Below are 54,236 nucleotides of genomic sequence, written 5' to 3' on the forward strand. Positions count from 1 at the left end.
CGTGCAAGTGCGCGTGCGGGTGGAAGCGCGGGAAAATACGGCCACGCGTGACGTCGCCATTGATCAGCCCACCGGGTAGCGCATGAAGACCATCAAGCCGTTTCGTCTGGGCATCCTCACACGGCCCTATCGTAGTCAGCGCCGCGACCTGCTGGGCGTTTCCGTCTTCGCCTTGGTCGACATCGCACAATCCCCCACCTTGTTGACCGATCAGGATCTATGGAAGCTTGCCGCTGAAGAAGGCATCGGCGCGCTGGATCTGGCCACGCCCAAGCAGTATCCGGAAGTGCTGGTCACGGGCCATGCCTACCCGCATGACGCCAAGCAACCTGGCGCGTGCGGCGTGCGATTGCAGGTGGGCGCCATCGACAAGTCCTTGCTGGTGTTTGGCGACCGCTACTGGATCGATGGCAAGGCGACGGCACCGCAACCTTTTGCGCGCATGCGCCTGGACTGGAGCCACGCGTTTGGCGGACCGGACATCACCGACAATCCACTGGGCATTGGCGCTCAAGACGAAGACATCAATGGCGTACGCGCGCGCCGGCTGCCGAACATCGAACACCCCTTGCAGCGCATCAGCGCCCCCGGCCAGCGTGTGGCGCCCACGGGCTTTGGCGCATTGCCCGTGGAATGGCCGCAACGGGCATCGCATATGGGCCGCGACTACGGGCAGGAATGGCTGGAGCACGACTTTCCCGGATTTGCGCGCGACATGGACTGGCGCTTTTTCAACGCGGCGCCGCCCGACCAATGGGGGCCGGCCAACGCCGAGCTTGCCGGCGGCACGGACTATGCGCTGTGGAACCTGCATCCGGAACAGCCGGTGCTGCGCGGCCAACTGCCCCATTGGCGCGCGCGCTGCTTTGTCAGCCGCCACGCTGACGGCAGCGCGCTTGAAGAGGTGTCGCTGCGCCTGACCACCGCCTGGTTTTTTCCCGACCACACGAAGATGGTGTTGATGTGGCATGGCGCGGAACCCGTGCAGGAAGATGACGCGGCGGATATCCGCCACATCATGCCCGCGCTGGAACACGCGGGTCAGTCGAAATCGCTTGCCCATTACGAAGACGTGGTGCGGCACCGCCTGAACCCAGAGCTGGGTGCGGTCTACGCCTTGCTGGACTCGCAGCTTGTGCCCGAAGCGCTTTGCGGCGGGCAACTGGAAGGCGATGCGCAAGCCGTGGCCGTGCGTCCTACCAACAGGAACGTGCACGCAGGGCTGGCACGCCGCCACGCGCGCGAACGCGAGTCGCTATTGGCGCAGGGCCTGGACCCGGATCTGTACATGGCACCGCTGGATCCGCCGCCCACGGCACCCAGGCTTGCCGATCTACCGCAAACCATTCTGCGCATGCAGGAAGAGCTGGAAGAGGCCAAGCGCCTGTCCAGTGGACCCGGGGCGCGCGCGCTGGCCGATCCCAACCTGCCGCGGATGGCCGAGGTGGCAGGCGTGGATATGGACGCTCTGCGCCGGCAGGATGCGGGCAGCCCGCTGCCAGCCGGTTTTGATCCCCGCAAAATCAAGCGCCATCTTGGCGAGTTCGATTCCAGCCCGCATGCACAAGCCAAACGCGGCACGACGGATGGTGAAGGAACGCAGCCGCCGTTGGCCGACACACTGGGACCGCAGGTACATCAGGCCTATCAGCAGTCCGCGCATCATTTCGCCCCGCCCCCGCCCATGCCACCGCTGCGCGCGCAGCGCACGCGCCGCAAGCTGGAAGCGCAGTTGAAAGCCAACCGAGACTGTCGCGACATGAATCTGACCGGTGCGGATCTATCAGGCATGGACCTGTCCGGCGTCAATTTCCAACGCGCGATTTTCGCGGGAGCGACACTCGTGGATGCGCGGCTGGATGGCTGCGACCTGACCGACGCCGTACTGACCGGCGCCGACCTGACCCGCGCAAGCCTGTCCGGCGCGACCCTGACGCGAGCCAACCTGGGCCGCACGCAATGCATTAACACGAGCTTTGCAAAGAGCCAGATCAATGAATGCACGTGGGACCACGCGCACTGCGAAGACTGCAGTTTTTCTGATAGCGCATGGCAGTTGGGACGCTTGCATCAGGCGCGGCTGATACGTTGCGACTTCGGCCGTGCAAGCTTTCACCAATGGGCGGCGATGAGCGCCACGTTCGACGGCTGCCGCTTTCTTAACACACAGCTGGATCAATGCGTGTTCATGCAAGGTGCGCTCGTCAACGCCGACTTTGCCCGCGCGGCGCTGGTGCGGGTGAGCTTCATGGACGTGGACTTTTCCGGTCGCTTCAGCATGGAAGCCGCCACGCTGGACGGTTGCGCCTTCGCGGGCCGCGTCGAGCTGGCGGGCGCGCGGCTGCGCGGCGTGCAGTTCAAACACGGCAGCGCACGCGGCGCCACCTTGACGGGCGCCGACCTGCGCGGCGCCACGCTGGACGCCTGCGACTTTTCCGAATGCCTGTTGCAAGACGCTGATCTTGACGGCCTGACCGCGCCCGACACGCACTTTGTGCGCGCGGATTTCACCGGTGCGCGCCTGCGCAACGCCAATTTGATCAACAGCTTGCTGGGTAAGGCCATCTTTTTGCGCGCGGACCTTACAGGCGCGAACTTCTTCCGCGCTGATGTCGCGCAGACCCGGATGGACGACAGCACCGGGCTGGACCATACCTACACGCAAGGCGCAAAGCGCTGGCCCGCCAGACAGCCGGAGCGCCCCGCATGAACCTGGACAAGCTGCTGGACAGCGTGCGCCACGGCGAGCCGATCCAACACCTCCGCCTGGCAGGCGCCGATCTGCGCGGGCAGGATCTGTCTGGTGCGTTCTTCGATCACGTGGATTTCACCGGTGCGCGGATGAGCGGCTGCCAATTGCAGGACAGCCAGTTCATCAGCTGTGACATGACGCGCTGGGACGCCGGCGGCGCCAACCTGGACACGGCGCGCCTGCTCCACTGCCGAGCGCCCGGCGCGACGTTCAGTGGCGGCCGCTTCCATGGCACGAGCTTCACGGAATGCGATCTGGCGGGCGCCAAGCTGGACCAAGCCACGCTTCATGAGGCGTCTTTCACCGCAACCTCGCTGGCGGGCGCGTCGTTGCGGGCGGCTCGCGTGGAACGCTCGGTATTTTCGCGCGGGGAGTTCGCCGACGCGGATCTGACGCAAGCGCAGTTCAGCTACACCTTGTTCCATCAACTGGACCTGCACGCGGTGACGCTGACCGGCGTTAGCGCGGCCAGCACCATGTTCACGGAATGTAATCTGTCGGCGCAGAACGTCGCGGGACAGGCCTTTGCGCTGTGCCATTTCACGGATTGCCAACTGGACGCGGCGGACTTTCGCCAATGCGATTTGCGCCAGTCTGGCTTCAAGGGCTCGTCGTTGCGGGGCGCGCACTTTGCCGGTGCTTGCGCGCCGCAGGCGCTGTTCCCCCAGGCTGATTTAAGCGGGGCCAACCTGCAGGGCGGCCGCTTTGACGGCGCCATCTGGGTCGAGGCCATGCTGGACGGCGCCACCTTCCAGGGCGCAAACCTGGACCTGTGTATTTTTCAGCGCGCGGGTTGTGCCAACACGGACTTTCGCGGCGCGCATCTTGTCGACGCCGATTTCTCGCTGGCGGACCTGAATGGCGCCGACCTGCGCGACGCCACGTTCCTGCGCACGCGCATGCATCGCGCGCTGACGCGCGGGGTGCGCTGGTCGCAGCGTCACGGCATCATCGAAAACGACGCCCCCTTGCTCGACGCCGAACTCTGGTCGGCGGGGCGCGCCGGCCTTTGACCCATCGCAACAGGAGTGGAAACCATGCAAGTGCTTTGCCAGTTACCCAGCGTGGGGTTGGGATTTCCCGATGTCTGCAAGACGCCGGTGCCGCCGGTGCCACACATCGATGTGTCGACATCGTCCATGGGCATCCCGGTGGTGTGGAACGTGTGGCTGAGTTGCATGCCGATGCACAACATGGCCACGACCATACCGGTGACGCTCGGCGATACGGCCGGGGTGGGCGGCGGCCTGATCTCGCAGACCTTCATGGGTCGGGCGCGCTACATGACCGGGGCGTTCACGGTGCTGGTGCGTGCCGCGCCGCTGGTGCGCGTGACCAGCCTGACCTTGCAGAACACGATCAATGCGCCGGGTTTCAAGGCGGCCACGCCGCAGAAGTCGATGTTTGCGTTGGCGGCGTGATCGTTGGCGGCGTGATGCATCCGGGCGGCTGGCCGCAGCCGCCCGAATCAAGGCTGACGGCTACAGTTGGCCGTACGAGTGCAGCCCCGACAGGAACATGTTCACGCCCAGGAACGCGAAGCCGGTGATCAGCAGCCCCATCAGCGCCCAGTAGGCCGCCATGGCGCCGCGCAAGCCCTTGATCAGGCGCATGTGCAGCCAGGCCGCGTAGTTCAGCCAGACGATCAGCGCCCAGGTTTCCTTGGGATCCCACTGCCAGTACGCGCCCCAGGCATCCGCCGCCCACAGCGCGCCCAGAATCGTCGCCACCGTGAAGAAGGCGAAACCGATCGCGATGGCGCGATACATGATGTCGTCCAGCACCTCCAGCGAGGGCAGCGCGGCGGCAATGCGGCGGCGGCCCAGCAGGATGGCGCCCACGATCACGGCACCCACGCCGAAGTACAGCATCCACGTGGCGGACAAGCCATCGGTACGGAACACCATCGGCTCGGCGCACAGCAGCACGCCCAGAATGAACAGCGGCGCCAGCTTAGCCCATGACGTGGTCTGCCCGTGCTGCTTGACCAGGTAGGCAAAGCCCACCATCGCCGCCAGCGAGAACGTGCCGTAGCCGATGAAGTTGGCGGGCACGTGCAGCTTCATCCACCAGCTTTTCAACGCCGGCACCAAGGGCTGGATCTGGCCGGCATCGCGCGTGAAGGAATACCAAAGCAGGAACACGACGGCGGACGTCACCACCAGCAGCACGAAGCCGCCCAGCGCGCGCGTGGCGTACTTGCGTTCGTAATACAGGTAGAACAGCGCCGTGATCAGCGAAAACAGCACAAAGACTTCGTACAGGTTGCTGACGGGGATATGCCCCAGGTCCGGCCCCATCAGATGGCCTTCGCGCCAGCGCACCAACAGGCCGGTGACGCCGGCAAACACCGCGCCCCACGTCAACGCCGTGCCCAGCCACGCGGCGGTGGGGCTGAATACGCCGATCCAGTAGCAGACCATGGCCAGCGCAAACAGGGCGCACATCCACAAAATGGCGGACTGCGACGAGAACAGGTACTTCAGGAAGAACACCTGCTCGGCGCGGGCCAGGTCATTGCCGTACAGCATCAAGGCCAGGCCCGCCGCGATCGCACAGGCGACCATCAAACGGCGCAGCGGCCGCCACAACCAGCCCAGCCACGTCAATGCGGGCACGGTGCCGCAAAGGATGATCTTTTCGTAATAATCCATCGCGTTGCCGTGCCGGGTCAGCGCGAAAGCGGCGCCCACCGACAGCAACAGGAAGAAGACTACGTCGGTCCAGTCCGGCCTGCCGCGCCGGGCGCGGTTGTCGCCCGTTTCCGACAGGCTGTCTTGCCAGAGAACATCGGGCGACGCGTTAAACGTGTCCGGCGAGGAGGGATGCGGGGTGGTCGTCGTCGACATAAGAAAACCTTAAGACCTTTTCTGGCGCAGCAGCGCCTGCTTGAAGCGTTCAAACTCCTGATTGAAGTCGAGTGTACGCTTCTGGGACGTCATGGCCGCCAGGACGCTGCTGCCACTGCCTTGCGGCTTGACCCAGATCCAGACACGGCGGTCGCGGATGTAGAACATCGAAAACACCCCCAGGACCAGCAACAGGCTGCCCAGGTAGACCGTGTTCTTGCCCGGCGTGCGGCTGACCTGGAACACGCTTGCCTGCACATGGTTGAAGTCGGCCAGCGACAGGAACACCGGCGCGGGATAGACCGTCAGGTCGGACAGTGCCGCCACGGCCAGGCGCGACCACACCGCCGCGCGCTCGCCGTCGGGGCCTTCGACCGCGACGGGGGGCAAGCCGGCGCGTTCGCGCTCAATGGCGCGCAGTTCGTTCATGCTGGCGCCGATCAGCCGGATCACCACATCAGCGGCTCGCTCCAGGTCGGCGGCGGGCGTGTTGGCTTGCAGAAAGGCGGCGACCGCTTGCAGGCCGCCCGACGCAAAGGTCTCCAACGCGCGCTCGGCGGCGGTTTGCAGGGGCTGGCGGTCCGTGCCGGACGGACTGTTGCGCTCGGCGAAACGGCGGGCGGCTTCGCGGCGCGCGGCCGGGTCGGCCAGCGTGGCGCGCAGCCGCATGAATTCGGCGATGGAGCTGTCGTCATCAGCCGGAATGCGCAGATAGCGGAAGGGCTCGGACGCGTTGTTGCGCACGCCGGCCAGGAACACGCTGGCGCCGTCCAGCTCCATGGGCAGCATGTAGTTCTGGAATTCGTGGGCCTGGCCCGCGTCGTCGATCAGCTTGTATTCGACGCTGGGACCCACATTGCGCAAGTTCTCGTTCTTTTTGCCCGCCGCGCTGCCCGACACCGAGGCTACGTGCTCGGCAAAACTCTGATTGGCGCCCTTGGGATCGCCGCGCGTCAGGTCTTCCACATTGATCGGCCGCATGGCCGTGATCTCGACGCCCATGCTGCGCGGACCGGCTGACGTGTGAGCGGTCACTTCGCTTGTCTTGCCCACTGTACCGTCAACGGCGAAGGTGGCGTCCTGAGAACCTACTAACGGATAACCCTTCAAGACCACCGTGCTGCCGCCATCATCAAAGCTGGACTGGTACACCGTCATGCCCTTGAACCGCAGCGGCTCGTTGACCTCGATGGTGGAATCGAAGGTCTTGCCCGTATCCGGGTCGGTGACTTCGACCTCGCTGGCGAAACGGCTGGGCATGCCGGTCGAGTAGTAATCAACCACGAATTTCTTCAGCTTCAGCGTGAAGGGCATCGGCTGCACCAGGGCGCCGTCGCCCACCATCACGACCGCCGTACTGGCCTGGCCGCCTTCAGGCACCAGCACGCTGGCGCGGAAACTCGGGTTATTGACCGACAGGCGGCCGCTTTCCGGTACTTCCGAAATCAGCATGTTGTCGACAATGGGCTGCTTGCCGCCGAACATGACTTGCAGCCGCACGGGCAACTCGCTGTCGAGCAGGCCGCCCACGCAGATGATGACCATGGCCGCGTGCGCGAACACATAGCCCAGGCGGTTGGCGCTGCCCTTCTTGGCGGCCAGCAGCACGCCGTCGTTGTCCTGCCGTACGCGCACGGCGTAACCCAGCCGTTCCAGCAGCGACTTCAGGCCGGCCGAGGTCTGCGCGACGTCGGTGGGTTCTTCCGTTTCCACGCGATGCGGGAAGGCGCGCAGGCTGCTGGCGCGCACATGCTCGCGGAACGAGCGCGCGTCGCGCAACATCTTGGGTGCGTTGCGGGTCAGGCACACCGAGGTCGACACGACCAGGAAACCCATGATCAGCAAAAACCACCAGCTGTTGTAGACGTGCCAGATGGAAAACTTGTCGAACACCTCGTACCAGAACGGGCCGAACTGGTCGATGTAGTTGCTGGAGGATCGGTTCTGCTGCAACACCGTGCCCACCAGGCTCGCCACGCAAATGAACATCAACAGGCTGACGGCGAACCGCATCGAACCGAGCAGTTCGAAGAAGTCACCGGGCAGGCTGCGCAAGGAGGGGCGAGTGTGGGTTCGTGTTGAATTCATGAAAAAAGGGGGGCCGCGCGATCGGCTACCCCCCTCATAGACAGCGCGTAACGGAATCGGGTTCCGTCACGCTCAGGTTGCGTGAACGCGGACCAGCCGCGCGTGTTGCGGGCTGGCGCCTACCGCAGGCCTGCCGCGTAGTCGGACACCGCCTTGATATCGGCATCCGACATGCGGTCCGCAATCGCGAACATGATGTCGTTCTTGCGGTCGCCGCTGCGGAACAGCTTGAGCTGCTCTTCAATGTACATGGGGAACTGCCCAGACAAGCGGGGATACTGGGCGGGCATGCCGGCGCCATTGGCCGAGTGGCATGCCGCGCAGGCGGGTACATTGCGCTCGGGCAAGCCGCCGCGCCAGATCTTCTGGCCCAGATCCACCAGCTTCTCCTGGCCAGCCGTGGCCGGTTCCTTAAGAGGCTGTTGCGCCAGGTACAGCGCGATGTTCTGCATATCGGCCGGCGTCAGGTTCTGCGCCATGGCGGTCATCGGGGTGGGATTGCCCCCCGGGCCATTGCGCATTGGCAGCTTGGCGCCCTGCTTGATCTGGAAGTCGGCCAACTGCTTGGCCAGGTATTCGTGGGGTTGCGCGGCCAGGTTGGGGTTCACCGGGATGGTGCTGTTGCCCGCCGCGCCATGACAGGACGCACAGGCGATGATGCCTCTGGAGGCGTCGCCCTGGTCAAACAGCTGACCGCCCTTGGCGGCATCTGGCTTGGCCGGGCCCGCAGCGCCGTCAGCGGCGAAACTGGGTGTAGAGAAGGCGGAGGCGCCGAGCAACAGCCCGCTCGCAACCAACATTCGGGACAGCACACGCTTCATGAAGACCTCGACGATCACATCGATCAAGGCGCAAAAAGGCGCCCACGCCTGCCCCGCACACCCTGGAAAACCGTATCGAACCTCTCTGCCCATTCTGCCTGCCAAGTTGCCGCAGGCACCTAAACAGTAAGCAAAAAAGACGGCTCCGCGCACGGGGACCACTGTTGCAAACGCCGGATTATACAATAGGGCTCGAAACCAACCGTATCCAAAGCCCATCCGTGTCCCTCCTACATCGCGCCTCCTTCCTTACCTCCGCAGCTCGCCTCGACCAGTTGCCGGCCGCCGGCGCTCCCGAGGTCTGCTTTGTCGGCCGCTCCAACGCCGGCAAATCCACGGCCATCAACGTGCTGTGCAACCAGCGCCGTCTTGCGTTTTCCAGCAAGACGCCGGGCCGCACGCGCTTGATCAACATGTTCGGCTTGCCCGACCCGCTGGATCCGGAAGGCCACATCGGTTTTCTCGTTGACTTGCCCGGCTACGGCTACGCGTCCGTCGCGCGCAACGAAAAAGAAAAATGGGCGGACATCCTCGGCGGCTATCTGCGCGACCGCGAGTCGCTTGCCGGCATCGTGCTGCTGATCGACATCCGCCGCGGCGTCACCGAGCTTGACCGCCGCCTGGCCAACTTCATCGCCCCCACCGGACGCCCCGTGCTGGCGCTGCTGACCAAGGCCGACAAGCTGCCTTACGGCCAGCGCATGCGTACCGTGTTCTCTGTCCGCAAGGACCTGGCCGACATCGGCGCGCTGCACACCATCCCGTTCTCGGCGCCCGAGCGCATCGGGCTGGAAGAAGCCGGCGCCCATATTGAGAATTGGATTTCCCCCAAGGTCGAATCATGAACCCGCAGATCATCACCCCTGAGTTTCCGGTTTCCCGCCCTCGCCGCCTGCGCCGCGACGATTTCACCCGCCGCCTGGTGCGCGAAAATGCGCTGACGGTCAATGACCTGATCTACCCCGTTTTCGTGGCCGACGGCACGGGCGTGCAGCAAGCCGTGGCGTCGTTGCCCGGCGTGGTCCGCTATTCGCTGGACACGCTGCTGCCGGTGGCCGAGCAATGCGTGAAGCTGGGCATTCCGGTGATGGCGCTGTTCCCCGTTATCGACCCCGCGCTGAAAACGCCCGACGGCATCGAAGCCACCAACCCACGCGGCCTGATCCCGCGTGTGGTCGGCGAACTGAAAAAGCGTTTCCCCGAGCTCGGCATTCTGTGCGACGTGGCGCTGGACCCCTACACCAGCCATGGCCAGGACGGCGTCATCGATGAGAACGGCTACGTCATCAATGAAATCACGGTCGAGATCCTGGTCAAGCAGGCGCTGACCCAAGCCGCGGCCGGCGTCGACATGGTTGCCCCCAGCGACATGATGGACGGCCGCATCGGCGCGGTCCGCAAGGCACTGGAAGCCAACGGCCACATCCACACGCAGATCATGGCCTATTCGGCCAAGTACGCCAGCGCGTTCTACGGCCCGTTCCGCGACGCCGTGGGCTCGGCCACCAACCTGGGCAAGTCAAACAAAATGGCTTACCAGATGGACCCGGGCAACCTCGACGAAGCCTTGCGCGAAGTGGCAGCCGATCTGCACGAAGGCGCGGACATGGTCATGGTCAAGCCCGGCATGCCGTATCTGGACGTGCTGCGCCGCGTGAAGGACACGTTCCGCGTGCCCACGTTTGCCTATCAGGTCAGCGGCGAATACGCGATGATCAAGGCCGCCGCCGCCAACGGCTGGCTGGACCACGACAAGGTCATGATGGAAGCGCTGCTGGCATTCAAGCGCGCCGGCGCCGATGGCATCCTGACCTACTTCGCCATCGAAGCGGCAACGTTGCTCAAGGCGCAGCGCTGATTGCGCCACGCGTTGCGGGGCCCAGCCTTTCCGGCCGGTCCGCAGGGTTTGCCGCTAGACGGCTTTACGGCCAGGCGCCGGCGTCGTCCGGCGCAGCCCCAGCCACGTTCCGCCCAACACGCAGGCCAGGCCCAGCACGTGGATCAAGGTGACCTGCTCATCCAGGAACAGGGACGCGAACAGCAGCCCGAATATCGGCAGCCAGTTCACGAACAAGGCCGCGCGGCTGATGCCCAGCCGCGCGATGCCCGCGTTCCAGATGATGTTGCTGACGCCTGACGCAATCACCGCTGAAAACAGCAGCACCAGCCACGGCCACCACGTCATCTGCCAGGTATCGGTCTGGTAGGAAGACGGCGTCACCAACGCGTGCGCCACCAGCATCAGCCCGCCGGCCAGGTACATGTACCAAAGCATGCCCAGCGGATCCATCGTGCGCGACATGCGCTGGATCACCAGCCCGCCACACACGAACACCAGCACCGCCACGAAAACGACCGCATCGCCCCAGCCGGTCAGCCCGAACTGCGCGCCGCTGCCCGCCACCACCATGCCCACGCCCAGCAGGCCCAGCAAGGCCCCGCAGATGCGTACCGTGGTCAATTTTTCGCGATAGAACAGCGCGGCCAGCAATGCCGACAACAGCGGACTGGTGGCCATGATCAGCGTGCCGTTGGCCGCCGATGAAAACCGCAGCCCGGACACCAGCGCCACCTGGTGCGCGTACACCACCAGGAAGCCCGCCAGCGCCACCCAGCCCAGCTCCACGCGGCCCAGTTTGGGCACGCGGCCTCGACGGGCCTTGATGATCAGGGTGACGGTGATGAACGCAATGACGATCCGCACGGCGGCCAGCGCCTGGATGTCCATGTGTTGCGTGAGGTACTTGATGGAGACGATGTTCAGGCCCCATGTGGCCATGACGAACATCAATTGAAGATAGATAAGACCTTGTCGGTCCTGGCTTGCATCAACTGTTGGGGACGTCACGGGCGCCGGCCTGGTGGGAGTGGGATGCGCCGCCCACGCGGCGCAGCCGCCATGGTATATCGCCCGTCGTCAGCGCACCAGCACCTTGTCCAACGATGCTGTGAAGCGCTTGGCGTCCTGGAAACCGACGACGCGCGCGTCCGGCAATTCCTTGCCGCCCGGTTCGAAGAACATGATGCCCGGCGGGCCGAACAGCCGGAAGCGCTTGAGCAGGGCTCGGTCATCAGCGTTGTTCGCCGTCACGTCGGCCTGCACCAGCAACATGCCCGACATGCGCTGTGCCACGCCCGGGTCGGTAAACGTGAACCGCTCCATTTCGCGGCACGACACGCACCAGTCGGCATAGAAATCCAGCATGACCGGCTGAGTGCTCTGCGCCAGCAGCGCATCCAATTCCGCGTTGGTGCGCACGCGAGTGAACTGAAGCTCGCCCTTGGTGACGGCCGTGCCCACGGATGCGTCGGCACGCGCGGCCAGGTGCGACAACGGTTGCAGCACATCGCGCCCGCCGCTGGCCGCGCCCACCAGCCATGCGGCAGCGGCCAGCGCCAACAGCAGCCCCAGCCCCTTGCCAAACATGCGCGCGGCACCCGCGCCCGCGGGCAAGGCATCAAAGGCACGCAGCATCACCGCCGAAACAACTGCCAGGAAGGCCCAGCCCGTCATCTGCACCCAGGTCGGCACCACCGGTATCAGCATCCACCACGCCGTCGCCAGCAGCAGCATCCCGAACAGACGCTTGACGCCGTCCATCCAGGGGCCGGCCTTGGGCAGCAAAGCGCCCGACGATGCGCCCACGATCAATAGCGGCACGCCCATGCCCCAGGCCATGGCGAACAAGGCCGAACCGCCCAGCACCACGTCGCCCGTCTGCGAGATATACAACAGCGCACCCGCCAGCGGCGCGGCAACGCAAGGTCCGACGATCAGCGCCGACAGAGCGCCCATCACGAGCGCGCCCGTGTAGCGTCCGCCCGGTACGCGCGACGAACGCTCGGACAGTTTGGCCTGCACGCCTGACGGCATCTGGAACGTGAAGACGTCAAACATCGCCAGCGCCAACACGGTCAGCAGGATGGCGAACAGCGTCAGGATCCACGGGGTCTGCAACCAGGCAGCCAGGCCCGCGCCGCTCAGTCCGGCCGCGACGCCCAGCGCGGTGTACACCACCGACATGCCCAGCACATACGTCGCGGCCAAGGCCAGACCGCGCCCACGCGAAGGCCGGGTCTGTGTTGCGCCGCCCAACACGATCGAAGACAGGATGGGAATCATCGGCAGCACGCAGGGTGTGAATGCCAGCAACAAGCCCAGAATCAGGAACACGCCAGCCGTCTTGGCCCAGCCCAGGCCGCCCAACGCATCGGCCAGGCCGGTGTCGCCGGCATTGACCAGTGCGCTCAAGCCGCCGGATGACGCGGCGGGCGCGGCTTGCGCGCCTGCCCCATCCGCCAGCGCGTAGCCGCCAGCAACCGGCGTGAGTTTGACGCTGCTGTCCATGGGCGGATAGCACAGGCCTGCGTCCGCGCAGCCCTGCCCGGTCAAGGTAAGGGTAAAGGGCTGCCCGCCCGCGCCGACCGGCACGCGGATCATCACATCCTGGTGAAAGACCTCCATGTCCTTCTCAAAGGTCGGGTCGTACTTGACCTCGCCTTTGGGGTAGACCGCCTCGCCCAATGTGGTGGCGCCGATCGGGCTGATCGTGATGCCGAAGCGCTCGCGGTACATGTAGTAGCCGGGCGCGACCTTGTAATGCAGTTCCAAGGTGTCGGGCGCGGCCATCCGCGCGCTGAACACGAACGCCTTTTCGGGTTCCAGGAATTCGGCTTCGGCCTGCGCGGCCGCCTGCCAGGTCAGCAGCAACAGCGCCGTGGCCAGCAGCACCAGGCTGCGCCAGATCAAGGCGCGCACCGCGCGGATGGCATGAATCGGGCGCCCCGGCGCACCGACGATACCGGCAAGTTGCAACATTATTCTCTCTTGGTTTGCTTGACGGCCGTCTGCTCGCGAACCCAATCCAGATAGGGTGCGGCGCCGCCGATAACCGGCAGCACGATAATTTCGGGCACATCGTAGGGATGCATCTGCGCCAGGGCCTGAACAACGGCCTGATGGCGCGCGTAGGTGGTCTTGATGTGGATGGGGATTTCTTCCGTTCCCTCGACCACGCCGTTCCACAGATAGATGGACAGGCCCGGCGCGCCAAGGTTCACACAGGCGGCCAATCCGTCTTCAACCAGCACATGCGCGATGCGCTTGGCCAGCAAGAGATCAGGCGCATTGCTGATGACCAGCACGACGTCGTCATCGCGCAACATGGAGCCTCCTTGGGATACCCGCGTGGGATGTAACTCGGGGTATTTTATCGGTATTGCGCCGACCGCTCCGGTTCCGTCAACGCGGACGTCCGCCCCACCATGCCACCCGCTTTCACGAGGCCCGCATGCCAGACCAATGCCTGTTCTGCCGGATCGCCCGGCACGAGATTCCCGCCCACATCATTCATGAAGACGAGCGTTTGCTGGCCTTCCTGGACATCCAACCCGTGCGGCCAGGGCACACGCTGATCATTCCGAAGCAGCATTACCCGTACTTCGAGGACATGCCGGCCGACCTGGCGGGGCACATTGTGAACCTGGGGCAGAAGCTGGGCCGCCACATGAAGCGCCTGTACGGCGTGGAGCGGGTGGGGTTCGCCTTCACCGGCATACACGTGGCGCACTCGCACGCACACGTCATCCCCATGCATCACACGCAGGACGTCACGTCCACGGCGTATATCGAACAGCAGGACCTGACGTTCAAGATGCCGCCACAACCGCCTCAAGAGGCCCTGGCGGCTACCGCCGCGCAATTGCGGGGGGAACTGCACGCGTCCTGATTCAAAGGGCGAGTCGCATGCGCCAATGCCGGGCCAGCAAATGCCCGGCGCAAATAAAACAAGGGCGGGTCCGAAGACCCGCCCTTGTCGCTTATCTAGCAACCGAATTTATTCGGCGCTGTCCTCAGCGGCTTCATCAACTTCCGGGCGGTCAACCAGTTCCATGAAAGCCATGGGAGCGTTGTCGCCTTGACGGAAGCCCATCTTCAGCACGCGGGTGTAGCCACCGTTACGGGCCGCGTAACGCGGGCCGATTTCGGCAAACAGCTTCACCACCGCATCGCGATCGCGCAGACGGGCAAATGCCAGACGCTTGTTCGCCAGCGTGGGCTCTTTGCCCAGCGTGATCAGGGGTTCGATGACGCGGCGCAATTCTTTCGCCTTCGGCAGCGTGGTCTTGATAGCTTCGTGAGTGATCAACGAAACGGCCATGTTGCGGAACATGGCAAGACGGTGACTGCTGGTGCGGTTGAGCTTACGCAAGCCATTACCGTGACGCATGATAAGTTTCCTTTGAATCTAAAGATGGCGTTCGCCATCGGGTTGCCGGCTCTTCTATCAACCTGCAATCAGGCTGCGGTCCGGTAGAAAACGGTGCATTTTACGACGAATTCGCAAACCGCCCGACGGGGTTGCCGGGCGTTGCAGGAGACGCCCCGTTGCCAGGGCGCCACCCGTTTAAAGCTTAGGGACGCTCCAGGCCCAGGGGCGGCCAGTTCTCGAGCTTCATGCCCAAGGTCAAGCCACGTGCAGCCAGAACTTCCTTGATTTCGTTGAGCGACTTGCGACCCAGGTTCGGGGTCTTGAGCAGCTCGTTTTCGGTACGCTGGATCAGGTCGCCGATGTAGTAGATGTTTTCGGCCTTCAGGCAGTTGGCCGAACGCACGGTCAGTTCCAGGTCGTCGACCGGACGCAGCAGGACCGGGTCGATCTGCGGCGTGCCACGGACCGGCGCTTCGTACGAATCGCCAGCACCTTCCAGCGCGGCGAAGACCGAGATCTGGTCCATCAGGATGCGGGCCGACTGGCGCACCGCTTCCTCGGGCGAGATAACGCCGTTGGTTTCGATGTCCAGAACCAGCTTGTCCAGGTCGGTGCGCTGTTCCACACGGGCGCTTTCCACCGCGTAGCTGACGCGGCGAACCGGGCTGAACGAAGCGTCCAGAACGATGCGACCGATGGTGTGGGTGCGGTCTTCCGACAGCGCGCGCACGTTGCCCGGCACGTAGCCACGGCCCTTCTCAACCTTGATCTGCATTTCCAGCTTGCCTGCGTCCGTCAGGTTGCAGATGGCATGGCCGGGGTTGATGATCTCGACGTCGTGCGGCAGTTCGATGTCGCTGGCCAGCACCGTGCCCGCGCCAGTCTTGCGCAGAACCAGGGTCACTTCGTCGCGATTGTGCAGCTTGAAAACCACGCCCTTCAGGTTCAGCAGGATGTCGACGACATCTTCGCGAACGCCCGGGATGGTCGAATATTCGTGCACCACGCCCGTCATTTGCACTTCGGTCGGCGCGTAGCCGGTCATCGAAGACAGCAGGATGCGGCGCAGGGCGTTGCCCAGAGTATGACCGTAGCCACGCTCGAACGGCTCCATCACGATCTTGGCATGGTGCGTGCCGACCGGTTCGACTTCAATGGAGCGCGGCTTCAGAAAACCTTGAGTGGACATTTACTGTGTTCCTTTTCAATACCCTCGGCTCGTTACACCGATAAGGCTGATGGACAGGGTGAAACATGAAACTCGGACGGCGCGAAAAAACGCCGGCCGATACTTACCGCAAAGCCCGCCCCACCAAAAGGCGGAAAGCGGGCTGCTGCGAGACGTGCAAACGGGTCGCGGGACCAGTAGCCGGCACACCTGCGAAGGAGGCGCCGGCCGACCTGATTAACGCGAGTACAGTTCGACGACCATCGATTCGTTGATGTCGCGAGCGACGTCAGCGCGATCGGGAGCCGACTTGAACGTACCGGTCAGCTTGGTCGTGTCGACTTCCACCCATTGGGGGATGCCGATGCTGGTGGCCAGGTCGAGCGATTCCTTGATGCGGCCTTGCTTCTTGGCCTTTTCGCGGATCGAGATGACGTCACCAGCCTTGACCAGCATCGAAGCGATGTCAGCCGTGTGGCCGTTCAGTTCGATGGCGCGGTGGCTCACCAGCTGGCGAGCTTCGGCGCGCGTCGAGCCGAAGCCCATGCGGTAGACGACGTTGTCCAGGCGCGATTCCAGCAGCTGGATCAGGGTTTCGCCGGTGTTGCCACGGCGACGCTCTGCTTCAGCGAAGTACTTGCGGAATTGCTTTTCCAGCACGCCGTACATGCGCTTCAGCTTTTGCTTTTCGCGCAGCTGCAGGCCGTAGTCGGAAGTGCGGGCACCCGAAGTGCGGCCGTGTTGGCCAGGCTTGGAATCCAGCTTGCACTTGGAATCCAGCGAGCGACGGGCGCTCTTCAGGAACAGGTCAGTACCCTCGCGGCGCGAGAGCTTGCATTTGGGTCCAATATAACGTGCCATGTGGATTCCCTTTAGATACGACGACGCTTCGGCGGACGGCAGCCGTTGTGCGGAACGGGCGTGATGTCGGCGATGGACGAAATCTTGATGCCCAGCGCGTTCAGAGCGCGGACAGACGATTCGCGGCCAGGACCGGGGCCCTTGATGCGCACTTCCAGCGTCTTGATGCCGTATTCCAGCGCGACGCGGCCAGCCGTTTCAGCGGCGACTTGCGCGGCAAACGGGGTCGACTTACGCGAACCCTTGAAACCAGCACCACCCGAAGTGGCCCACGACAAAGCGTTGCCCTGACGGTCGGTGATGGTGATGATGGTGTTGTTGAACGAAGCGTGAACGTGCGCGATGCCGTCCGAGACGTTCTTCTTAACCTTTTTGCGCACGCGCGAAGCGCCGCTGGTGGAAGCTTTCGCCATAATCCAGTTCCTCGATTATTTCTTCAGGGACGCAGCAGCACGACGCGGGCCCTTACGGGTCCGGGCGTTGGTGCGAGTGCGCTGGCCGCGCACGGGCAAACCGCGCTTGTGACGCATACCGCGGTAGGTTCCCAGGTCGATCAAACGCTTGATCGAGAGCTGTACTTCACGACGCAGGTCGCCTTCAACCGTGAACAAACCAACATGTTCGCGGACGCGTTCCAATTCAGCGTCGTTCAGATCCTTGACCTTTTTGTCAAAGGGTACGTTTGCCGCTTCGCAGATTTTGCGAGCGCGCGTACGACCAATGCCAAAAATGGCGGTCAGTCCGATCTCGGCGTGCTGTTGCGGCGGGATGTTAATGCCAGCAATACGGGCCATGACTATTCCTTGAATAAATCTGTTGCGTAGTCGCTAACCCGAGTTAGCCTTGACGCTGCTTGTGACGCGGGTCGGTGCAGATAACACGCACCACGCCGTGACGTTTGATAACTTTGCAGTTGCGGCAGATCCGCTTAACCGATGCCATTACTTTCATGGTTGACTCCTAATTTTCCGTAATCCGGTTCCGCTCATTTGGAGCGGAAAACTATCCTGGCTCGCGTCAGATCATAGGGCGTGAGCTCCACTGTGACCTTGTCACCCGGCAGGATCCGGATGTAATGCATACGCATCTTGCCGGAAATATGGCCCAACACCACGTGGCCGTTTTCGAGCTTGACGCGAAATGTCGCGTTCGGGAGGTTCTCAAGAACCTCGCCTTGCATCTGAATGACGTCGTCCTTGGACATTCTTTTGCTTACCGCATCGGCAAACCCGCGCCCTTGAAGTTGGCCTTCTTGAGCAACGAGTCGTACTGGTGAGACATCATGTAGGCCTGAACCTGTGCCATGAAATCCATCGTCACCACCACAATAATCAACAGAGACGTACCACCGAAGTAGAAGGGAACGTTCCAGCGCATCACCAAGAATTCAGGCAACAGGCACACCAATGTGATGTACAAGGCACCTGCGAGCGTCAGACGCATCAGGATCTTGTCGATGTAGCGCGCCGTTTGCTCGCCCGGACGAATACCCGGAACAAACGCACCACTCTTCTTCAGGTTGTCCGCCGTTTCGCGGCTGTTGAACACCAGAGCCGTGTAGAAAAAGCAGAAGAAAATAATCGCGACGGAGTACAGCGTGATGTAGAGCGGTTGACGAGGCGACAGGGCCGCGGCCAGGTCGCTAAGCCAGCGCATGTTCTCACTGCTGGAGAACCAGCTCGTGATCGTGGCCGGGAACAGAATGATCGACGATGCGAAAATCGGCGGAATCACCCCTGCCATGTTCAGCTTCAGCGGCAAATGCGAGCTTTGACCACCGTAGACCTTGTTGCCGACCTGACGCTTGGCGTAGTTCACCGTGATCTTGCGCTGTCCGCGTTCCACGAACACCACAAAAGCGGTAACCAGCACCACCAAAGCCACAATGAACAGTGCCGAAAGCACGGACATCGCGTTGGTGCGGACCAGGTCCAACAGTGCAGCCAGCGCCGCGGGCAGACCCGCAACGATACCTGCGAAGATCAGGATGGAAATCCCGTTGCCAAGACCACGCTCAGTGATCTGTTCACCCAGCCACATGACGAACATGGTGCCGGTGACCAGAGTCACAATGGTCGTGAAGCGAAACAGCATACCCGGATCGATCACCAGTCCCTGTTGGGACTCCAACGCTACCGAAATGCCCACTGCTTGCACCAGCGCCAGCACGACTGTGCCGTAGCGGGTGTATTGGGTAATCTTCCGACGACCGGATTCGCCCTCTTTCTTGAGCGCTTCCAGCGACGGCACCACCACCGACATCAACTGCATGATGATGGATGCCGAAATGTACGGCATGATCCCCAGGGCAAAAATCGAGAAACGCGAGAGCGCCCCACCCGAGAACATGTTGAACAGGCCCAGGATCCCGCCCTGGTTCTGACGGAACAAGTCCGCCAGCGCATCCGGATTAATACCCGGTACGGGGATGTGTGTACCCAAACGGTAAACCACCAGAGCGAGCACCAGGAACACAAGACGGCGCTTCAAATCACCGTACCGTGCTCCGGTTTTGCCCAATGCCTGCGCGTTAGCCACTCGTCACCTCATGATCAAGCAAGCGAGCCGCCCGCGCCTTCGATGGCGGCGCGAGCGCCGGCCGTCGCGGTAATGCCCTTGAGCACGACCTTGCGCGAGAGTTCACCCGACTTGATGACCTTGGCGTAACGAACCGCCTGACCAATCACGCCAGCCGCCTTGAGCACTTGCACGTCGACTTCGTCGATGGGCAGGGCTTGCAGGTCCGACAGACGAACTTCGGCGTACAGGTGCTGACCGAGCGGGGTGAAACCACGCTTGGGCAGACGACGCTGCAGCGGCATTTGACCGCCTTCGAAGCCAACCTTATGGAAACCGCCCGAGCGCGACTTCTGACCTTTGTGGCCACGGCCGGCGGTTTTACCCAGACCCGAACCGATACCACGGCCGACGCGGCGCTTGGCGTGCTTGCTGCCCTCAGCGGGCTTCAGCGAATTAAGTTGCATATCCGACATGGTGATTCCTTAGGCTTCCGAGACGGAAACGAGATAATCCACCTTACGGATCATCCCACGCACCTCGGGCGTATCGACCAACACGCGGCTGCTGTTGATGCGGCCCAAGCCCAAACCGCGAACCGTGTCACGGTGCGATTGCTTGGTACCGATCACGGAGCGCACGAGGGTCACTTTGATCTGCTTCTGAGCCATGATTTACCCCAGGATTTCTTCGACCGACTTGCCGCGCTTGGCAGCAACATCGGCCGGGGTCAGGGAAGCGCGCAGACCATTCAACGTGGCGCGAACCATGTTGTAGGGGTTGCTCGAGCCCAGGCTCTTGGCAACCACGTTACGCACACCCATCACTTCAAAAATAGCGCGCATCGGGCCGCCGGCGATAACGCCAGTACCTTCAGCAGCCGGCGAGATCAGCACGGTAGCGGCGCCATGCTTGCCAACCACGGTGTGGTGCAGCGTGCCGTTCTTCAGAGCAACCTTGAACATGCCGCGACGGGCCTGTTCCATTGCCTTCTGGACGGACACCGGCACTTCACGCGCCTTGCCCTTACCCATGCCGACGCGACCATCGCCATCGCCAACCACGGTCAGCGCGGCAAAGCTCATGGTGCGACCACCCTTGACCACTTTGCTCACGCGGTTGACCGCGATCATCTTTTCGCGGAGGCCGTCATCGTTCTCTTTTTCCGCGGCGTTCTTGCCTTGTACTTTAGCCATTTGACAGATCCTCGCTTAGAACTTCAGGCCGGCTTCACGCGCGGCATCGGCCAGCGCTTTCACGCGGCCATGGTAACGAAAGCCCGAGCGATCGAAAGCGACCAGTTCAATACCGGCAGCCTTGGCCTTTTCGGCCACGCGCTTGCCAACCAGCGTCGCAGCGGCAGTGTTGCCACCCTGACCGGTTTGGCCGGCCAGTTGCGCACGCACTTCGGCTTCCACCGTCGAGGCGCTGACCAGAACGCGATCGCCTTCCGGCGAAATGATGTTGGCGTAGATGTGCTGGTTCGAGCGGAAGACCGAGAGGCGGTGAACGCGCAGCTCGTTGATCTTCCGGCGGGTCGGAACCGCACGACGCAAACGGGAAACTTTTTTGTCCATGATTCGTCCTTGCGTGCGCCGTTATTTCTTCTTGGTTTCTTTGATGACGACGCGTTCGTCCGAGTAACGCACACCCTTGCCCTTGTAGGGTTCGGGTTCGCGGTACGCGCGGATTTCAGCGGCCATCTGACCGACGACTTGCTTGTTGGCGCCCTTGATGACGATTTCCGTCTGGGTGGGGCATTCGGCCTTGATACCGGCCGGCAACTGATGCAAAACGTCGTGCGAGAAACCGAGCTGCAGCTTAACGGCATCGCCTTGGATCGAGGCGCGGTAACCCACGCCAACCAGGGTCAGCTTGCGCTCGAAGCCCTTGCTCACGCCGGTAACCATATTGGCCACCAGAGCGCGCACGGTACCCGACATGGCATTGGCGTGACGAGTTTCGTTGGCGGCGGCAAACGTGAGCTTGCCGTCATCCATCGCAACCGTGACGTCGCCAGTCAGGGCTTGAGTCAGGGTACCCATCGGGCCCTTGACAGTGATCTGATCCTGCTTGATGTCAGCTTCGACACCCTTGGGCAGTTCGACCGGATACTTAGCGATACGTGACATTCGAATTTCTCCTTAGGCCACGTAGCACAGCACTTCGCCGCCGACGCCGTTGGCGCGAGCCTTACGGTCGGTCATGACGCCGCGCGAGGTCGAAACGATAGCCACGCCCAGGCCGTTCATGACCTGAGGAATGCTGGTACGGCCCTTGTAGATACGCAGACCGGGGCGCGAAACGCGTTCAATGCGCTCGATAACCGGACGGCCAGCGTAGTACTTCAGGGTGATCTCGAGCTCAGGCTTGGCCTGGGTGCCCTTGATTTCAAAGCTGTCGATGTAGCCTTCGTCTTTCAGCACAGCGGCAATAGCCGCCTTCAGCTTCGAGGAGGGCATGCTCACCGTAACTTTGTCCACTTGCTGCGCATTGCGAATGCGGGTCAGCATATCGGCGATGGGATCGCTCATGCTCATAATGTATCTCCTACCAGCTGGCCTTGGTGATGCCGGGGATTTCGCCCTTCATCGCCATTTCACGCAGTTTGTGACGCGTCAGGCCGAACTTGCGGAACACACCGCGCGGACGACCGGTGACCACGCAACGGTTACGTTGGCGCGTCGGATTGGCATTGCGCGGCAGCTGTTGCAGCTTGAGCCGAGCTTGGTAACGTTCTTCGTCGGTCTTCGACTGGTCGTCGATGATCGCCTTCAACTCAGCGCGCTTGGCAGCGAACTTGTCAGCCAGCTTGGCGCGCTTGATGTCGCGATTGATGAGGGAAAGTTTAGCCACGTCATCAGCCCCTTAGTTACGGAACGGGAAGCTGAAGGCCGTCAACAGCGCCTTGGCTTCTTCGTCGGTCTTCGCGGAGGTGGTGATGCTGATGTTCAGCCCACGCAGCGCGTCGATCTTGTCGTACTCGATTTCGGGGAAAATGATTTGCTCTTTCACCCCGATGTTGTAGTTGCCACGGCCGTCAAATGCACGACCCGAGATACCACGGAAGTCGCGCACGCGAGGCAGCGCGACCGCAACGAGGCGATCCAGGAATTCGTACATGCGTTGACCACGCAACGTGACCATGCAACCAATCGGGTAGTTTTCGCGGATCTTGAAACCGGCGATAGCCTTCTTGGTCTTCGTCACGACAGGCTTTTGGCCAGCGATCTTGGTCAGGTCCGACACCGCGTGTTCGATAACCTTCTTATCGGACACGGCTTCCGAGACACCCATGTTCAGGGTGATCTTGGTGATGCGCGGCACTTCCATGACGCTCTTGTAGCCAAACTTGGCCTGCAGGTCGCCAGCGACCTTGCTCTTGTAGAAATCTTGCAAACGAGACATGTCTATCGCCCCTTACGCCTTGGCGCCGACAACGGCACCATTGGAACGGAACACGCGGACCTTGCGACCTTCGACTTCTTGAACGCCCACGCGGTCGCCACGACCGGTTGCGGGGTTGAAGAGCGCCACATTCGAGATGTGGATCGGCATGGTCTTTTCGACAATCCCGCCCGGGTTGTTAGCCATCGGGTTGGCTTTCACGTGCTTCTTGGCAACGTTGACGCCTTCGACCAGAACGTGGTCGGCATCAACACGTGCCAGCACGGTACCGCGACGCTTCTTGTCGCGGCCGGTCAGGACGATGACTTCGTCGCCTTTACGAATGTTGTTCATCGTAGGGCTCCTTACAGCACTTCCGGGGCCAACGACACGATCTTCATGAACTTCTCGGTACGCAGTTCACGCGTAACGGGTCCGAAGATGCGGGTGCCGATGGGCTCCAGCTTGGCGTTGAGCAATACGGCGGCATTGCCACCGAACTTAATCAGCGAACCGTCTTTACGGCGCACGCCCTTGGCGGTACGAACCACCACGGCATTGTAAATTTCGCCTTTCTTGACGCGTCCGCGCGGAGCCGCATCTTTGACGCTCACCTTGATGATGTCGCCGATACCGGCATAACGGCGCTTGGAGCCACCGAGCACCTTAATGCACATGACATGACGCGCACCAGTGTTATCGGCCACGTCCAGCGTGGTCTGCATTTGGATCATGATTTTTCCTGTTCCAACTTAACTGGAAATACTGTTTTCCCGGGGTTTTCCCCCCGAGGAACTCTGCAATTCCTGCCAGTTTTGGTCCCGTCAGGTCTGCCGCCCTGCTTTTGTGTTGTAGATCTAGAGCTTTCGCTCTACCCCTGCAACGGGTTGGCAACGCAACGACCCTGGGTTGAAATCCTGCGGGTATTCCCCCAACACGACGAGTTCAGAAGCTAGCTTTTGGTGCTAAACGTCCCTTAACTCAATCGACAATCTGGGAAAGCTGATCATTCTAGCGTGGTTAATTTTTGAGCGCAAGCACTTTGTTGGAATCACGCACAAAAGACCACGCTCCCCTACAAGGGGAACGGTTTTCGGGCTATCCGCCCCTATTTCTGACGGTAGTAGCCCTTCTCCCAGGCGTCATGGTTGGCCTTGCCGCGACGGATTTCGTCCGTGAACGGCGCAGCCCTGAGCACCAGGCGATTCAGCCATTTTACCGGAACTCGGCAGGGGCGTTCAAAGTCGACGAACAACACCGCCCGCAGGCCGGTTGTGTCGTTATGGACTTGGTGGGGATACAGGTCGTCGAACACCACCGCCTGACCTTCCTGCCAGTGGTACCGCTCGCCCCCGACCTCGATCCAGCAACGCTCGGCTGGCTCCGGCACTACCAAGCCCAGGTGCAGGCGCAGTACGCCGTTGTAGGGGCCGGTATGCAGCGGGATCCGTTTGCCAGGCTCCAGGATCGAAAAGAACGCGCTTCGGATGCCGGGTATGCCCAGCAGGGCGCGCGCGGTCTCCGGGCAACGCGCCAGGTTGCGCTCGGAACGCAGCCCATATCCCATGAAAAGGAAGGTCTTCCACTGGTCGTCAGACGTAATCATGCCCACGTCCGGCGAAATCTCGTGAAACGATGGCAGGAGCTGGCGCTCGGCCAATAATTCCGTAAGTTCCGCGCGGATAGCCGGGGTGCGAGATTCAAGCTCGGGGATCCACGGGAACTGGCTGTTCTGGAAGATTGGCTTGTCGCCCACCAGCGATGCTCGTGCTATCCGGTGGCGCAGCCAATCGATAAAGCGAAAAAGCAGGCGGGAGTACAGACTGGGTTTGCTGCCGGAATGCGCGTCAACGGGTTGCACGGTAAATGTGGAAGCAGGCTGCGAAGAGGACCCCATTGTGTCCAAGCGCGCACGGCCTTGCAAGGCTCGACCTCTGGATTGGCCCCAATCTCGCAATGCGGATTGGACCTCCCCGCCGCACGCAAGCTGGTTTAGACTGGCGTGGGCGATACGCGATCGCACTCCACTCCCATTTCGCAAGGAACGACAGGCATGTATGAACAGTTGGCGCTGTATATCGACGGCGAATTCATCTCCGGCGAGGGTAGGCGCACCCAGGACGTCATCAACCCGGCCACGCTGGAAGTACTTGGCCAGTTGCCTCACGCCACGGAAGCGGATCTGGACCGTGCGCTAGCCGCCGCGCAGCGCGCGTTCGAATCGTGGAAGAAGTCTTCTCCGATGGATCGTTCCGCCATCTTGCGCAAGGTTGCAACGCTGTCGCGCGAGCGCGCCAAGGAAATCGGCCGCAACATGACCTTGGACCAGGGCAAGCCGCTGGCCGAAGCCGTGGGCGAAGTTACCTCCTGCGCCGAGCACGCTGACTGGCACGCCGAAGAATGCCGCCGCATTTACGGCCGCGTGGTCCCGCCCCGCAACCCGGACGTGCGCCAGTTCGTCGTGCGTGAACCCATCGGCGTGTGTGCCGCATTCACGCCCTGGAACTTCCCGTACAACCAGGCCATCCGCAAGATCGCCGCCGCAATTGGCGCCGGCTGCACGGTGGTGCTGAAGGGCCCGGAAGACTCGCCCAGCGCCGTCATGGCGATTGCTCGCATGTTCCACGACGCCGGCCTGCCCAAGGGCTGCCTGAACATCGTCTGGGGCGAACCCGCCAAAATTTCCGACTACCTGATCCGTTCGCCGATCGTGCGCAAGGTGTCGTTCACAGGCTCCGTGCCGGTGGGCAAGCAACTGGCAGCGCTGGCCGGCGCACACATGAAGCGCGTCACTATGGAACTGGGCGGCCATTCGCCCGTGCTGGTGTTCGACGACGCCGACATCGACCGCGCCGCTGAAATGCTGGCCAAGTTCAAAGTCCGCAACGCCGGTCAGGTCTGCGTGTCGCCCACCCGCTTCTACGTGCAGGAAGGCGCCTACGAACAGTTCCTGGCGCGCTTCTCCGACGTGCTGAAGAACATCAAGGTTGGCGACGGCCTGGAAGCCGGTACCGACATGGGTCCGCTGGCGCATGAACGCCGCGTGCCCGCCATGAGCGCCTTCATCGACGACGCCAAGAAGCATGGCGGCAAGGTCGTGGTCGGCGGCGGCCCCCTGGACCGCAAGGGCTTCTTCTTCGCCCCCACCGTCGTGACCGAGCTGCCCGACGACTCCATGCTGATGACCGAAGAACCCTTCGGCCCCGTGGCGCCCGTGGTTCGCTTCAAGGACACCGACGAAGTCCTGCGCCGCGCCAATAGCCTGCCGTTCGGCCTGTCGTCCTACGTGTTCACGAACTCGTTGAAGACGGCAACCAAGGTTTCCAACGGCCTGGAAGCCGGCATGGTCAACATCAACCACTTTGGCAGCGCGCTGGCCGAGACGCCGTTTGGCGGCATCAAGGACAGCGGCATCGGCAGCGAAGGCGGCCTGGAAACGTTCGACGGTTATCTCGTCACGAAATTCATCACACACATCTGATCGGTTCCGACCGTCAGCCAAAAGCCCCGCAAGGGGCTTTTTTTTCGTCCCGCCCCAAGCGCCAAGCGCCACGCGGCAAGCACTCCATGTGTTTCATGATGCTGTCATAGGTGTCCGGGAACATTGCGCTTCGCTGACAGACACCTGACCTTGAACCAGGAACTGTCTGCCCCCTTTTCATGGAAATGTACGCGCAATGAATGTCTACTCCCGCTTTGCCCGCACGGCTGGCGCTGCCACGCTCGTAGCCCTGCTCGTCGCTTGTGGCGGCGACGATGACGACAACGGTTCCCCGGTCCCCGAGACGCCCCCGCCTGTCACGGAGACGCCGGTCGCGCCGCCCGCCCCCGTGCAAGTCGCGTTCATGCCCGACATCCACTTCCACGACGTCTACGCCGACTTCAAGGATGGCTCGTTCCCGGGCATCCCGAATCCGAAGCATGGCGACAACGCCACCATCCGGACGATGTACGCGCAACTGACGTCGACCCGCCTGTTCAACGAAAACTACTTCGCCTTCCTGGCCGCGCTGGATGACGCCGTGTCGCGCGGTGTGAAGTACATCGCGCTGCCAGGCGACTTTTCGGATGATGGGCAGCCCGTGCACATGCGCGGCCTGGTCAAGATCATGGACGACTATTCGAAGAAGCACGGCATTCAGTTCTTCGCGGCCCCGGGCAACCATGACCCCAATCGCCCCTTCAACCAGGCCGCCGGCAAAAGCGACTACCTGGGCCTGGACCCGGTAACCGGCGCCATCGGCTTCTCGCAACCGATCTACAGCCGTGGTGGCAATGCCGCCTGCAGCACGCCCTACGGCGGCGACTGGGCGCTGATCGGCAGCACCTACTGCACGGAAGAAGTCCTGCACATGGGATACGCCGGCATCACCGACGCGTTGAAGCAGCACGGCTTCATGCCACAGCCGCAGAACGTCTATTACGAAACGCCGTACAGCACCTACAAGTACGAAGACTACGACTACACCACCGCACGCGATCAAGCCAACTGGATCAACCGCCAGTACGAGATCTGCGCGGAAGGCACGGGCGGCCCGAACAAGCCGCAGAACTACACGCTATGCAAGATGGTTCCGGATACGTCCTACGTGGTGGAACCGGTCAAGGGCGTCTGGCTGGTTGGCATCGACGCCAACGTCTATGTGCCCACCGGCATCGGTGCGAATGACTTCACCGGCTCAGGCGACCAGGGCTACAACAAGATGCTCACGCACAAGGCCCACGTCATCAAATGGCTGACGGACGTGGTCGCGCGCGGCAAGGCGCAGGGCAAACAGGTCATCGCATTCAGCCACTTTCCGATGTCGGAGTTCTTCAACGGCGCGTCGGACGACATCGAGGCGCTGCTGGGCGCCAACAAGATGCAGATGATCCGCCGCCCGGCCGAGAACACCACGCGGGCGCTGGCTGAAACCGGTTTGAAAGTGCACGTGGGCGGCCACATGCACTTCAACGACATGGCGGTGCGCAACTACGGGGCCGACACGGCGCTGTTCAACATCCAGGCGCCGTCCATGGCGGCCTACGTGCCGGCCTACAAACTGATGACGCTACATAGCGCGGACGAGATCGAAGTGCAGACCATCCGTCTGGACAAGGTGCCGCGCTTTGACGAGCTGTTCGACCTGTACCGCGCCGAGAACGCCTACACGACGCCGGCCCGCTGGGACGTGTCGATCCTGGACGCCAAGGACTACGGCGACTTCACCTATCGCTACATGAGCGAATTGGTGCGCCTGCGCCTGCTCAACGACGACTGGCGCTGCGAAATGCGTGAACTGGTCAAGAGCCCGCTCACCGGCGCTGACCTGCTGACGCTGTCGCAACTGCAAACCACCGTCACACTCAAGGAACTGGCGAATACCGGCGATCAGAACAATCTGACTTCCGCCTTCTTCGCTTGCCTTGCCGAGGGCGGCGGAAGCGGCGCCAGCAACGCCGCTTATGCCGGCAACGTGGCGGACGCCCAAGCCCGCGCTCAAGCCCTGGCGCAAGCCAACGGCATGCAGTTGTCGGACTTTGCGCAGTGGAAGGCGCTGGACATGGCGGGTGACTTCGTGCGCATCGCCAACGCGGGCGACCTGGCGTTTGCCGACATCCCGGCGCAGCGCGCCAAACAGTACAAGCTGTTGGCCCAAGCGCTTGCCAATAGCAACGCGTCGGTTCAGATGAGCGGCAACAGCGTCAGCAACGCCAACACGCTGGCAGACCTGTTCAAGGCGCGCTTCAAGCCGCTGATGGCGATCATGTTGAAGCTGGCCGCGGGCGCCCCGTCGGAACACATCCAGTTGGACCTGACCACCAACAGCATCGTCAATCTGTCGAACCAGCCTTCGCCGTTCTAAGCGTTCGAAGATCGCGCGGCGTCATGCCGAAGCGGTTCTTGAACAGCCGGCTGAAATGCGATGGGTGAGTGAAGCCCACCTGGTACGCCAGTTCGCCGATGCCACGATGACGGTGCCGCGAATCCAGCAGGAGCTCGCGGCACTTGTCCAGGCGCTGATCAAAGATGAAGGACTCCACCGACAGGCCGCCTGCCCGAAAGATGCGGTGCAGATAGGCCACCGACACACCACAGCCCTGCGCCACCTGCTGCGGCGACAGCGCGGGGTCTGCCAGGTGCTGCCGGATATACGCCAGCACGCGTTGCCGATGCGCCAAGGTGACGCTGCTATCGGATTCCGAAGCATGCCCCTGCCCCGGCTGCACCAGGAACAGCACGATCAAATCGATCAAGCGTTCGCCAAGCTCGGTCACCTCGGTGTCCGACCAGCCGCCCATGCCTTTGAATAGATGGTCCATGTAGCTGGCCAGCATCGCGCCACGCGGCGAGCCGTCGTCGATGCGCAGCTTGTGGAATGCGCCGATGCGTGAATCCCGCTGCGACAAGGCGCTGCGCGGAAACGACACGCTCAGGCTGCGGTAGCCCGATGAGCCCAGCGCCGTTGCCTGATAAGGCAGGCTCTGGTTCATCAGGTACACACAGCCCGGCTCGACCTGAAATTCACGGCCCTGCTGGCGCACGGCAAGCGGGCCAGACAACGGCAGGCCGAACGTGTAGAACTCCTGGTCCAGCCGCGACACGTTTCCCGCCGTCCGCTCCAGCTTCTGTCCCTGGTAGTGCAGGTCATTGAATTGCAGGCTGGCGCGGCGGGCGTAGCGCACATGCCCGGCAAAATGATCCGGCTTGCCGCGATGTACCTCGAACGGGCCGAATGCGTCCGCCAAAGCCGCTCGCCATTGCTCACGCCCGTCGGCGCCAGCAGTGGCCGAAATGGCGAATTCCGTATCGGGCATGTCTCGGTCTCCTGAACGCGGCGGCAAGCGCAATTTGATCTTGCGTCTACAAGCTCTTGACTCTCCCTGCTCTGGGGTGCGCGGCGCATTGTGGATGCGTCTGGCGCAAGTCTATAGTCAGCCCGATAAGCACACAACCTGGACAACCCGGGAGGAGACTCATGGCAAACGCGCCCGCAACGGCCGACCGCCACATGCCGGCTTCACGCTATTTGCGCTGCGAGGGCCGCGAACTGCACTACATGGAATGGGGCGCGCCGGATGCGCCCCCCGTCGTCATGTGGCACGGCCTGGCCCGCACCGGCCGTGATTTCGACGACCTGGCACAAGCGCTGGCGAACGACTACCGCATCATCTGCCCAGATACGATCGGCCGCGGCCTCTCGCAATGGAGCCCCGACCCGGTGTCCGAATACCGGCTGGATTTCTACGCGCGTCTGGCACTCGCACTGGCCGATGGCCTATCGCTTGCGCGCATGCGTTGGGTCGGCACGTCGATGGGCGGCGCAACCGGCATGCACGCCGCTGCCACCACCTTGCGCGACCGCATCTCGCACCTGGTCGTCAACGACATCGGTCCCGAACTGCCCCAACCTGCTGTCGACCGCATCCTCGCCTACGCAGGCAACCCGCCCGCGTTCGATACCGTCACCGAACTGGAAGCGTGGCTGCGTGTGGCCTACAAGCCTTACGGCTGGCAGAGCGACACGCAATGGCGGCGCATGGCCGAAACCTCGGTCAGGCGCCTGCCCGATGGGCGCGTCACGGCGCATTACGACCCCGCCATCGTCGGGCAATTCAAGCACCATCCCGATGACTACAACCGCTGGAGCGGCTACGACACGCTGCGCATGCCCTTGCTGCTCCTGCGCGGCGCCGACTCCGACCTGCTGCTGCCCGAAGTCGCTCATGCCATGACGCAACGCGGCCCACGCGCCACGCGCATCGACTTCCCCGACTGCGGCCACGCCCCCGCGTTGAACGTGGCGCCGCAAATCGACGCCATCCGTCAGTTCCTTGCCACGCCGGACCCGATGGCGGACGCCCACGCCCACAGATAACAGGAGATTTTCCATGAATCGCATTTTGCTGGCCGCGCTGGCTGCCCTTTGCATGAACTCGGCGGTGGCCGCCAAAGACTTTGTGGTGGCCCATGTCTACGACAAGACCGGGCCGCTGGAGGCCTACGCCAAACAGACACAGACCGGCCTGATGCTGGGCTTGGAATACGCCACGCAAGGCACGATGACCGTGGCGGGCCGCAAGATCCGGGTCATCGAAAAAGACAACCAGGGCAAGCCGGACGTCGCCCGGGCGGAGTTGGCCTCGGCCTATGCGGACGACAACGCCGACATTGCTGTCGGCCCAACCTCGTCTGGTGTCGCGCTGGCCATGCTGCCCATCGCCGAAGAATACGAGAAGATCCTGCTGGTAGAGCCCGCCGTGGCTGACTCCATCACCGGAGCCAAATGGAACAAGTACATCTTCCGCACCGGCCGCAATTCGTCGCAAGACGCCATCGCCAACGCCGTGGCGTTCGACCAGGCCGGCACCTCCATCGCCATGCTGGCGCAAGACTATGCCTTTGGCCGGGATGGCGTGAAAGCCTTCAAGGGCGCCCTGAAGAACGCCAAGATTGTCCACGAGGAGTACCTGCCCGCCAACGCCACCGACTTCACCGCGGGCGCACAACGCCTGTTTGATGCGCTGAAGGACAAGCCGGGCCGCAAGATCATCTTCATCCTGTGGGCGGGCGCCGGCAATCCGTTCAAGATCGCGGACCTGGACCCCAAGCGCTTCGGCATCGAAATCGCCACTGGCGGCAACACGCTGGCCGCAATGACGCCGCTTAAGTCGTTGGCCGGCATGGAAGGCGCCACGTACTACTACTACGGCATTCCGAAGAATCCCGTCAACGATTGGCTCGTGGCCGAACACCAGAAGCGCTACGGCCAACCTCCGGACTTCTTCACGGCGGGCGGCATGTCCGCAGGTATCGCGATCGCGGCGGCGCTGAACAAGACTGCCGGTGACTCGGACACGGACACGCTGATCAAGGCCATGGAGGGCATGAGCTTCGATACCCCCAAAGGCAAGATGACCTTCCGCCCTGAAGACCACCAGGCCATGCAGTCGATGTACCACTTCCGCATCAAGAACGATCCGTCTGTGCCGTGGGCCGTGCAGGACCTGGTCAAGGAAATCACACCGGACCAGATGAACGTACCCATCCAGAACAAACGCTGAAGGCCCTTTGCCGCAATGCTGGAAACCCAATCGCTCACCATCCGTTTCGGCGGGCACGTGGCCGTCAACGACGTCAGTTGCCGCTACACCCCGGGCACACTGACGGCCATCGTCGGCCCGAACGGCGCAGGCAAAACCACGTACTTCAATCTGATCTCTGGACAGTTGCGCGCAAGCGCGGGCTCGGTGCGCTTGAATGGGCGCGACCTGACCTCGCTATCCGCCCCCGCGCGCATGCATGCGGGGCTGGGTCGCGCGTTTCAGTTGACGCAGTTGTTTCCGCGTCTGTCCGTACACGAGAACGTACGGCTGGCGCTGCAATCCCGGCAGCAAGGCATGAGCTGGCGTCAGATCCGTTTCTGGCGAACGTGGGATGAAGACCGGAATCTGCTGGCGCGCGCGGATGGGCTGCTTGAACGCACCCGCCTGTCGGCTCGCCGTGACCAGGCCGCCGCGGACCTGCCGCATGGCGATCAGCGCAAGTTGGAAATCGCCATGCTGATCGCGCTGGAGCCGCGGGTTTTCATGTTCGATGAGCCCACGGCGGGCATGAGCGTGGACGACGTGCCGGTGGTGCTGGAACTGATCCGGGAGCTCAAGAGCGACCCGTCAAAAACGATACTGCTGGTTGAACACAAGATGGACGTCGTGCGCGAACTTGCCGACCGCATCGTCGTGCTGCATAACGGCCAGTTGATGGCCGATGGCGAACCCGCCGCCGTCATCGCATCGCCCATCGTGCAACAGGCGTACCTGGGCGTCGCCCCCACGGAGAAGCCGGCATGAGCGCGCCCCTGTTGCTTGAACTCAAGGACGTGCACACGCACATTGGTGCGTATCACATCCTGCATGGCGTGAACCTGTCGGTACCGGCCGCGGCCGTCACCATGCTGCTTGGCCGTAATGGCGCCGGCAAGACCACCACGCTGCGCACCGTCATGGGATTGTGGCGCGCGTCGCAAGGCCAGGTGACGTTCGACGGCGCGCCCATCGGCGGGCCGGCAACGCGCAAGTCACCGCCCGACATGGCGCGCATGGGCATGGCCTATGTGCCAGAGAACATGGGGATCTTTGCGGACCTGTCCGTAAAAGAGAACATTCTGCTGGCCGCGCGTCAGGCCAAGAACGTGGATCAGCTCGACACGAGCAGACTGGAATGGATATTCGGGTTTTTCCCCGCGCTACGGAAATTCTGGCTGCACCCGGCCGGCAAGCTGTCAGGTGGACAAAAGCAGATGCTGGCGGTGGCGCGCGCCATCATCGAGCCGCGCCGGCTGCTGCTGATCGACGAGCCCAGCAAGGGCCTCGCGCCCGCCATCATCCAGAACATGATCGACGCCTTCCTGGAACTCAAGCAAGCGTCCACCACCATTTTGCTGGTCGAACAGAACTTCAACTTCGCGCGGCTGGTCGGCGACCATGTGGCCGTCATGGATAACGGCCGCGTCGTCCATGCGGGCGGCATGCTGGCGCTGGCGCAAGACGACGCACTACAAACGCGACTACTGGGCCTGTCGTTGGGAAGCCATCAATGAGCACGCTGGATATCGATACACCCCTGCCGCGCGTACGTGCGGATCTGCGCCCGGTTCTGCTTGTGCTGGCGCTGGCCGCGCTCGCGCTGCCGTTGGTGGGTTCGTTCTCAACCTGGATCACGCTGACGCTGGCGGGCCTGGCTATGGGCATGATCATCTTCATCGTCGCGTCCGGCATGACGCTGGTGTTCGGGCTGATGGACGTCCTGAACTTCGGCCACGGCCTGTTCATCGCCATTGGCGCCTACATGGCGGCGACCGTGCTGGGCGCGATGTCCGACTGGACCCAGACGGGCAGCCTGTGGATGAACCTGGCCGCCGTTCTACCGGCCATGATCGTGGGCATGCTGGTGGCAGGCGCCGTCGGCCTGGCCTTTGAACGGGTGATCGTGCGTCCGGTGTATGGGCAGCATCTGAAGCAGATCCTGATCACGATGGGCGGCATGATCATCGGCGAAGAGATCATCAAGATGATCTGGGGTCCGCAAACGCTTTCGCTGCCGCTGCCCGAGGCGCTGCGTGGCGCGTTCCTGCTGGGTGATGCGGCTATTGAGAAGTTCCGGATCGTTGCCTTGGCTGTCGGCGTGTTGGTGCTGGGTGGCATGCTTTGGCTGCTGAACCGTACCAAGCTGGGGCTATTGATCCGCGCGGGCGTCGAAGACCGCGAGATGGTCGAAAGCCTGGGCTACCGTATCCGCCACCTGTTCGTGGGCGTGTTCGTCGCGGGGTCGATGCTCGCGGGGCTGGGCGGCGTGCTGTGGGGCATGTACCAGCAGTCGATCGTGCCGCAACTGGGGGCACAGGTGAACGTGCTGATCTTCATCGTCATCATGATCGGCGGCCTGGGCTCCACGGTCGGCTGCCTGATCGGCGCGTTGCTGGTCGGCTTGATGGCCAACTACACCGGCTTCCTGCTTCCCAAGGCCGCCCTGTTTTCGAACATCGCGCTGATGGTCGCCATTTTGTTGTGGCGCCCGCAAGGCGTGTACCCGGTCACGAACCGCTAGGAGCCCAGACATGTCATTCCGCCTGCTCTCCGGCGACCCGCCTCGCAGCCGCCTGCTGGCGCTTGCGCTGATTGCGATCGTTGCCCTGCTCGCTGCCGCGCCATTCCTCTTTCCCGGTCCCAAGTCGCTGGCGGTGGCGGCAAAGATCCTGGTGTTCGTGATTCTGGTTGCCAGCTATGACCTGCTGCTGGGCTACACCGGCATCGTGAGTTTTGCTCACACCATGTTCTTCGGCATCGGCGCCTATGGCGTGGCGATCGCCAGCATCCGGATGGAGCCAGGGTGGGCGGCGGTATTCGCGGGCGTGGGAGCGGGTCTCGCTGTGTCGCTGGCCTTTGCATTGCTGATTGGATTGGCCAGCCTGCGGGTGCGCGCCATTTTCTACGCGATGATCACGCTGGCGGTTGCCGCCGCGTTCCAGACGCTGGTGTCGCAATTGTCGGACCTGACAGGCGGTGAAGACGGCCTGAACTTCAAGGTGCCGCAACTGCTGCGACCGGCGTTCCGACCCTTGTCTGAACCCGTCTTCGGCATCACGATCGACGGCCGCATCATCACTTACTACCTGATCGCCGCGGTGTGCGTGGTGTTGTTCCTGATGCTGCTGCGCATCGTCAATTCGCCGTTCGGCCGCGTGCTCCAGGCCATTCGCGAGAACCCCTTCCGTGCCGAGGCCATCGGCTATCGCACTGTGCTGTATCGCAGCCTGTCGAACCTGCTCGCCGCCGCGTTCGCCACGCTGGCCGGCGCGCTGTACGCACTTTGGCTGCGCTACAACGGCCCGGACACCACACTGTCATTCGAAATCATGCTGAACATCCTGCTGATGCTGGTGATTGGTGGCATGGGGACGATGTATGGCGCCGTGGTGGGTGCGAGCCTGTTCGTATTCGCCCAAAGCTATCTGCAAGACGGCCTGCAAGTCATCCACGACGCGGTAACGGGCGTTGCGCCATTGGCGTTGCTATTCGAACCTGACCGCTGGCTGCTATGGCTGGGGATTCTGTTCGTGGTGTCGGTGTATTACTTCCCCACGGGAATCGCGGGGCGGCTAAGGGAGTTCGCGCGGAGGTGCTAGCGCCTGGACGCGCGGTTCTGGTTCTTCAGGTCATCCAAGGTACGGGTTTGGTCTCGGACCTGATCCATCGCCCTCTGCAATTCCCGGACTTCCATGCCCGCGCGCGCACGACTATCACTGCCGACAACCAGCACGCTGTCGTGGATGGGCCGAGAGATCTCCACATCCTTGAAAACAATGCTCTGAGCGCTTGCGGCTGCCGAGAACCCCGCACTCGCCAACGCCATCAAACCTGCAACGCCGAGCTTGCCCGCGGACTTGATCATGTATGCGACTCCTGTGGTCGGAATTGTCAGCGCAAGGGATGCGCTGACAGGATTTATATCAGGAGCCATGGTGGGGTTGTAACAACGCAGGCGCCGACAGTGGCTACGCTGCGTTTCAAAGGCGGTAAAGACCAGGCAACAACCGCGGCGGCAGTCACTTTCCGCTTTGGCGCAGCGTATCCGCTTCGCGCCGCAGGCTGTCGACACGCCGCTGCATCTCGTCGGTCTTGCCTCGGTCAAGCTGCGAGCCTGCCGGAGTGGGCTGCAATGGCCTCATCGTCGAACCCGTATTCAGCGGCATCATGGCCGGCGCAGCCGCAGCGGCACCAGCCGGCTTCTGGGTGAACAGGTGCTCCAGCAATAGCAGTTGATTGCGCTGATTTTCCAGAGTCTGTTCCTGCGATGCCAACGCTTGCTCGTCCTCGTCATCCGACCCGAATATGGCGCCGTGGTCACGGGATCCGGGAGGCGGCTTGACGCGGGGATCGGGCCCGGCGTTCAAGACGTTCTTGCCCGCACGGGCGTCATCGAGTGCAGGCGCCGGAGCAGTGCCTGCCTTCGGGTTCACGCCTTGCGCGGCCGCCGCGCCAGCCAGGCACAAAGCGGCGCCAAACACATAGGCCCGCACGGTACCGCGCATGATGTTTCTGACCCGCATCGGGATAGACCTCAAGGACAAAAAAAACGGCAAGGGGTTTAGCCCTTGCCGTTTTATATCAGAACGGCAAACCGTTCCGATGACTGCTTTACTTAGATGATACGTGCGGCTTCAACCAGACGCACCACACGCCACGACTTCGAGCGCGAGATGGGACGGCCTTCAGCGATTTCAACCGTATCGCCTTCGTTGTATTGGTTCGATTCATCGTGCGCCTTGTACTTCGCGGAACGCATGATGATCTTGCCGAAGATGGGGTGCTTGACGCGGCGCTCAACGAGCACGACGACAGTCTTGTCCATCTTGTTGCTGACGACCTTGCCAACCAGCGTACGCTGGCGCTTGGCCACTTGGGTGTTTTGAGTTTCGCTCATGTTTATTTCCCTGCCTTCTCGGTCAGCAAGGTACGAACGCGCGCAATGTCGCGACGCACGTTGCGCAGCTGGCTGGTGTTGGCCAGTTGCTGCGTGGCCTTCTGCATACGCAGACCGAATTGTGCCTTCAGCAGGCTTTCGAGCTCTTTGCCGAGCTCGGCGGCGTCTTTCGAACGGAGTTCGCTAGCTTTCATGTTAGTACTCCTTAAGCACCGATATGACGCGCGACGAACGTGGTCGAAATCGGCAGCTTGGCAGCGGCCAGGCGGAAAGCTTCACGCGCGATCTCTTCGCTCACACCTTCCATTTCGTAGAGCACTTTGCCGGGCTGAATTTCAGCGACCCAGTACTCAGGATTACCCTTACCGTTACCCATACGGACTTCGGCGGGCTTCTGCGAGATGGGCTTATCCGGGAAAATGCGAATCCAGATACGGCCGCCACGCTTGATGTGACGATTGATAGCACGACGAGCGGCTTCGATCTGGCGAGCGGTCAGACGGCCACGGCCGGTGGCCTTCAGACCGAATTCGCCAAACGACACGTGGGTACCACGGGTCGCCAGACCGGTGTTGCGGCCCTTCTGCTCTTTGCGATACTTTCTGCGAGAGGGTTGCAGCATGGTTATTCTCCTTCAGGCGCCGGAGCAGCGTCCGCCTTGCGGGGACCACCACGACCACGGCCACCCGGACGACCGGTGCGAGCACCGTCCGGACGATCACCACGCGGAGCGCGGCGCGGACGACGTTCTTCTTCGCGCGGGGTAGCGGTTTCCGGCGGCAATTCGCCGTTAGCCAGCATGTCGCCCTTATAGACCCAGACCTTGATGCCGATCACGCCATAAGTGGTGTGGGCTTCGGAGGTGCCGTAGTCAATATTGGCCTTGAGGGTGTGCAGCGGCACACGGCCTTCGCGATACCACTCGGTGCGAGCAATTTCGATACCGTTCAAACGACCCGCGCTCATGATCTTGATGCCTTGGGCACCCAGACGCATCGCGTTTTGCATCGCGCGCTTCATTGCGCGACGGAACATGATGCGCTTCTCGAGCTGTTGCGAAATCGAGTCGGCGATCAGTTGAGCATCGGTTTCCGGCTTGCGGATTTCCTCGATGTTGACGTGCACAGGCACGCCCATCAGACGCTGCAGATCGGCCTTCAGGTTTTCGATGTCCTCGCCGCGCTTGCCGATCACCACGCCCGGACGAGCCGAGTAGACGGTGATGCGGGCATTCTTGGCCGGACGCTCGATGATCACGCGACCAACGGAGGCGCTCTTGAGCTTCTTTTTCAGGTACTCGCGAACGCGAATGTCTTCGGCAAGCATCGTGCCGAAGGCCTTGTCGTCGGCGAACCAACGCGAGGACCAATTACGGGTGACCGCGAGACGGAACCCAGTGGGGTGAATTTTCTGACCCATCGTGACTCCTTAAGCTCCGACCTTGACCGTGATATGGCAAGTCTGCTTCTCGATACGGTTGCCGCGGCCCTTGGCGCGAGCGGAGAAGCGCTTCATCGACTGAGCCTTGTCCACAAAAATCGTGGTGACTTTCAGTTCGTCGATATCGGCGCCGTCGTTGTGCTCGGCGTTGGCGATGGCGGACTCGACAGCCTTCTTCAGGATGACGGCAGCCTTCTTCGGCGAGAAGGTGAGGATTTCCAGGGCACGACCGACCTTCTGACCACGGATCAAGTCCGCAACCAGACGGGTCTTCTGTGCCGAGATGTGCACCCCACGGATAATGGCAGTAGTTTCCATCGCTTACCTCTTCGCCTTCTTGTCCGCAGCGTGGCCCTTGAACGTACGGGTCAGCGCGAACTCGCCCAGCTTGTGACCGACCATGTTCTCGTTGATGTACACGGGGACATGTTGCTTGCCGTTGTGGACCGCGATCGTCAGGCCGATGAACTCGGGCAGGATCGTGGAACGACGCGACCAGGTCTTGATCGGCTTCTTGTCTTTGCCCGCGACGGCCGTGTCCACCTTTTTGATCAGGTGAGCATCGACAAACGGGCCTTTCTTGATCGAACGTGACATAGTGTTCGCCTCTTACTTGCGCTTGCGCCGTTGGACGATCATATTGTTCGTCCGCTTGTTGCGACGGGTCTTGAAACCCTTCGCCGGGGTGCCCCACGGGCTGACCGGCTCGCGTGCTTCACCGGTACGGCCTTCGCCGCCACCGTGCGGGTGATCCACCGGGTTCATGGCAACGCCACGGACCGTCGGGCGGATACCACGCCAACGCATTGCACCGGCCTTGCCGATTTGGCGCAGGCTGTGTTCTTCGTTACCGACTTCACCAATGGTGGCGCGGCATTCGATGTGCACACGGCGAACTTCACCCGAGCGCAGACGAACCTGAGCGTAGATGCCTTCGCGAGCCAGCAGGACGGCGGAAGCGCCGGCCGAACGGACCATTTGAGCACCCTTGCCAGGCAGCATTTCGACGCAGTGAATCGTCGTACCCACCGGGATGTTGCGGATCGGCAGCGTGTTACCAGCGCGGATCGGAGCATCGGTGCCCGACAGCAAGGTAGCACCCACTTCCAGACCACGCGGAGCGATGATGTAACGACGTTCGCCGTCGGCGTAGCACAGCAGTGCGATGTGCGCCGTACGGTTGGGGTCATATTCCAGACGCTCGACCTTTGCCGGGATACCGTCCTTGTCGCGACGGAAGTCGACGACACGGTAGTGTTGCTTGTGACCACCACCACGGTGACGGATCGTGATGTGACCGTTGTTGTTACGGCCAGAACCACGGGTCTTCTTTTCCAGCAGCGGCGCGTAGGGCTCACCCTTGTGCAGGTTCGGGCTAACAACCTTCACCATGCCACGGCGGCCAGCCGAAGTCGGCTTAACTTTTACGAGGGCCATTTACTTCACCTCCGCAAAGTCGATTTCCTGGCCGTCCTTGAGCGACACGTAAGCCTTGCGCTCATTACGGCGGCGGCCAACGAATCGGCCAAAGCGCTTGACTTTGCCCTTACGGTTGAGGACCTGCACGGACTCGACCTGCACCTTGAAGAGCAGTTCGACGGCAGCCTTGATTTCCGGCTTGGTAGCGTCAGCCACGACACGGAAAGCGACTTGCTGATTCTTCTCAGCGACGAACGTGGCCTTTTCGGTCACGATCGGAGCCAGAATGACTTGCATCAAGCGTTCAGCGTTCATCCCAGCATCTCCTCGAGTTGAGCGATGGCCGGCTTGGTGATCAGCACTTTCTTGTAGTGGACCAGCGACAACGGATCGGCATAACGGGGCTCGACAACAGCAACGTGCGGCAGGTTGCGGGTGGCGAGGTAAACATTCTCATCAACGCTGTCGGTGATGATCAGGACCGAGTCCAGGCCCAGGCTCTTCAGCTTTGCAGCAGCAGCCTTGGTCTTGGGCGATTCCAGATCAAACGATTCGACAACGGCGATACGGTCTTCACGAGCCAGTTGCGACAAGATCGAACGGATCCCGGCGCGGTACATCTTCTTGTTGACCTTCTGGCTGAAGTTCTCTTCGGGCGAGTTCGGGAAAATCCGACCACCGCCACGCCACAGCGGCGACGAAGTCATACCAGCGCGTGCGCGGCCGGTACCCTTCTGGCGCCAGGGCTTCTTGGTCGAGTGCTTAACTTCGGCACGATCCTTCTGAGCGCGGTTGCCGGCACGGGCATTGGCTTGGAAAGCCACCACGATCTGATGAATCAGTGCTTCGTTGAAGTCACGGCCGAAGATCGTATCGGGCGCGCTGAACGTAGCAGCGGCCTGACCTTGGTCGTTCAGGAGCTTGAGATCCATTTACTTACGCTCCCTTCTTGGCCGGGGCCTTGATGGCCGGGCGCACGACGATGTCGGCGCCAGCGTGGCCGGGGACAGCGCCCTTGACCAGCAGCAGGCCGCGCTCAACGTCAACGCGAACGACGTCGAGGTTTTGAACGGTGCGGGTGACATCACCCAGGTGACCAGCCATGCGCTTACCCGGGAAAATACGGCCCGGATCTTGTGCTTGACCAATCGAGCCCGGGACGCGGTGCGAACGGGAGTTACCGTGCGACGCGCGTTGCGAACCGAAGTGGTGACGCTTGATGGTACCGGCGAAGCCTTTACCAATGGTCGTGCCCGTCACGTCGACCTGTTGGCCGGCTTCGAACACGGATTCCACGGCAATCACGGCACCAGCTGCAAATTCTGCAGCGCGAGCGGGATCAAGGCGGAATTCTTTGAGGATGCTACCGGCTTCAGTGCCGGCTTTGGCGTAGTGGCCCGTTTGCGGCTGAGCCACACGCGAGGCACGACGAGTGCCATAAGCCACCTGGATCGCGGCGTAGCCGTCGGTTTCCAGCGACTTAACTTGGGTCACGCGGTTGTTAGACACGTCCAGCACGGTTACCGGGATGGATTCACCTTCCTCGGTAAAAATGCGGGTCATGCCGACCTTGCGACCCACCAGCCCCAGCCGGTGAGCGGCGGGCGTGGGTGTCGAATTCGACATCGTTTTCTCCATTCCTGACTGCGATTGGTCAGGGCTAATCAGGCAAAAGGTAACGGCCTTTGCCCTACGACTATGTTCAACCTGGTTGGTATTACCTCTAGCGACTTCTTTGCCTTGCAGCAAAGAGCAATTCAAGCTAATCCGCCCATAGTTAGACTTGCCACAAAATGGCAAGCTTGGCATATTAGCATGATTTTTTCAGGCGGCACAAGCACTTAGCCGCTTTGGGCGTGTGTAGGTGAGCAGTTTTGCCACACTACCCGCGGCATTGCGCCGCAAAAACAAAATGGCCGCACTCCCTGGGGAATACGGCCATTCTTTACGAGCCTACCGGCGAAGGTAGCAGGCTCGGTTCGCCTTACTGCAGCGCGATTTCGACGTCGACGCCGGCCGGCAGGTCCAGACGCATCAGGGCGTCAACGGTCTTGTCGGTGGGATCAACGATGTCCATCAGGCGCTGGTGGGTACGGATTTCGAACTGGTCGCGCGACGTCTTGTTCACGTGCGGCGAACGCAGGACGTCGTAGCGACGGATACGCGTGGGCAGCGGCACCGGGCCGCGGACAACGGCGCCGGTACGCTTGGCGGTGTCGACGATTTCAGCGGCCGATTGATCGATCAGCTTGTAATCGAAAGCTTTCAAGCGGATACGGATCTTTTGGTTTTTCATGGCGTTTCCTAAAGAACGAGAGGCGAAGGCGACGAGGCGCCCTCGCTGGTTGTTTGCTGCTTAAGTGATCCGAATTACTTCAGGATCTTGGCGACGACGCCGGCGCCGACGGTACGACCGCCTTCACGGATGGCGAAACGCAGGCCTTCTTCCATGGCGATCGGAGCCAACAGCTTGACCGTCATGGCCACGTTGTCGCCCGGCAGAACCATTTCCTTGTCGGCCGGCAGCTCGATCGTGCCCGTCACGTCCGTCGTGCGGAAGTAGAACTGGGGACGATAGCCTTGGAAGAACGGCGTGTGACGGCCGCCTTCTTCCTTGGACAGGATGTACACCTCGGACGTGAAGTCCGTGTGCGGCGTGATCGAGCCCGGCTTGGCCAGAACTTGGCCACGCTGGACGTCTTCACGCTTGGTGCCGCGCAGCAGAATGCCCACGTTGTCGCCAGCTTGACCTTGGTCCAGCAGCTTGCGGAACATTTCAACGCCCGTGCAAGTCGTCTTGACCGTCGGCACCAGGCCCACGATTTCGATTTCTTCGCCGACCTTCACGATGCCGCGTTCGATACGGCCGGTAACCACCGTGCCACGACCCGAGATCGAGAACACATCTTCAACCGGCATCAGGAACGTGCCGTCCACGGCGCGCTCGGGCGTCGGGATGTACGAATCCAGTGCAGCGGCCAGAGCCATGATGGCTTGCTCGCCCAGTTCGCCCTTGTCGCCTTCCAGCGCCAGCTTGGCCGAACCCTTGACGATCGGGGTGTCATCACCCGGGAAGTCGTACTTCGACAGAAGTTCGCGAACTTCCATTTCCACCAGCTCGAGCAGCTCGGCGTCGTCAACCATGTCAGCCTTGTTCAGGAAGACGATGATGTACGGCACGCCAACCTGACGGCTCAGCAGGATGTGTTCACGCGTTTGCGGCATCGGGCCGTCAGCGGCCGACACAACCAGGATCGCGCCGTCCATTTGCGCCGCGCCCGTGATCATGTTCTTCACATAGTCAGCGTGGCCCGGGCAGTCAACGTGAGCGTAGTGACGCGCTTCCGTTTCGTACTCGACGTGGGCGGTGTTGATCGTGATGCCGCGAGCCTTTTCTTCAGGAGTCGCATCGATCTGGTCGTAGCCCTTGGCTTCGCCACCGAACTTGTTCGACAGAACGGTCGTGATAGCTGCCGTCAACGTCGTTTTGCCGTGGTCAACGTGACCAATCGTACCCACGTTCACGTGCGGCTTGGTACGTTCAAACTTGCCTTTTGCCATGATCTCTATCCTTTAACTTTCAAGGAAACTTGAATCTGCCAGGCCACCCGGATGGGTGGACCTGGCTAGGGTTATTTACTTGGCCCGAGCGGCGATGACTTCGTCAGCGACGTTCTTGGGAGCCTCGGAGTAATGCTTGAATTCCATCGTGTACGTGGCACGACCTTGCGTCAACGAACGCAGGTTCGTGGCGTAACCGAACATCTCGGCCAGGGGCACTTCAGCCTTGATGGTCTTGCCGCCACCGACCATGTCGTCCATGCCTTGGACCATGCCGCGACGCGAGGACAGATCGCCCATCACGGTACCAGCGTAGTCTTCCGGCGTTTCGACTTCAACGGCCATCATCGGTTCCAGCAGCACGGGGCTGGCCTTGCGCAGACCTTCCTTGAATGCCATGGAGCCGGCCATCTTGAACGCGTTTTCGTTCGAGTCCACATCGTGGTACGAACCGAAGAACAGCGTGACCTTGACGTCGACGATCGGGTAGCCAGCCAACACGCCCGAAGGCAGCGTTTCCTGAATGCCCTTGTCCACCGCGGGGATGTATTCACGAGGAACCACACCGCCCTTGATGGCGTCCACGAATTCGTAGCCACCGCCAGGAGCCAACGGCTCGACCTTCAGCACCACGTGACCGTACTGGCCACGGCCGCCCGACTGCTTGACGAACTTGCCTTCAACTTCGTCGCAGGTCTTGCGGATGGTTTCACGGTAGGCCACTTGCGGCTTGCCGACGTTGGCTTCAACGCCGAACTCACGCTTCATGCGGTCGACCAGAATTTCCAGGTGAAGCTCGCCCATACCGGAAATGATGGTTTGGCCGGATTCTTCGTCGCTGCGCACGCGGAACGACGGATCTTCCTGAGCCAGACGCGACAGCGCCAGACCCATCTTTTCCTGGTCAGCCTTCGACTTCGGTTCCACGGCCTGCGAAATCACGGGCTCGGGGAAAATCATGCGTTCGAGCAGGATGTGGGAGTCGGTGTCGCACAGCGTTTCGCCGGTGGTCACGTCTTTCAGACCCACCACGGCGGCGATGTCACCTGCCAACACTTCCTTGATTTCTTCGCGGTTGTTCGCGTGCATCTGCAGAATGCGACCGATACGTTCCTTCTTGCCCTTGATGGGGTTGTAGACCGTATCGCCCGACTTCAGGACGCCCGAGTAAACGCGCACGAAGGTCAATTGACCCACGAACGGATCGCTCATCAGCTTGAATGCCAGCGCCGAGAACTTCTCGCCGTCGTCAGCTTCACGCGTGATGGGATTGCCTTCGTCATCCTGACCGTCAACCGCGGGAATATCCACGGGCGAAGGCAGGTAGTCGATGACCGCGTCCAGCATGCGCTGCACGCCCTTGTTCTTGAAGGCGGTGCCGCACAACATCGGCTGGATTTCGCCAGCGATGGTGCGTTGGCGGATGGCCAGGTTGATTTCGGCTTCGTCCAAGGCACCCGTTTCCAGGTACTTGTTCATCAGCTCTTCCGACGACTCAGCGGCGGCTTCAACCAGCTTTTCACGCCATTCGTTGGCCAGGCCTTCCAGCTCGGCGGGAATCTCGTGGTAGTCGAACTTGATGCCTTGGCTGGCTTCGTCCCAAATGATCGCCTTCATCTTGACCAGGTCGACCACGCCTTGGAACGTGTCTTCGGCACCGATCGGGATCACGATCGGCACGGGATTGGCGCGCAGGCGGTTCTTCAGCTGGTCATAGACCTTGAAGAAGTTGGCGCCGGTGCGGTCCATCTTGTTGACGAAGGCCAGACGCGGCACGCCGTACTTGTTGGCTTGGCGCCACACGGTTTCGGACTGGGGCTGAACGCCACCCACCGCGCAATAGACCATGCAAGCACCGTCCAGGACGCGCATGGAACGTTCCACCTCAATGGTGAAGTCCACGTGACCCGGGGTGTCGATGATGTTGATGCGGTGTTCGGGATAGTTCTTCGCCATGCCACGCCAAAACGCCGTCGTAGCTGCCGACGTAATGGTGATGCCACGCTCTTGTTCTTGTTCCATCCAGTCCATGGTGGCTGCGCCATCATGCACTTCGCCAATCTTGTGATTGACGCCGGTGTAGAACAAGATACGTTCGGTCGTGGTGGTTTTCCCTGCATCGATGTGCGCAGAGATACCAATGTTGCGATAGCGCTCGATCGGGGTTTTGCGGGCCATGGTGGATTAGTCCTTAAATTACCAGCGGAAATGGCTGAAGGCCTTGTTGGCCTCTGCCATCTTGTGCGTGTCTTCGCGCTTCTTCATCGCGGCGCCACGACCTTCGGAGGCGTCGATCAGTTCGCCAGCAAGACGCAGATCCATCGACTTCTCGCCACGCTTCTTGGCGGCTTCACGGAGCCAACGCATAGCCAGGGCCAGGCGGCGCACGGGGCGCACTTCAACCGGCACTTGGTAGTTGGCACCGCCAACGCGGCGGCTCTTCACTTCGACGATCGGCTTGATGTTGTTGATCGCCAGGCTGAAAACTTCGATCGGCTCTTTGCCGGTCTTGGTTTGCACTTGCTCGAGGGCACCGTAAACGATGCGCTCGGCGACGGCCTTCTTGCCGTCCAGCATGACGACGTTCATGAACTTGGCGAGCTCGACGCTACCGAACTTGGGATCGGGCAGAATCTCGCGCTTGGGTACTTCGCGACGACGGGGCATTGTTGCTTCCTTGTGTCTGTTCAGTTGAACCGTGTTTCATTACACGGCCATGGCCGCCCATTGGGACGACCCCTTACGTGCCGCGCTCCATCCCAAAAGCCGGAGGGCGCGGTCGCACTTCCCTAGTGACGGGCTTCCGCCACACGGGGGTACTGCTGACTCGTTATTAAGCCTTCTTCGGGCGCTTGGCGCCGTACTTCGAGCGGGCTTGCTTACGATCCTTGACGCCTTGCAGGTCGAGGGAACCGCGCACGATGTGATAACGCACACCGGGCAAGTCCTTGACACGACCGCCACGCACCAGAACCACCGAGTGCTCTTGCAGGTTGTGGCCTTCACCGCCGATGTACGAAATGACTTCGTAACCGTTGGTCAGACGCACTTTGGCAACCTTGCGCAGAGCGGAGTTCGGCTTCTTGGGGGTGGTGGTGTACACGCGAGTGCACACGCCGCGGCGTTGCGGGCAGTTTTCGAGCGCGGGGCTCTTGCTTTTGATGATGCTGACTTCGCGCGGCTTGCGCACGAGTTGGCTAATGGTAGGCATGACCTTGAAATCCCTTTTACGTACCACTGGTAAGTACTTACGTACTCGTCTCCAGAAGAGTGTCTTTCGGAGAAGGCAGTTCGCGCAAAACCGCCTCAAACGTTCATGTACGTAAAAGAGCGGGCTTGCCAACAAACTATGACAAACGCACAAAACCGACAGCGGCGGGCAGCCAAGACGCTAAGTCGCAACCATGGACCCGAAACAAAAGGCTCGTGACGCACCTTGGTTTCAAACCCGTGGTTTCAAACTCTGACTAAGCTCTTGAACTGTTTGCCTTTTGCGGACAGATTTTGCGCGCGAAATAAAGCAGTAAGCCCTTTAGCATAACTGAGATCTGGGCGTACTGTCAAAGAGATTTGTAAGTCAAGCGACGCGGCGTGGCGGTTATGAAATGCTGGTGAAAACCCGGCAACTTGACCTCCGCTTGCAGAAAATGGGGCCGCGTAGCCGCAAAGATCTGAAATAACAACATGGCCGAAAATGCCGCCCGCAGCGGGGGAGACTTCGGGTAAACCATGAGAGATCTACGGATGCTGCAGTGTAGCGCCAGGAGACGGCTTACCGGTCGGCGAACAGGTATCCGCTGCCGTAGACAGTGCGGATCGGCAACATCACCCCCGCCAGTTCGGCCTTGCGACGCAGTCGGCTGACGATGACGTCGATGCTGCGCGACCCGCTGGAGCGCGCACCGCCTCCTTCGACCCGCAGTTCATCGCCCAGTTCTGAACGTCCGACCGCCCTGCCCGCCACCTCGAGCAGCGACCGCACGATCAGGCGTTCATTGGCCGACAGCGAAATCGTCGCCCCCGAGGGGGCCACCAGTGTCCAGCCCTGATCGCGCAGTTCCCATTGGCCGGTCACTGCCTCTTCAGTTGCGGGAGTGTCTTTGCTGGGAGGCAGGCGCCGCGCCAGCGCCAGCAGGATGCAGGCGAGCTCGCGCGCGTCCTGGGGATCGGGCAAGCAGGCATCCGCCCCGCTTTGCAGGCAACGCAGCCGGCTATCCACGGAAACACCGCTACCTGTCACCACGATTCCCATAGGCGAAGACCCGTGCAGCCGGGCCACGAGTGCGTATCCGATTTCGCCCAACGTCCCGACATCCAGGACAACGGCATCGTAAACGCCGCTATTGAGCAGGCCGAACAGCTCGAGTGAGGTCGAACAGCCGCGAGCGGAAATTCCGGCTTGCAGCAAAGCGGACACAGCGGCGTTTCGCGCGACCTCGTCCGGCGACATCATAAGTATGCGTAATTGATTCATGGCAATTTCAACCCCCTGACCGACACCGCCCCGAGCGACCGCTTGTGACGCTTCGCGTGGGACGATTGAGACAGTGTGGCGCGTTGTTACGCAACAACTCCAGTCAAGATTCGTTAACTTTGCAATGTTTGACAGTTCTTGCCACAACGTAGCCAGCCCCACCGCCGCGCGAGTTATCATTCGATTACACAAATTCGCTCACCTTTGCAGTAGGGTCGCCAACGGCGAACTTGCGCAGCAAACCTCCGCGAGACTTTTCTGATGAAGATTGCGTCGCTGGAAGACGATCTTGACCAAGCCCGGCGCATCCACCAAGTGCTGACTGCCGCGGGATACACCTGCTCGAGTTATCACCAGAGCCGTGACCTGCTGGCTGCCCTGCGCTCGGAGAGCTTCGATCTGGTGTTGCTGGATTGGCATCTGCCAGATATCGATGGCGACGATGTGGTGCGCTGGTTGCGCGCCAATATCGGTCCCCGCGTCCCCGTCATTTTTCTGACCAACCGGTCTTCTGAAGACGACCTGGTTGAAGGGCTGCGCGCAGGCGCCGACGATTACATCGTCAAACCGCTGCGCCCCCTGGAATTGCTGGCCCGCGTAGCCGCGCTGTTGCGACGCAGCCAGATCGCGGAACCGGCCGAGGACGCTTTCGACGTGGCGCACTATCGCATTGAGCCCGCCGCGCGAGTGATCTCGCTACACGGCGCCGCCGTGTCGCTGGCGCCCAAGGAATTCGATCTTGCACTGCTGTTCTTTCGTAACCTGGGCCGGCTCATGTCGCGCGACGTGATTGCCGAATGCGTGTGGAACCGCGAGATCCCCGCCACATCGCGCACACTGGATACGCACCTCTCCAACATCCGCCAGAAACTCCAGCTACGCCCGGAACACGGCGTGCGCCTGAGTTCGTCCTATGCGCTTGGCTACCGGCTTGAACTGAACAGCGCCGCGGAAGACACCCCGGCCAGCCCGTCGTAAAAGCGACGCACGCATTCCTGGAGAACCGATTCCTATGAGCCGCTGCCGCGCGCTTTCCCTGCTTGCCTTGCTTTCCTGCCTGTCCGTTTCCACGGTCGTGCGCAGCCAGCCCGCTGGGGCGTTGGGCGACGACTTCATCTACCGCGTACGTCAGGGAGACACCCTGATCAACGTGGCCACTCAGTACACGCGCAATCAGGCGAACTGGACGCGGTTGCAGACCCTGAACAAGGTCGTCACCCCCGAGTTGCTGCCTATCGGGCTTGAACTCCGGATTCCGCTGTCGATGATTCCTGAGCGCCCTGCCCAAGCGCGCGTGGTGCATGTCAGCGGCCAGGCCGCCCTGAACGGCAAGTCGCTGCAACCGGGAGTCAATGTGGCTGAAGGCAGCACGGTGGTGACTTCGCCCAACGGCTTTGTGACTCTCGAACTGGCCGATGGGTCCAAGCTCACCCTGCCGGCGGGCGGCTCGGTCGAACTGACCCGGCTGCGCCAGTTCGAAGGGACCGCGCTCACCGACTCCGTCATCCATGTCCAGCGGGGCAGCGTCGAATCCACCGTCGCCCCTGCCGGCCAAGGCGTAGGCCGCTTCGAAATCAGGACCCCAGTTGCGGTCACGGGCGTGCGGGGCACACGATTCCGCGTGCAAAGCGGCGCCGGCGGCGTGCACAGCGAAGTGCTGGAAGGCAGCGTGCGGCTGCAGGCGCATGCGCCGGGAAACGCGCCTTCCAAGCCTGTCTCGGTGGCGCGCGGCTATGGCGCGGCGGTGCGCAGTGACGGCAGCGTGTCGGGCGTGCGCGAGCTGCTGGCGGCGCCGCAACTCAGTCCGCCTGAACGCATGGGCGGCGGCGTCTGGACCAGCGCCTTTCCGCCGGTGGCGGGTGCACAGAGCTACCTGGTGCGCGTTTCGCGCGATGCCGACGGTGCGCTGCCGGTATCGTCGGTCAGCTTCGCCACGAACAGCATCCGCTTCAGCGGGCCGGGTGCCGGCACGTTCTACGTTTCGGTGCGTGCGGTCGACGATCTGGGCCTGGGCGGACAAGACGCGGTCGCCACGTTCGAAGGCGCAAACCCGTTGATGACCTCGTTCGGCCTGGGGGTCAGCAGCGGCACAGGCGGACTCATCACGCTGACCGAATACTAGGCCCCGCCCGATGGCCGACGCCCCCGACGCCCTCGACCGGACCTCGCGCTCAGGGCTGTGGCTGACGGTGATATTGGCAGCGCTGGCGGCTTTGCTGGGCTTGTTGAATGGCTTGGGCCGGGTCGATCAGATCCTATACGACCGCGCCGTCACGATGACCGGGCGTCCGGCCGATCCAGATATCCTGATCGTCGCCATTGATGACGCCAGTATCGAGACGCTGGGGCGATGGCCCTGGCGGCGCGCGATCCACGCCGCGTTGCTGGACCGTCTTCAAGGTGCCCGCGCGATCGGATTGGATTTGATTTTCGCGGAAAGCGACACGGTCAATCCTAACGACGACTTGCTGCTTGCCCAGAGCATCCAGCGCAGTGGCCAGACGGTGCTGCCGGTTGTTCTGGACCGCCTGAACAATCCTTCCGCGATGTCGGCGCCAATCCCCGCACTGGCGAACGCCGCGGCTTCAACAGGCCTCATCAACGCACATATTGATCCTGACGGCGTGGTGCGTGAAGCCACGTTGACGTCCCGATTCGCGGGCAAGCGCTACAACCACCTGGCGCTCTCCATGCTGGAGGTCGGCGGCCAAGGCAAAGCGGTGGAACAGTTTCTACGACGGGCGGGTCCCAGCGGCGACATCCTGATCCCGTACGCGGGCCCCGCTGGCCACATGCGCACCGTTTCGTACTTGTCCGTCCTGCGAGGCGACCTGAAACCCGAGGCCTTGCGCGGCAAGTACGTGCTGGTGGGCGCCTGGGCAACCGGTTTAGGCGACGCTTACCCCACGCCGGTATCGCATGACTTGAGCGGCATGTCGGGGGTGGAAATCATCGCCAACCTGATGCAGGCTGCCCGCGACGGCGTCTCCTACCATCGCCCACCCGCCGCCTGGAACGCGCTATTTTCCGCACTTCCCGTGCTGCTGGCCTGCCTGGCGCTGTGGCGGCTGTCGCCCAAGCGGGCATTGCTGGTCAGTGTTGCGCTCGTTGCGTGCCTCCTTTTGACATCGTGGTTGCTGCTGGCCTACGCCAGCCTGTGGTTCGCACCGACCGCCGCCCTCGTCGGTGTAGCGCTTTGCTATCCGCTATGGAGTTGGCGTAGCCAGGAGGCAGCGCTGCGCTACATGGACCATGAACTACGCCGGCTGCAGCGCGAGTACCCACCCGTGCTGAACGAGGCGCGCGCCCAATTGACCGGGCCGAATGCATCACTGGAAAGCCGCGTTGGCGAATTGCAGCGCGCGCTCGAGCGCGTGCGCAACCTGCGGCGTTTCCTGGCAGATGGGTTGGACGGCATGCCCGACGCGACGCTTGTCTTCGACCAGGAGGGCCACATGCAGTTTCGCAATCAGGCGGCGGTCATGTACTTCCAGCGGCTGGGTATGCGCCCGCCCCGCGTGGGGCACCCCGCCACGCACCTGCTTGAGAAGACCATTTCCGACGACACGACTCGGCAGCGCGTGGCCGACGCACTGCGCGGCAATCTTCCCACCCATGGCACGTCGCGTTGGACGGCGGATCTGGAAGTACGCGATTACGCGGGGCGCGACCTGATCTTGAAGTGTGCGCCGATCCACACCGCCGAAGGCAACTTCGCCGGCACCGTCGCCACGCTGACGGATATCTCGCGCATTCGCCAAGCCGAACGCCAGCGCGAAGAGACGCTGCGCTTCATCTCGCACGACATGCGCGCGCCGCAAAGTTCCATCCTGGCGCTTGTCGAGATGAGGCAGGAATCCGGCATCCAGGATGGGCAGGGCGAAACCCTTGCTCGCATCGCCACACTTGCCAACCGAACCCTGCATCTGGTTGATGACTTCGTACACCTGACGCGCGCGGAATCGATGACGATCAGTGCGGTCGAGCTCGATCTGGGCAGCTTGCTACAAGATGGCGTGGACGAGTTCTGGGCATCCGCGCACAAGCGCGGCATTACGCTAGGCGTGCGCACACCGCTGCCGATTGCTTACACACGCGGAGATCAAACGCTGCTGATGCGCGCGCTGTGCAATCTGATCGACAACGCCATCAAGTACAGCCCACCCCAGACATGCGTCGAATGCGGTATCGAACAGTCAATGGAATTCTGGCGGGTGACCGTCCAGGATCAGGGGCAAGGTATCGCCGACTCTGATCTGGCGCGGCTATTCGATCCCTTTTCGCGTGTAGGCGTCGAAACGCGAAATGACGTGGGCGGTGCCGGCCTCGGCCTGGCATTCGTGCGCACCGTGGCCGAGCGCCATGGCGGGACGGTGGAAGTCAGCAGCGAAATTGGCGTGGGGTCGGTGTTTACCTTGTGCTTGCCTGTCGCGCCGGATGCCGAGGACGGGAAGTAACCAAGCCAGGCCGGCGCATCACTGGAAGATGTGGGAAATCACCGCCGGCTTGCCAGCCTTGATTTCAAGCGTTCCCCGGTACGGCGGCAGGTCCGCATTGCGCAGCACCACTTGGTACTTGCCGGGTATCAAGCGTATTTCCTTGACTGGCGGGCTGATGCCGCGCGCCACGCCGTTGACCCATACTTCACCCCACGGGCGGATGTCCAGGCGCACCCGCACGGGCACACCCAGAGGTTTGGGCTTGTTGGCAACCTCGTCGCCAGCCGTGGCCGCATCCGCGGGGGGCGGGGCTTGGACACTGGGGTTGATCGCTGCCGCAGGCGGCTCGGTTGGCTCGGACGCCGTGTCCGGCGCGTTCTGCACAACCGATGGCGTAGCCGTCTCCGGCTCAAGCGGCGCGGCGGAAGGCGTTGCTGGCACTTGTTGCGGCGCGCCAGACATTGCGGGCACGTCTGCCGGCGGCACGGCAGCGGGCGGCATCGGGTGCACGGCCGGCGGGTTGGGCATGACAATTTCAGAACTGGTGATCAACGCATTGGGCGCGCCCTTACCCCAGTGGAACCAGCCATAAACGCCGATGCCGATCAAGGCCAGGACCGCCAGCAACCCCAATAGCGGGCGACGATTGCGGCTTGGTTTGCGCGCAGCCGCCACGGGGGGCGGCGTAGCCGTGTTGGCGCCAGCGACGGGGTCTGTCTCGGCGGGAGACGGCTCGATATACGCGGCCACTCCCAACAGGGCGGCCAGCTCGGCCAGCGTCTGCGGCCGGTCGGTCGGCAGCATCGCCAGGCCGCCATCAATGATGGACAGAAATTCCGGGTTGTATTTGGACAGGCCCAGCGACGCCAAGGGTTCGTAGGCGTCCTCCGCGCGCCGCTCGGGAGCGGGCGGCGGCCGATGCCCGGTGACCAAGGCATACATGACGGCGCACAAGCCGTAAATGTCGCTCCACGGGCCTCTCGGCCATTCCATGGAATCGGTATATAGCTCAAACGGCGCAAACCCCGGCGTCGGACTGCGGCTCGCACGGCGCGAGCGTGCAACAACCAGTTCAGGCAACAAATGGGCGCGCGCGTTCTCGTCCATCCCCACGGTGTCCAGCGAGATATCGCCACAAATCTCACCCTGCGCATGCAGGGCGATCAGCGAGGGCAACAGGTCGGAGACAAGCCGCTTGATGCGAGATTCCGGCACGCCCCCCGCCATGCTGGCGGCGATCGCGCTCAATGGACGCAAGGCAAGCGGCGCGGCGCCTGAAAACGGCCCACGCGGCGTCAAGAGGCCCGTGGAGGAAGACATGATGGTAATTGCGCTCATGCGCGGAGTGATGCGAAGATGGAATAGTGTGAATATTATCCAATCCGCAACACCAGGACATTGCCGAAAATGTCCGAGCGCATCAGGCTGTGGCACGATGACGCTTCGCCCACTCTTCCTACCCCCCTTATAAGCTATGAAAATTCGCCTTCTGAGCAGTCTGCTCGGCGCGACAGTAGTGCTGGCGGGCTGCGCCGGGATCTCGTCGCGCCCCGAAAGCCCGCCAAGCGCCGAGGCACTGGCTCAATTGCAACAAGTCCGGGACACCTACGGCGCGGGCCGATATGGGGAGGTCATCCGAACCGTCGCCACCTCTGATACCTTGGCCTCATCGACCAAGGCGGTGCGCATCGAGGCCTATAAGCTGCAGGCGTTCAGTTATTGCGTGAGCCGCTACGCTCAGTTGTGCGAAGACAGCTTTGCCCGCATCCTCGCGCTGGATCCCGCGTTCGAACTAGCACCGAATGAAGCCGGGCATCCGTCCTGGGGACCCGTCTTCCTGAAGGCCCGCAGCCAGGCCGCGAAGTAATCCCATGCACAAACCGTAAACAAAAAGCGTAGACAAAAAAAGGCCGCTGATTCGCATCAGCGGCCTTTTTGCTTGCTGCCCCCGCGCCGAGCCTGCGCGCGAGGATCTGTCCGGGCTTCCGCTTATTCGGCGGGGTTCTCGGTGCCAGCGTCGGAAGCCGGGGCTTCCGCGTCCGCACCCACCGTGACCGGCGAGTCTTCGAACGGGTTGGCCTGTTGGCGAGCGGCTTCGCGTTCCGCCGCTTCCAGCTCTTCCTTGTCGCGACGTGCGTGGTGGTAAGCCAGGCCGGTACCCGCCGGGATGAGGCGGCCGACGATGACGTTTTCCTTCAAGCCACGCAGGTCGTCGCGCTTGCCCATGATGGCGGCTTCGGTCAGGACACGCGTGGTTTCCTGGAACGAAGCGGCCGAGATGAACG

Annotated in this window: 65 protein-coding genes (2 of these 65 cut by a window edge); 19 read left to right on the forward strand and 46 right to left on the reverse strand. The window is 62.2% G+C overall.

Going from position 1 to position 54,236, the window contains the following annotated elements; translation table 11 throughout:
* The 4 genes in view from P8T11_RS19320 to P8T11_RS19335 are tightly spaced (at most 24 nt apart) and all read left to right on the forward strand, a layout consistent with a single transcriptional unit that may run on beyond the window.
* Positions 1–79 carry the 3' portion of a hypothetical protein gene (locus tag P8T11_RS19320; RefSeq protein ID WP_268080485.1) on the forward strand. Its footprint begins 344 nt before the window's first position, so only the last 79 of its 423 coding nucleotides appear in the window; its start codon lies beyond the left edge, outside the window; its stop codon occupies positions 77–79.
* A 3-nt stretch (positions 80–82) separates the two neighbouring features.
* On the forward strand, positions 83–2,710 hold the full coding sequence (locus P8T11_RS19325) for a DUF2169 family type VI secretion system accessory protein (RefSeq protein WP_268080484.1): 2,628 nt from the start codon (positions 83–85) through the stop codon (positions 2,708–2,710).
* Positions 2,707–3,765, forward strand: a complete 1,059-nt coding sequence (locus P8T11_RS19330; RefSeq protein ID WP_268080483.1) for a pentapeptide repeat-containing protein — start codon at positions 2,707–2,709, stop codon at positions 3,763–3,765. The genes P8T11_RS19325 and P8T11_RS19330 overlap by 4 nt, the downstream gene beginning before the upstream one ends.
* A 24-nt stretch (positions 3,766–3,789) precedes the next feature.
* The gene (locus tag P8T11_RS19335; RefSeq protein ID WP_268080482.1) at positions 3,790–4,173 is read left to right on the forward strand and encodes a DUF4150 domain-containing protein; all 384 of its coding nucleotides are present in this window, start codon (positions 3,790–3,792) and stop codon (positions 4,171–4,173) included.
* A 60-nt stretch (positions 4,174–4,233) separates the two neighbouring features.
* Here the strand turns inward: P8T11_RS19335 and ccsB are convergent, their stop codons facing one another.
* The 3 genes from ccsB to P8T11_RS19350 form a co-directional block, all read right to left on the reverse strand.
* Complete coding sequence (gene ccsB, locus P8T11_RS19340) at positions 4,234–5,601, reverse strand: c-type cytochrome biogenesis protein CcsB (RefSeq protein ID WP_268080481.1); 1,368 nt, start codon at positions 5,599–5,601, stop codon at positions 4,234–4,236.
* A gap of 9 nt (positions 5,602–5,610) precedes the next feature.
* Positions 5,611–7,689: a cytochrome c biogenesis protein ResB gene (locus P8T11_RS19345; RefSeq protein ID WP_268080480.1), complete on the reverse strand. Its 2,079-nt coding sequence runs from the start codon at positions 7,687–7,689 to the stop codon at positions 5,611–5,613.
* A gap of 119 nt (positions 7,690–7,808) precedes the next feature.
* The gene (locus P8T11_RS19350; protein ID WP_268080479.1) at positions 7,809–8,510 is read right to left on the reverse strand and encodes a c-type cytochrome; all 702 of its coding nucleotides are present in this window, start codon (positions 8,508–8,510) and stop codon (positions 7,809–7,811) included.
* A 221-nt stretch (positions 8,511–8,731) separates the two neighbouring features.
* Here P8T11_RS19350 and yihA point away from each other — a divergent pair, with 221 nt between their 5' ends.
* Positions 8,732–9,355, forward strand: coding sequence for a ribosome biogenesis GTP-binding protein YihA/YsxC (gene yihA / locus P8T11_RS19355; protein WP_006216506.1), 624 nt, complete (start codon positions 8,732–8,734; stop codon positions 9,353–9,355).
* Entirely contained in the window at positions 9,352–10,368 is a 1,017-nt protein-coding gene (gene hemB / locus P8T11_RS19360) for a porphobilinogen synthase (protein ID WP_268080478.1), read from the forward strand. Before yihA ends, hemB begins: the two co-directional genes overlap by 4 nt.
* 54 nt (positions 10,369–10,422) lie before the next feature.
* Here hemB and P8T11_RS19365 read toward each other — a convergent pair whose 3' ends face one another.
* The 3 genes from P8T11_RS19365 to cutA all read right to left on the reverse strand — a co-directional run bounded on the left by P8T11_RS19365 (position 10,423) and on the right by cutA (position 13,676).
* Positions 10,423–11,298 carry a DMT family transporter gene (locus P8T11_RS19365; RefSeq protein ID WP_268082318.1) on the reverse strand — a complete coding sequence of 292 codons (876 nt, stop codon included), beginning with the start codon at positions 11,296–11,298 and terminating at the stop codon, positions 10,423–10,425.
* A 129-nt stretch (positions 11,299–11,427) separates the two neighbouring features.
* A complete protein-coding gene (dsbD, locus tag P8T11_RS19370; RefSeq protein ID WP_268080477.1) occupies positions 11,428–13,329 on the reverse strand; it encodes a protein-disulfide reductase DsbD in 1,902 nt (633 codons plus the stop codon).
* Positions 13,329–13,676, reverse strand: a complete 348-nt coding sequence (cutA, locus tag P8T11_RS19375) for a divalent-cation tolerance protein CutA (protein ID WP_264614951.1) — start codon at positions 13,674–13,676, stop codon at positions 13,329–13,331. Before cutA ends, dsbD begins: the two co-directional genes overlap by 1 nt.
* A gap of 125 nt (positions 13,677–13,801) precedes the next feature.
* Here cutA and P8T11_RS19380 point away from each other — a divergent pair, with 125 nt between their 5' ends.
* Positions 13,802–14,239 (forward strand): HIT family protein, encoded by a 438-nt coding sequence (locus P8T11_RS19380; protein WP_268080476.1) that lies wholly within the window; start codon positions 13,802–13,804, stop codon positions 14,237–14,239.
* Between the two features lie 108 nt (positions 14,240–14,347).
* Here P8T11_RS19380 and rplQ read toward each other — a convergent pair whose 3' ends face one another.
* From rplQ to P8T11_RS19475, 19 genes are all read right to left on the reverse strand, one after another.
* The gene (gene rplQ, locus P8T11_RS19385; protein ID WP_006389635.1) at positions 14,348–14,740 is read right to left on the reverse strand and encodes a 50S ribosomal protein L17; all 393 of its coding nucleotides are present in this window, start codon (positions 14,738–14,740) and stop codon (positions 14,348–14,350) included.
* Positions 14,741–14,924: 184 nt separating this feature from the next.
* The gene (locus P8T11_RS19390; RefSeq protein WP_006216514.1) at positions 14,925–15,911 is read right to left on the reverse strand and encodes a DNA-directed RNA polymerase subunit alpha; all 987 of its coding nucleotides are present in this window, start codon (positions 15,909–15,911) and stop codon (positions 14,925–14,927) included.
* Positions 15,912–16,127: 216 nt separating this feature from the next.
* Positions 16,128–16,751, reverse strand: a complete 624-nt coding sequence (rpsD, locus tag P8T11_RS19395) for a 30S ribosomal protein S4 (protein ID WP_006389633.1) — start codon at positions 16,749–16,751, stop codon at positions 16,128–16,130.
* 11 nt (positions 16,752–16,762) lie between these two features.
* On the reverse strand, positions 16,763–17,164 hold the full coding sequence (gene rpsK, locus P8T11_RS19400; RefSeq protein ID WP_006216516.1) for a 30S ribosomal protein S11: 402 nt from the start codon (positions 17,162–17,164) through the stop codon (positions 16,763–16,765).
* 15 nt (positions 17,165–17,179) lie between these two features.
* Positions 17,180–17,545 carry a 30S ribosomal protein S13 gene (gene rpsM / locus P8T11_RS19405; RefSeq protein ID WP_006216517.1) on the reverse strand — a complete coding sequence of 122 codons (366 nt, stop codon included), beginning with the start codon at positions 17,543–17,545 and terminating at the stop codon, positions 17,180–17,182.
* Positions 17,546–17,588: 43 nt separating this feature from the next.
* Entirely contained in the window at positions 17,589–17,702 is a 114-nt protein-coding gene (gene rpmJ, locus P8T11_RS19410) for a 50S ribosomal protein L36 (RefSeq protein ID WP_003806928.1), read from the reverse strand.
* A 34-nt stretch (positions 17,703–17,736) separates the two neighbouring features.
* Complete coding sequence (gene infA / locus P8T11_RS19415; protein WP_003806927.1) at positions 17,737–17,955, reverse strand: translation initiation factor IF-1; 219 nt, start codon at positions 17,953–17,955, stop codon at positions 17,737–17,739.
* An 8-nt stretch (positions 17,956–17,963) separates the two neighbouring features.
* On the reverse strand, positions 17,964–19,289 hold the full coding sequence (gene secY / locus P8T11_RS19420) for a preprotein translocase subunit SecY (protein WP_054420844.1): 1,326 nt from the start codon (positions 19,287–19,289) through the stop codon (positions 17,964–17,966).
* Positions 19,290–19,303: 14 nt separating this feature from the next.
* On the reverse strand, positions 19,304–19,744 hold the full coding sequence (rplO, locus tag P8T11_RS19425; RefSeq protein ID WP_013397002.1) for a 50S ribosomal protein L15: 441 nt from the start codon (positions 19,742–19,744) through the stop codon (positions 19,304–19,306).
* 9 nt (positions 19,745–19,753) lie between these two features.
* A complete protein-coding gene (gene rpmD, locus P8T11_RS19430) occupies positions 19,754–19,939 on the reverse strand; it encodes a 50S ribosomal protein L30 (protein ID WP_006216520.1) in 186 nt (61 codons plus the stop codon).
* 3 nt (positions 19,940–19,942) lie between these two features.
* Entirely contained in the window at positions 19,943–20,464 is a 522-nt protein-coding gene (gene rpsE / locus P8T11_RS19435) for a 30S ribosomal protein S5 (protein WP_006216521.1), read from the reverse strand.
* 15 nt (positions 20,465–20,479) lie between these two features.
* Positions 20,480–20,845, reverse strand: a complete 366-nt coding sequence (gene rplR / locus P8T11_RS19440; RefSeq protein ID WP_006227039.1) for a 50S ribosomal protein L18 — start codon at positions 20,843–20,845, stop codon at positions 20,480–20,482.
* A gap of 21 nt (positions 20,846–20,866) precedes the next feature.
* Positions 20,867–21,400: a 50S ribosomal protein L6 gene (gene rplF, locus P8T11_RS19445; protein ID WP_268080475.1), complete on the reverse strand. Its 534-nt coding sequence runs from the start codon at positions 21,398–21,400 to the stop codon at positions 20,867–20,869.
* Positions 21,401–21,412: 12 nt separating this feature from the next.
* Positions 21,413–21,808, reverse strand: coding sequence for a 30S ribosomal protein S8 (gene rpsH / locus P8T11_RS19450; protein WP_006216525.1), 396 nt, complete (start codon positions 21,806–21,808; stop codon positions 21,413–21,415).
* Positions 21,809–21,818: 10 nt separating this feature from the next.
* On the reverse strand, positions 21,819–22,124 hold the full coding sequence (gene rpsN, locus P8T11_RS19455; protein ID WP_006216527.1) for a 30S ribosomal protein S14: 306 nt from the start codon (positions 22,122–22,124) through the stop codon (positions 21,819–21,821).
* Positions 22,125–22,136: 12 nt separating this feature from the next.
* Positions 22,137–22,676 carry a 50S ribosomal protein L5 gene (gene rplE, locus P8T11_RS19460; RefSeq protein ID WP_006216529.1) on the reverse strand — a complete coding sequence of 180 codons (540 nt, stop codon included), beginning with the start codon at positions 22,674–22,676 and terminating at the stop codon, positions 22,137–22,139.
* Positions 22,677–22,688: 12 nt separating this feature from the next.
* Positions 22,689–23,009: a 50S ribosomal protein L24 gene (gene rplX / locus P8T11_RS19465; protein WP_056571030.1), complete on the reverse strand. Its 321-nt coding sequence runs from the start codon at positions 23,007–23,009 to the stop codon at positions 22,689–22,691.
* A gap of 11 nt (positions 23,010–23,020) precedes the next feature.
* On the reverse strand, positions 23,021–23,389 hold the full coding sequence (gene rplN, locus P8T11_RS19470; protein ID WP_046807446.1) for a 50S ribosomal protein L14: 369 nt from the start codon (positions 23,387–23,389) through the stop codon (positions 23,021–23,023).
* 374 nt (positions 23,390–23,763) lie between these two features.
* A complete protein-coding gene (locus P8T11_RS19475) occupies positions 23,764–24,516 on the reverse strand; it encodes an aspartyl/asparaginyl beta-hydroxylase domain-containing protein (RefSeq protein ID WP_268080474.1) in 753 nt (250 codons plus the stop codon).
* A 192-nt stretch (positions 24,517–24,708) separates the two neighbouring features.
* On the opposite strand from P8T11_RS19475, the gene P8T11_RS19480 reads away from it, so the two are divergent.
* Both P8T11_RS19480 and P8T11_RS19485 read left to right on the forward strand, forming a co-directional pair.
* Complete coding sequence (locus P8T11_RS19480) at positions 24,709–26,136, forward strand: NAD-dependent succinate-semialdehyde dehydrogenase (RefSeq protein WP_268080473.1); 1,428 nt, start codon at positions 24,709–24,711, stop codon at positions 26,134–26,136.
* 196 nt (positions 26,137–26,332) lie between these two features.
* On the forward strand, positions 26,333–28,501 hold the full coding sequence (locus P8T11_RS19485) for a metallophosphoesterase (RefSeq protein ID WP_268080472.1): 2,169 nt from the start codon (positions 26,333–26,335) through the stop codon (positions 28,499–28,501).
* Here the strand turns inward: P8T11_RS19485 and P8T11_RS19490 are convergent.
* Positions 28,470–29,453, reverse strand: a complete 984-nt coding sequence (locus P8T11_RS19490) for a helix-turn-helix domain-containing protein (protein WP_268080471.1) — start codon at positions 29,451–29,453, stop codon at positions 28,470–28,472. The genes P8T11_RS19485 and P8T11_RS19490 overlap by 32 nt on opposite strands.
* A gap of 161 nt (positions 29,454–29,614) precedes the next feature.
* Between P8T11_RS19490 and P8T11_RS19495 the strand changes: the two genes are divergently transcribed.
* From P8T11_RS19495 to P8T11_RS19520, 6 genes are read left to right on the forward strand one after another with little or no spacing between them, the layout of a single operon-like run.
* Complete coding sequence (locus P8T11_RS19495) at positions 29,615–30,514, forward strand: alpha/beta fold hydrolase (RefSeq protein ID WP_268080470.1); 900 nt, start codon at positions 29,615–29,617, stop codon at positions 30,512–30,514.
* 13 nt (positions 30,515–30,527) lie between these two features.
* Positions 30,528–31,700 carry a substrate-binding domain-containing protein gene (locus tag P8T11_RS19500; protein ID WP_268080469.1) on the forward strand — a complete coding sequence of 391 codons (1,173 nt, stop codon included), beginning with the start codon at positions 30,528–30,530 and terminating at the stop codon, positions 31,698–31,700.
* A gap of 15 nt (positions 31,701–31,715) precedes the next feature.
* Positions 31,716–32,486: an ABC transporter ATP-binding protein gene (locus P8T11_RS19505; protein ID WP_268080468.1), complete on the forward strand. Its 771-nt coding sequence runs from the start codon at positions 31,716–31,718 to the stop codon at positions 32,484–32,486.
* Positions 32,483–33,235, forward strand: coding sequence for an ABC transporter ATP-binding protein (locus P8T11_RS19510; protein WP_268080466.1), 753 nt, complete (start codon positions 32,483–32,485; stop codon positions 33,233–33,235). The genes P8T11_RS19505 and P8T11_RS19510 overlap by 4 nt, the downstream gene beginning before the upstream one ends.
* On the forward strand, positions 33,232–34,242 hold the full coding sequence (locus P8T11_RS19515) for a branched-chain amino acid ABC transporter permease (protein ID WP_100853736.1): 1,011 nt from the start codon (positions 33,232–33,234) through the stop codon (positions 34,240–34,242). Before P8T11_RS19510 ends, P8T11_RS19515 begins: the two co-directional genes overlap by 4 nt.
* A 10-nt stretch (positions 34,243–34,252) precedes the next feature.
* On the forward strand, positions 34,253–35,320 hold the full coding sequence (locus P8T11_RS19520) for a branched-chain amino acid ABC transporter permease (protein WP_268080465.1): 1,068 nt from the start codon (positions 34,253–34,255) through the stop codon (positions 35,318–35,320).
* Here the strand turns inward: P8T11_RS19520 and P8T11_RS19525 are convergent.
* From P8T11_RS19525 to P8T11_RS19610, 18 genes are all read right to left on the reverse strand, one after another.
* Positions 35,317–35,586: a hypothetical protein gene (locus P8T11_RS19525; protein ID WP_268080464.1), complete on the reverse strand. Its 270-nt coding sequence runs from the start codon at positions 35,584–35,586 to the stop codon at positions 35,317–35,319. The two genes, P8T11_RS19520 and P8T11_RS19525, sit on opposite strands and share 4 nt — an antisense overlap.
* A 154-nt stretch (positions 35,587–35,740) precedes the next feature.
* Positions 35,741–36,226, reverse strand: a complete 486-nt coding sequence (locus tag P8T11_RS19530) for a hypothetical protein (RefSeq protein ID WP_268080463.1) — start codon at positions 36,224–36,226, stop codon at positions 35,741–35,743.
* A 110-nt stretch (positions 36,227–36,336) separates the two neighbouring features.
* Positions 36,337–36,618 (reverse strand): 30S ribosomal protein S17, encoded by a 282-nt coding sequence (gene rpsQ / locus P8T11_RS19535; RefSeq protein WP_006216549.1) that lies wholly within the window; start codon positions 36,616–36,618, stop codon positions 36,337–36,339.
* A 2-nt stretch (positions 36,619–36,620) separates the two neighbouring features.
* Entirely contained in the window at positions 36,621–36,812 is a 192-nt protein-coding gene (gene rpmC / locus P8T11_RS19540) for a 50S ribosomal protein L29 (protein ID WP_003806912.1), read from the reverse strand.
* Between the two features lie 11 nt (positions 36,813–36,823).
* Positions 36,824–37,240 (reverse strand): 50S ribosomal protein L16, encoded by a 417-nt coding sequence (gene rplP, locus P8T11_RS19545; protein ID WP_006216552.1) that lies wholly within the window; start codon positions 37,238–37,240, stop codon positions 36,824–36,826.
* Positions 37,241–37,242: 2 nt separating this feature from the next.
* On the reverse strand, positions 37,243–38,037 hold the full coding sequence (rpsC, locus tag P8T11_RS19550) for a 30S ribosomal protein S3 (RefSeq protein WP_050448288.1): 795 nt from the start codon (positions 38,035–38,037) through the stop codon (positions 37,243–37,245).
* Between the two features lie 9 nt (positions 38,038–38,046).
* Positions 38,047–38,376, reverse strand: coding sequence for a 50S ribosomal protein L22 (gene rplV, locus P8T11_RS19555; protein ID WP_006227021.1), 330 nt, complete (start codon positions 38,374–38,376; stop codon positions 38,047–38,049).
* 3 nt (positions 38,377–38,379) lie between these two features.
* Positions 38,380–38,655: a 30S ribosomal protein S19 gene (gene rpsS, locus P8T11_RS19560; protein WP_006216555.1), complete on the reverse strand. Its 276-nt coding sequence runs from the start codon at positions 38,653–38,655 to the stop codon at positions 38,380–38,382.
* A gap of 12 nt (positions 38,656–38,667) precedes the next feature.
* Positions 38,668–39,495 carry a 50S ribosomal protein L2 gene (gene rplB, locus P8T11_RS19565; protein ID WP_006216556.1) on the reverse strand — a complete coding sequence of 276 codons (828 nt, stop codon included), beginning with the start codon at positions 39,493–39,495 and terminating at the stop codon, positions 38,668–38,670.
* A complete protein-coding gene (gene rplW, locus P8T11_RS19570; RefSeq protein ID WP_006216557.1) occupies positions 39,496–39,792 on the reverse strand; it encodes a 50S ribosomal protein L23 in 297 nt (98 codons plus the stop codon).
* Positions 39,789–40,409 carry a 50S ribosomal protein L4 gene (gene rplD, locus P8T11_RS19575; protein ID WP_006216558.1) on the reverse strand — a complete coding sequence of 207 codons (621 nt, stop codon included), beginning with the start codon at positions 40,407–40,409 and terminating at the stop codon, positions 39,789–39,791. Before rplD ends, rplW begins: the two co-directional genes overlap by 4 nt.
* A gap of 4 nt (positions 40,410–40,413) precedes the next feature.
* The gene (gene rplC / locus P8T11_RS19580) at positions 40,414–41,103 is read right to left on the reverse strand and encodes a 50S ribosomal protein L3 (RefSeq protein WP_268080462.1); all 690 of its coding nucleotides are present in this window, start codon (positions 41,101–41,103) and stop codon (positions 40,414–40,416) included.
* Positions 41,104–41,461: 358 nt separating this feature from the next.
* Entirely contained in the window at positions 41,462–41,773 is a 312-nt protein-coding gene (gene rpsJ / locus P8T11_RS19585) for a 30S ribosomal protein S10 (protein WP_003806903.1), read from the reverse strand.
* Between the two features lie 74 nt (positions 41,774–41,847).
* Positions 41,848–43,038: an elongation factor Tu gene (gene tuf, locus P8T11_RS19590; RefSeq protein ID WP_006221899.1), complete on the reverse strand. Its 1,191-nt coding sequence runs from the start codon at positions 43,036–43,038 to the stop codon at positions 41,848–41,850.
* Positions 43,039–43,113: 75 nt separating this feature from the next.
* Positions 43,114–45,216 (reverse strand): elongation factor G, encoded by a 2,103-nt coding sequence (fusA, locus tag P8T11_RS19595; protein ID WP_268080460.1) that lies wholly within the window; start codon positions 45,214–45,216, stop codon positions 43,114–43,116.
* 18 nt (positions 45,217–45,234) lie between these two features.
* Complete coding sequence (gene rpsG / locus P8T11_RS19600; protein WP_006216561.1) at positions 45,235–45,705, reverse strand: 30S ribosomal protein S7; 471 nt, start codon at positions 45,703–45,705, stop codon at positions 45,235–45,237.
* 166 nt (positions 45,706–45,871) lie between these two features.
* Positions 45,872–46,249: a 30S ribosomal protein S12 gene (gene rpsL, locus P8T11_RS19605; RefSeq protein ID WP_005017264.1), complete on the reverse strand. Its 378-nt coding sequence runs from the start codon at positions 46,247–46,249 to the stop codon at positions 45,872–45,874.
* A gap of 561 nt (positions 46,250–46,810) precedes the next feature.
* A complete protein-coding gene (locus tag P8T11_RS19610; RefSeq protein ID WP_268080459.1) occupies positions 46,811–47,512 on the reverse strand; it encodes a response regulator transcription factor in 702 nt (233 codons plus the stop codon).
* Between the two features lie 261 nt (positions 47,513–47,773).
* Between P8T11_RS19610 and P8T11_RS19615 the strand changes: the two genes are divergently transcribed.
* Genes P8T11_RS19615 through P8T11_RS19625 form a run of 3 tightly spaced genes read left to right on the forward strand, consistent with a single transcriptional unit; the run spans position 47,774 to position 51,969 of the window.
* Entirely contained in the window at positions 47,774–48,490 is a 717-nt protein-coding gene (locus P8T11_RS19615; protein WP_268080457.1) for a response regulator transcription factor, read from the forward strand.
* A 34-nt stretch (positions 48,491–48,524) separates the two neighbouring features.
* Positions 48,525–49,634, forward strand: coding sequence for a FecR domain-containing protein (locus P8T11_RS19620; protein ID WP_268080456.1), 1,110 nt, complete (start codon positions 48,525–48,527; stop codon positions 49,632–49,634).
* Positions 49,635–49,644: 10 nt separating this feature from the next.
* A complete protein-coding gene (locus P8T11_RS19625) occupies positions 49,645–51,969 on the forward strand; it encodes a CHASE2 domain-containing protein (protein WP_268080455.1) in 2,325 nt (774 codons plus the stop codon).
* Positions 51,970–51,987: 18 nt separating this feature from the next.
* Here the strand turns inward: P8T11_RS19625 and P8T11_RS19630 are convergent, their stop codons facing one another.
* A complete protein-coding gene (locus tag P8T11_RS19630; protein WP_268080454.1) occupies positions 51,988–53,271 on the reverse strand; it encodes a serine/threonine protein kinase in 1,284 nt (427 codons plus the stop codon).
* 154 nt (positions 53,272–53,425) lie between these two features.
* Between P8T11_RS19630 and P8T11_RS19635 the strand changes: the two genes are divergently transcribed.
* Positions 53,426–53,818 carry a TssQ family T6SS-associated lipoprotein gene (locus P8T11_RS19635; RefSeq protein ID WP_268080453.1) on the forward strand — a complete coding sequence of 131 codons (393 nt, stop codon included), beginning with the start codon at positions 53,426–53,428 and terminating at the stop codon, positions 53,816–53,818.
* A gap of 122 nt (positions 53,819–53,940) precedes the next feature.
* Here P8T11_RS19635 and rpoC read toward each other — a convergent pair whose 3' ends face one another.
* A protein-coding gene (rpoC, locus tag P8T11_RS19640) for a DNA-directed RNA polymerase subunit beta' (protein ID WP_268080451.1) crosses the window boundary here: on the reverse strand, positions 53,941–54,236 show its 3' portion. Its footprint extends 3,949 nt past the window's final position; 296 of the gene's 4,245 nt are visible here — the last part of the coding sequence; its start codon lies beyond the right edge, outside the window; its stop codon occupies positions 53,941–53,943.

Origin of the sequence: Achromobacter spanius, from assembly GCF_029637605.1 — a bacterium.
Lineage (GTDB): Bacteria > Pseudomonadota > Gammaproteobacteria > Burkholderiales > Burkholderiaceae_B > Achromobacter > Achromobacter spanius_E.

Excerpts from the sequence above, each read along its gene's own strand:
- P8T11_RS19325 (WP_268080484.1), top strand. The coding sequence starts at position 83 with ATGAAGACCATCAAGCCGTTTCGTCTGGGCATCCTCACACGGCCCTAT.
- P8T11_RS19330 (WP_268080483.1), top strand. The coding sequence starts at position 2,707 with ATGAACCTGGACAAGCTGCTGGACAGCGTGCGCCACGGCGAGCCGATC.
- P8T11_RS19335 (WP_268080482.1), top strand. The coding sequence starts at position 3,790 with ATGCAAGTGCTTTGCCAGTTACCCAGCGTGGGGTTGGGATTTCCCGAT.
- ccsB (WP_268080481.1), bottom strand. The coding sequence starts at position 5,601 with ATGTCGACGACGACCACCCCGCATCCCTCCTCGCCGGACACGTTTAAC.
- P8T11_RS19345 (WP_268080480.1), bottom strand. The coding sequence starts at position 7,689 with ATGAATTCAACACGAACCCACACTCGCCCCTCCTTGCGCAGCCTGCCC.
- P8T11_RS19350 (WP_268080479.1), bottom strand. The coding sequence starts at position 8,510 with ATGAAGCGTGTGCTGTCCCGAATGTTGGTTGCGAGCGGGCTGTTGCTC.
- hemB (WP_268080478.1), top strand. The coding sequence starts at position 9,352 with ATGAACCCGCAGATCATCACCCCTGAGTTTCCGGTTTCCCGCCCTCGC.
- P8T11_RS19365 (WP_268082318.1), bottom strand. The coding sequence starts at position 11,298 with ATGTTCGTCATGGCCACATGGGGCCTGAACATCGTCTCCATCAAGTAC.
- dsbD (WP_268080477.1), bottom strand. The coding sequence starts at position 13,329 with ATGTTGCAACTTGCCGGTATCGTCGGTGCGCCGGGGCGCCCGATTCAT.
- cutA (WP_264614951.1), bottom strand. The coding sequence starts at position 13,676 with ATGTTGCGCGATGACGACGTCGTGCTGGTCATCAGCAATGCGCCTGAT.
- P8T11_RS19380 (WP_268080476.1), top strand. The coding sequence starts at position 13,802 with ATGCCAGACCAATGCCTGTTCTGCCGGATCGCCCGGCACGAGATTCCC.
- rplQ (WP_006389635.1), bottom strand. The coding sequence starts at position 14,740 with ATGCGTCACGGTAATGGCTTGCGTAAGCTCAACCGCACCAGCAGTCAC.
- P8T11_RS19390 (WP_006216514.1), bottom strand. The coding sequence starts at position 15,911 with ATGTCCACTCAAGGTTTTCTGAAGCCGCGCTCCATTGAAGTCGAACCG.
- rpsD (WP_006389633.1), bottom strand. The coding sequence starts at position 16,751 with ATGGCACGTTATATTGGACCCAAATGCAAGCTCTCGCGCCGCGAGGGT.
- rpsK (WP_006216516.1), bottom strand. The coding sequence starts at position 17,164 with ATGGCGAAAGCTTCCACCAGCGGCGCTTCGCGCGTGCGCAAAAAGGTT.
- rpsM (WP_006216517.1), bottom strand. The coding sequence starts at position 17,545 with ATGGCCCGTATTGCTGGCATTAACATCCCGCCGCAACAGCACGCCGAG.
- rpmJ (WP_003806928.1), bottom strand. The coding sequence starts at position 17,702 with ATGAAAGTAATGGCATCGGTTAAGCGGATCTGCCGCAACTGCAAAGTT.
- infA (WP_003806927.1), bottom strand. The coding sequence starts at position 17,955 with ATGTCCAAGGACGACGTCATTCAGATGCAAGGCGAGGTTCTTGAGAAC.
- rplO (WP_013397002.1), bottom strand. The coding sequence starts at position 19,744 with ATGTCGGATATGCAACTTAATTCGCTGAAGCCCGCTGAGGGCAGCAAG.
- rpmD (WP_006216520.1), bottom strand. The coding sequence starts at position 19,939 with ATGGCTCAGAAGCAGATCAAAGTGACCCTCGTGCGCTCCGTGATCGGT.
- rpsE (WP_006216521.1), bottom strand. The coding sequence starts at position 20,464 with ATGGCTAAAGTACAAGGCAAGAACGCCGCGGAAAAAGAGAACGATGAC.
- rplR (WP_006227039.1), bottom strand. The coding sequence starts at position 20,845 with ATGGACAAAAAAGTTTCCCGTTTGCGTCGTGCGGTTCCGACCCGCCGG.
- rplF (WP_268080475.1), bottom strand. The coding sequence starts at position 21,400 with ATGTCACGTATCGCTAAGTATCCGGTCGAACTGCCCAAGGGTGTCGAA.
- rpsH (WP_006216525.1), bottom strand. The coding sequence starts at position 21,808 with ATGAGCATGAGCGATCCCATCGCCGATATGCTGACCCGCATTCGCAAT.
- rplE (WP_006216529.1), bottom strand. The coding sequence starts at position 22,676 with ATGTCTCGTTTGCAAGATTTCTACAAGAGCAAGGTCGCTGGCGACCTG.
- rplX (WP_056571030.1), bottom strand. The coding sequence starts at position 23,009 with ATGAACAACATTCGTAAAGGCGACGAAGTCATCGTCCTGACCGGCCGC.
- rplN (WP_046807446.1), bottom strand. The coding sequence starts at position 23,389 with ATGATCCAAATGCAGACCACGCTGGACGTGGCCGATAACACTGGTGCG.
- P8T11_RS19480 (WP_268080473.1), top strand. The coding sequence starts at position 24,709 with ATGTATGAACAGTTGGCGCTGTATATCGACGGCGAATTCATCTCCGGC.
- P8T11_RS19485 (WP_268080472.1), top strand. The coding sequence starts at position 26,333 with ATGAATGTCTACTCCCGCTTTGCCCGCACGGCTGGCGCTGCCACGCTC.
- P8T11_RS19490 (WP_268080471.1), bottom strand. The coding sequence starts at position 29,453 with ATGCCCGATACGGAATTCGCCATTTCGGCCACTGCTGGCGCCGACGGG.
- P8T11_RS19495 (WP_268080470.1), top strand. The coding sequence starts at position 29,615 with ATGGCAAACGCGCCCGCAACGGCCGACCGCCACATGCCGGCTTCACGC.
- P8T11_RS19500 (WP_268080469.1), top strand. The coding sequence starts at position 30,528 with ATGAATCGCATTTTGCTGGCCGCGCTGGCTGCCCTTTGCATGAACTCG.
- P8T11_RS19505 (WP_268080468.1), top strand. The coding sequence starts at position 31,716 with ATGCTGGAAACCCAATCGCTCACCATCCGTTTCGGCGGGCACGTGGCC.
- P8T11_RS19510 (WP_268080466.1), top strand. The coding sequence starts at position 32,483 with ATGAGCGCGCCCCTGTTGCTTGAACTCAAGGACGTGCACACGCACATT.
- P8T11_RS19515 (WP_100853736.1), top strand. The coding sequence starts at position 33,232 with ATGAGCACGCTGGATATCGATACACCCCTGCCGCGCGTACGTGCGGAT.
- P8T11_RS19520 (WP_268080465.1), top strand. The coding sequence starts at position 34,253 with ATGTCATTCCGCCTGCTCTCCGGCGACCCGCCTCGCAGCCGCCTGCTG.
- P8T11_RS19525 (WP_268080464.1), bottom strand. The coding sequence starts at position 35,586 with ATGATCAAGTCCGCGGGCAAGCTCGGCGTTGCAGGTTTGATGGCGTTG.
- P8T11_RS19530 (WP_268080463.1), bottom strand. The coding sequence starts at position 36,226 with ATGCGCGGTACCGTGCGGGCCTATGTGTTTGGCGCCGCTTTGTGCCTG.
- rpsQ (WP_006216549.1), bottom strand. The coding sequence starts at position 36,618 with ATGAGCGAAACTCAAAACACCCAAGTGGCCAAGCGCCAGCGTACGCTG.
- rpmC (WP_003806912.1), bottom strand. The coding sequence starts at position 36,812 with ATGAAAGCTAGCGAACTCCGTTCGAAAGACGCCGCCGAGCTCGGCAAA.
- rplP (WP_006216552.1), bottom strand. The coding sequence starts at position 37,240 with ATGCTGCAACCCTCTCGCAGAAAGTATCGCAAAGAGCAGAAGGGCCGC.
- rpsC (WP_050448288.1), bottom strand. The coding sequence starts at position 38,037 with ATGGGTCAGAAAATTCACCCCACTGGGTTCCGTCTCGCGGTCACCCGT.
- rplV (WP_006227021.1), bottom strand. The coding sequence starts at position 38,376 with ATGGAAACTACTGCCATTATCCGTGGGGTGCACATCTCGGCACAGAAG.
- rpsS (WP_006216555.1), bottom strand. The coding sequence starts at position 38,655 with ATGTCACGTTCGATCAAGAAAGGCCCGTTTGTCGATGCTCACCTGATC.
- rplB (WP_006216556.1), bottom strand. The coding sequence starts at position 39,495 with ATGGCCCTCGTAAAAGTTAAGCCGACTTCGGCTGGCCGCCGTGGCATG.
- rplW (WP_006216557.1), bottom strand. The coding sequence starts at position 39,792 with ATGAACGCTGAACGCTTGATGCAAGTCATTCTGGCTCCGATCGTGACC.
- rplD (WP_006216558.1), bottom strand. The coding sequence starts at position 40,409 with ATGGATCTCAAGCTCCTGAACGACCAAGGTCAGGCCGCTGCTACGTTC.
- rplC (WP_268080462.1), bottom strand. The coding sequence starts at position 41,103 with ATGTCGAATTCGACACCCACGCCCGCCGCTCACCGGCTGGGGCTGGTG.
- rpsJ (WP_003806903.1), bottom strand. The coding sequence starts at position 41,773 with ATGAAAAACCAAAAGATCCGTATCCGCTTGAAAGCTTTCGATTACAAG.
- tuf (WP_006221899.1), bottom strand. The coding sequence starts at position 43,038 with ATGGCAAAAGGCAAGTTTGAACGTACCAAGCCGCACGTGAACGTGGGT.
- fusA (WP_268080460.1), bottom strand. The coding sequence starts at position 45,216 with ATGGCCCGCAAAACCCCGATCGAGCGCTATCGCAACATTGGTATCTCT.
- rpsG (WP_006216561.1), bottom strand. The coding sequence starts at position 45,705 with ATGCCCCGTCGTCGCGAAGTACCCAAGCGCGAGATTCTGCCCGATCCC.
- rpsL (WP_005017264.1), bottom strand. The coding sequence starts at position 46,249 with ATGCCTACCATTAGCCAACTCGTGCGCAAGCCGCGCGAAGTCAGCATC.
- P8T11_RS19610 (WP_268080459.1), bottom strand. The coding sequence starts at position 47,512 with ATGAATCAATTACGCATACTTATGATGTCGCCGGACGAGGTCGCGCGA.
- P8T11_RS19615 (WP_268080457.1), top strand. The coding sequence starts at position 47,774 with ATGAAGATTGCGTCGCTGGAAGACGATCTTGACCAAGCCCGGCGCATC.
- P8T11_RS19620 (WP_268080456.1), top strand. The coding sequence starts at position 48,525 with ATGAGCCGCTGCCGCGCGCTTTCCCTGCTTGCCTTGCTTTCCTGCCTG.
- P8T11_RS19625 (WP_268080455.1), top strand. The coding sequence starts at position 49,645 with ATGGCCGACGCCCCCGACGCCCTCGACCGGACCTCGCGCTCAGGGCTG.
- P8T11_RS19630 (WP_268080454.1), bottom strand. The coding sequence starts at position 53,271 with ATGTCTTCCTCCACGGGCCTCTTGACGCCGCGTGGGCCGTTTTCAGGC.
- P8T11_RS19635 (WP_268080453.1), top strand. The coding sequence starts at position 53,426 with ATGAAAATTCGCCTTCTGAGCAGTCTGCTCGGCGCGACAGTAGTGCTG.